Here is a 56,347-nt window from a genome sequence, read left to right as displayed (position 1 = left end):
TGGCCAACGAGATCCACGCGGTCGGCATGTCGATGACCTCGATCGTCACCCACGCGATGCACGGCGGCGTTGTCGACAAGGACCAGATCACCGAGGAGGACATCACCCTCGCCCGGGTGATCGGTGACGTCTGGCTCTCCGCATTGATGGCCTGGGTGACCGGCCGCTCGACCGCGCCGGAGACGGCCTCCCACATGGAGACCGCGGTCCGCCTCATCCTGCGCTGAGGCGCCTGGCACGGGCGTTGGGCCTGGACCACCACACGGTCTAGCCGGACGGGCCGGCGCAGCAACTTGGCGCGCATCGTCGTCGACGCGACGCCCGAGCCCTCGACCCCTGGTCCCGCATCACCTTCGGTCGCGTGGAGTTACGACGCCCCCCTGGCTGCGTGGGAGTGTGGGATCTTGGGCATGACCAAGCGCCTAGGGAGCATCGTGCAGGATCGAGCAGCGGGTCGGAGGGCGTCCTCGCTCTGGGTGAGAACGCTGAGCGCCGTCGTCGGCGGCGCCGTCCTGGCGGGCCTGGTCGTCGGGATCGTCGCGCTCGACCGGCGCGAGGACCGAAGTCGCGCGATGTACCACGACGTGATCCTGATGGCCGGTCTGCAGTACGACCTGCTCGAGAGCGGGCGCGCAGGCGTGGAGCTCTCGGTCGACGCTGCGTCAGATCCCGTCGCCGTCGGGGAGGAATCGTTCACGCCCCTTCCCGGGGTCGAGGTCGTCGTCGAGCAGCGCGGCGAGCTCTACTGCGTCAAGGGACGCAACCAGCACGGCGACGAGACGCGATGGTTGTGCGTCGACGGCACCGGCGACCGGCCCGAGCTCGGCACGCTCGCCGACGAGTTCGGCTAGCGCCAACGCATTCAGGCTCCGGTGCGACACCGTTCACGTCAGCAGGTCGCGCTCAAGTACTCCTGGAACGCCTCGACCTCGGCCAGCTCCTCGCCCTCGAAGACCGCGGCGTAGGTGGCGAACCCCGCGTAGTCCTCGGCCGTCATGTCGCTGTAGTAGTCGATCAGCGTTGCGAACCCGGCCTGGGCATCTGCCTCCAGGTCGGACGGCGGCTCGACCGCCGCCCACCTCTCACCCAGCTCCCGGTAGGCCGCAGCGATGGTCTCGTCATCGTCGTCGGTCGCGTCGATGGACGCGAAGCGGTCGGCCTCGGCGTCGCAGATCTCCTCCGCTGCCGACGCTTCGGTCCGACTGTCGTCGCTGTCCTTGCTGTCCTCGCTGTCCTCGCCGCACCCGAGCAGGAGCAGGGCAGGCGCCAGGAACGCCGCGAGCAGGGTGGTTCGTCTCATGCGGACAACAGTGCGTGATCGCGCCGTCGCAGACCATCGTCCGCAGGAACGATTCGCGTGCCCGCATCTCCCGACCCGGCTGGGCGACATTCGGTCGTCGAGTAGCCCGAGCCGTTCCGGTCGTCGAGTAGCCCGAGCCGCTAGGCGATCTGTCGTGAGGCACGAGCGAAGATGTATCGAGACGCCTCTCGCTGTGGTTACAGTCGGCTGTTGGCTTGCGGCGTCTCGATACGCGCCTCGCGCAGAGCGCTCGGCGCTACTCGACGACCGGAGGCGAAGGCGTCTCGCTACGCGCCTCGCGCAAAGCGCTCGGCGCTACTCGACGACCGAGGGGTCGCGCAGAGCGGTCGGCGCTACTCGACGACCGGAGGCGAAGGCGTCTCGCTACGCGCCTCGCGCAGAGCGCTCGGCGCTACTCGACGACCGAGGGGCGGGAGCTACTCGACGACCGGACGACGCTTCGCCTTGGCGATCGTGTCCTCGACGATCGAGTTGAGGCGGGCGCCGTTGGGCCAGCCGGCGTAGTGGGAGAGGAAGACGACGATCTCGCGGAGGGCGTCGTCGTCGAGCTCGCCGTTGGCGTGGGCGGCGGGGACCTGGATGCCGAGGACGTCGGCGGCGCCCTGGCCGGCGAGCAGTCCGATCAACAGGAGCCGACGGTCGCGGTCAGAGAGGCCGGGGCGGTGCCAGATGTCGGCGAAGAGGTGATCGGCGGTGTAGCGGAAGAAGTCGCCCTCGCCGTCGGTCATGTCGAAGCCGTAGACCTCCTCCATCTTGCGGAGGCCCTTTGCCCGCTGCTCGGGCAGCCCGGCGAACTTGTCGGACTCGTCGCTCACAGTCCCAGTCCCTTCCCCAGTCGCGGCAGCGCTTCGCGCGCCAGTGGTACGTCGACGCCGAGCTCCTCGGCGAGCTCGATCGCGAAGCCGAGGTCCTTCTCCCCCAGCGCCCGGACGTGGTCGAACACCCCGTGCCAGAAGTCTCCCGGCTCGAGAGGTGCGGTCGTCTCGCGGTGCATGATCGCGCCCGGACCCCCGGTGATGGCGTCGGTGTGGCGGACCACCTCACCGAGCTCACGGAGGTCGAGGCCGGCGGCCTCGGCGAGGCGCTGGGCCTCGGTGACCGCGGTGAAGGCCACGAAGTGGATGAGGTTGCGAGCGAGCTTCATCCGGGTGCCGGCGCCGAGCGGCCCGGCATGGACGACCTTGGAGCCCATCGTCTCGAGCGCAGGCCGCGCAGCGGAGAACGCCTCCGCGGCACCCCCGACCATGATCGCGAGCGACCCGTCGGCGGCAGCCATGGGACCGCCGCTGACCGGCGCGTCGAGCACGGTGAGCCCGGCAGCCGCGAGCTCGGCCGGCGTGCCCGGCGCGACCGTGGAGTGCACCACGAGCACGGGACCGGTCCCCACGTCCCGAGCCACCGAACGCACCTGCTCGTCGTCGCGCACCATCACGCACACCACATCCGCTCCGACGGCGAGCTCGGCCACGCTCGCAGCAGGCTTCGCACCAGCCGCAGCCAACTCGGCTACCGGGTCGGGCGCGACGTCGTACACGGACAGCTCGATGTCGTCCGCGGCGGCGAGCCGCAGCGCCATCGGCTTGCCGATGTTGCCGAGCCCGACGAAGCCGACGCGGGTCATAGCCGGAAGGTCTGGCCGCCGTCGACGGCCAGCACCTGGCCGGTGACCCACGACGCGTCGTCGGAGAGCAGGAACAGGAGCGCGCCGACCATGTCGTCGACCTGCCCCATCCGCTTGATGGCCAGCGAGCTGCGCACGATGTCCTGGGCGGCGTCGCCGGCCTGGGTGCGGGTCGCCTCGGTGTCGGTCGGACCGGGGGCGATGGCGTTGACGCGGATGCCCTGGCCGCCGAGCTCGTGGGCGAGCTGCTGGGTGAGGCTGTTGGTGGCGGCCTTGGCGAGGCCGTAGAAGCCGGAGTAGAGGTACGCCGCGGTGGAGCTCTGGTTCACGATCGCTCCCCCGCCACGCTTGGCGATCTCCGGATACACCGCGCGGGTCATCACCAGGGCGCCGTCGAGGTTCACCGCCATGAACTTCTTGTAGTAGTCCCAGTCCACGGAGATGAGGAGGTTGAACTCCATCGCCCCGTAGATCGCGGCGTTGTTGACCAAGTGGTCGATGCCGCCGTACTCCTCGACCGTCCGCGCGACCAACGCAGACGCAGACTCCGCCGAGGACACGTCGCACGCGACGAAGATCGCCCGTCCCCCGCTCTCGTTGATGGAGGCGGCGACCTTGGCGCCGGCCTCCTCGTTGAGGTCGGCGACCACGACGGCCGCGCCCTCGGCGGCGAGAGCGCGCGCGTAGGCCTCGCCGATCCCCTGTGCGGCGCCGGTGACGACGACGACCTTGCTCTCGAATCTGTTCATGCCGGCTCCGCGATCGTCTTGGTCTCCAGGTACTCCTCGAAGCCGGCCACGCCCATCTCGCGACCGAGCCCCGACTGCTTGTAGCCGCCGAACGGCGCGTCCGGGCTGAACCAGACGCCGCCGTTGACGGCCAGGGTGCCGGTGCGGATCCGCGCGGCGACGGCTTTGGCCCGCTCCAGCGACGCGGAGTCGACCGAGCCCGAGAGCCCGTACGCCGAGTCGTTGGCGATCCGCACCGCGTCGTCGTCGCCGTCGTGCGGGATCACGACCAGCACGGGGCCGAAGATCTCCTCCTGCGCCAGCCGCGAGCTGTTGTCGAGGCCGGCGACCACGGTCGGCTGCACCCAGTTGCCGGGCTGGTCGATGACCGAGCCGCCGGTGGCGAAGGTGCCGCCCTCCTCCCGCGCGATGTCGAAGTACGACGCCACGCGGTCGCGCTGCGCGGGCGAGATCACGGGCCCGCAGATCGCGTTGGGATCGGCCGGGTCGGTCGCGCCGATCGACTCCATCGTCGCGGCGGCGACCTGCACGGCCTCCTCGTAGCGGTCGCGCGGGACGACCAGGCGGGTGGTGATCGCACAGCCCTGTCCGGCGTGGATGCAGGCGGCGAACGCCGTACCTCCGGCGACGGCGGCGACGTCGGCGTCGTCGAGTGCGATGGCAGCGGACTTGCCGCCGAGCTCGAGGAACACCTTCTTCAGGGTCGGTGCGGCCGCAGCCATGATCGCCTTGCCGACGGCGGTGGACCCGGTGAACGAGACCATGTCCACGCGCGGGTCAACGGTCAGCTGCGCGGCCACCTCGTTGGAGCTCGGCGTCACCACGTTGAAGACGCCGGCGGGGATGTCGGTGTGCTCGGCGACCAGCCGCCCGAGCTCGGCGGCCACCCAGGGCGTGTCCGGAGCCGGCTTGAGGACGACGGTGCAGCCGGCGGCGAGGGCCGGGCCGACCTTGGCTAGGTTGATCTGGGTCGGCACGTTCCACGGCGTGATGGCCGCGACGACGCCGACCGGCTCCCGCCGTACGGTGCGTCGTGACGGGATGCCCATCGGCGCGGCGACGCCGAGATCGGTCTCGAACTCGTAGGTCTCGGCGAGGTCGGTGACCCACTTGAGGCCCTCCACCGGCACGTCGAAGCCGGCAGCGCCCATCATGAAGCCCGGCATGCCGACCTCGGCCGTGGTGAGCGCACGGAACGCGTCGGCGTCGTCGAGCAGCGCTTGGTGCAGCTGGCGGAGGCACCGCACCCGCAGGGCCAGGTCGGTCGACCACCCGGTCTCGTCGAAGGCCCGTCGCGCAGCGGCGACCGCCGCGTCCACGTCGGCCGCGGTGCCGTCGGGCGCGCGACCGATCTCCTCCCCCGTCGCCGGGTTGAGGATCGGGTACGACGACCCGTCGGATGCCGCGACCAGCTTGCCGTCGATCAGCTGCTGGGCCAGCGGGGTGGTCACGTCGGTCGAGCTTGTCGAGACCATCACGCCTCCTGGGTCTCGGCAGGCTCGACCACCGCGGGGGCCTGCGTGACGAAGTCACCGCGCTCGACCGGCGGCGGCCACACGGGCGCCGGGATGTCGGCGAGGTGGTAGTGGCCGGGGACGCCGTGCCCGGTCACCTTCATCCGCTCGAGCAGCCGCTCGGAGGCCTTGCCGGCCTTGATGATCTCCAGGAAGGTGTGCGCGGTGGACGGCATGTCGAACCAGTCGCGCTGCCAGGCGAACTTGAGCTGGCCGGCGTCGGCACCGCTCGTCTGCCGCCCTACGCCGAACCACGAGCCGCCGATGCCGAGGATCTCGTACTCCTTGCCGGACGCGTCGTCGACGATCCCGGAGCGCTGCTTCCAGAAGCCGACGATCATGCCGGTCTTCTCGTCCATCACCGTCGCCTGGTAGTCGTAGTGCCAGCCGTCGAAGCCGTCCATCTCGATGCCGATGGCCCATTCGCGGATCTGGTCGCGGCCCACTGCCATGAAGTGCTCGTCGACGGAGTACATCCAGCCGTAGGTCGCGTCCTCGGCGTACCACTCGGCCATCACCCGCCAGTCGCCGCTGCGCTCGGCCTCGCGGTTGATCGCGAGCCAGGAGTCCCAGAACTCCTCGATCTCCGCTCGGGTCAGCGGAGTGGTCAGGTCGGTCATTCTCAGTCCTCTTCGATCGACAGGGCGAAGGCCGGGCAGTACTTCACAGCCGCTGCCACGTCGGCGCGGCGCGACTCGTCGGGGTTCTCGACCAGCACGACCACGACGTCGGCGTCGCGGTCGAAGCCGAACACGTCGGGCGCCTCCCCCTGGCACAGCTGGTGGCCCTGGCAGAGGCCGGTGTCGGCGACCACCCGGTAGCCGCTCATCGCGTCCTCCGGCGGTAGCGCACCTTGGCGGGCTGGGCGAGCTGGATCACCATCTTGGTGAAGTCGTCCTGGTAGGAGTCGAGCGGCTGCACCGGCTCGAACTCGAAGTCGCGGAGGATGACGGAGAAGATCGCCTTCATCTGCATCATCGCGAACGCGTTGCCGACGCAGCGGTGCTTGCCCGCCCCGAACGGGATCCACGTCCAGCGGTTCTGCAGGTCCTCCTGGCGCGGGTCGACGTAGCGGTCGGGGTCGAACTCGTCGGCCTTCGGGAAGTCGGCCTCGATCCGGTTGGAGACACGGGGCGAGGCCGCGAGGACGGTGCCGGCCGGGATCGTGTTGCCCAGCAGCTCGAAGTCCTCCTGCACGACGCGCATCAGGATGATCAGCGGCGGGTGCAGCCGCAGGGTCTCCTTGAGCGCCGACTCCAGCACGGGGATCGACCGCAGCGCCTGGAAGGACACCTCGGAGCCGTCGGCGTAGAGGTCGTCGAGCTCGGCGACGACGTCGGCCATGACGTCCGGGTGACGGAGCAGCTCGATCATCGCCCAGGACGCCGTTCCGCTGCTGGTGTGGTGACCGGCGAACATCATCGAGATGAAGATGCCGGTGATGTAGTCGGCGTCCATGCCGACCGCGATCAGCACGTCGAGCAGGTCGCGCTCCTCGCGCGGCACCTCGCCGCGCGCGACGCGGGCGTCGACGATCGCCTGGACCTTGGCGACCAGCTCCTCGCGCGCCTGGTCGCGCACCCGGAAGCTCTCGATGTCGGCGTACGGGTCGACGTAGGCGATCGCGTCGGTGCCGTGCTCGAGCCGGTGGTACACATCCGCATACGACGAGTCCAACTGGCTTCGGAAGGGCTTTCCGATGAGGCATGCGGAAGTTGTGTAGATCGTCAGCTCGGCGAAGAAGTCGAGCAGGTCGACCTCGCCCTCGTCGCCCCAGTCGGCGACCATCCGCCGGATCTCGCCCTCGATGGTCTGGGCGTGCCCGCGCATCATCTCGCCGCGCAGCGCCTGGTTCTTCAGCATCTGCTGACGCTCCTCGGGCGAGGCGTCGAAGACGACGCCCTTGCCGAAGATCGGCGTCATGAAGGGGTACGCCGCCGCCTGGTCGAGCACGTCGTCGGGCGCCCGGAAGAACGCCTCGTTGGCCTCCGCCCCGGTGACGAGCACGACCTGCTTGTCGGCGAGGCGGAAGCGTCCGACGTCGCCGCACTCCTCCCGCACCCGGTGGAACAGCCCGATCGGGTCCACCCGCATCTCCGGCAGGTGGCCGGTGCCCTTGATGATCGCCGGCACCTCGGCGCTCTGGTCGTCGAGGACCATCGAGACCTCAGGGATGTTCACTGCTCCTCCACGGGGGCTTCGGGGTTCACGTCGACCGGGCTGATGTGCACGCCGCGCGGAGCGGCGACGATGGTCGTGATCGCGTCGGCGATGGCGCGCGCCTTCAAGAAGTGGGAGTGCCGGGCGTGACCCCACTTGACCCACTCGTTCAGCACCGCCGCGGCGGCGTCGGGGTCCCAGTCCATCCCCATCTCGCTCCACGTCGGCCCCGGCCGTACGACGGAGGCGCGGACCCCGGTGCCCTCGAGCTCCATCTGGAGCGAGCCGACCAGCCCCTCCAGCCCCGCCTTGCTGGCGCTGTAGCCGCCCATCAGCGGTCGCGGTCGGACGGCGACGTCGGAGGAGACGAAGACGATGTCACCGCGGTGTCGCTCGACCATCGCCGGCACCAGCTCGCGGACCAGTCGGTGCGGGCCGAGCAGGTTGACGTCGAGCTCGCTGCGCAGCCGCTCCTCCTCGGTGTCGAGGAGCGAGCCGGGGCCGATGAGCGCGGCGTTGCTGATGACGACCTCGACGTCACCGAGATCGGCGGCTGCCTTCGCGGCGAAGTCCCTAACCGACGCGCTGTCGGTGACGTCGAGCCGGTGCGCGACGGCCTCGCCGCCCTCCGCGCGGATCGCGGCGGCCAGCTCCTCGCACTGCTCGACCCGCCGCGCGCCGAGGGCGACCGGGAAGCCCGCCGCGGCGAGGGCGCGCGCGGTCTCCGCGCCGATGCCCGACGACGCGCCGGCGACCACCGCGGGCCGCCGGCTCGGCTGGTCGTACCTCCCCATCAGCGACGCTCCTCGAACGCCACCGGCAGCGAGGCGAAGCCGCGAACGCTGACCGAGTGCACGCGGACCGCACGGTCGGGAAGCACCTCGAAGTGCTCGACGCGCCGCACCAGCTCCTCGAGCACCACCCGCGCCTCGAGCCGGGCCAGGTTGGCACCGAGGCAGAAGTGCCGGCCGGTGCCGAAGGACAGGCTCTCGCTGAGCTCGTCCTTCGAGCGATGGATGTCGTAGACCGACGGCTCGGTGAACACCCGCTCGTCGCGATTGGCGGCGCCGACCAGCAGCAGCAGCTTGGATCCCGCCGGCATCGTGCGCCCGTGCAGCTCGACGTCGTCGGTCACGTAGCGCGCCAGCATCTGGGTGGAGTTGTCGTGGCGCAGCGTCTCCTCGACCCACGGCACCACGAGGTCGCTACCCGGAGCCAGCACGTCGCTGCGTTGCTCGCGGGCGGCGGACAGGTGGAAGAGCGCATTGCCCAAGAGCTTCGTGGTCGTCTCGTTGCCGGCGACGACCATGAGCGTCAGGAACGCCATGATCTCCTGGTCGGTCAGCCGGTCGCCGTCGAGCTCGGCCTCGACCAGCGCCGACGTGAGGTCGTCGGTCGGCTGCCGGCGACGCTGCTTGACCATGTCTCCGTAGTAGGAGAACAGCTCGATCGCCGCCTCCATCCCCGCCGGCGGCACGTCACGCACACCGGCCTCGCGGTGGACCAGCAGGTCGGCGAGGCGTCGTACCTCGTCCCGGTCGGCGACCGGCACGCCCATCATCTCGGAGATGACGTCCATCGGGAGCCGGCCGGCGAGCTCGCTGATCCAGTCCGCCCAGCCCTGCTCGGCGTTGGCCGTGAACATGCGGTCGAGGTAGTGCTCGGTGAGGCCCTGGACCTGCGGCTCGAGCTCCCGCACCCGACGCGGCGTGAACGCCGCCGAGACCAGCTTGCGGATCCGGGTCTGCGCCGCGCCGTCGAGCGCGAGGAACGACATCACGCGGTGCGCCTCGGGGCTCCACGCGCTCTTGTCGAGGGTCACGCCCATCCGGTTGGAGAACGTCACGTCGTCGCGGAAGGCGGCGAACACGTCGGCGTGCCGCGACAGCGCCCAGAAGTCGTCGCGCTCGCTGTAGTAGAGCGGAGCCTCGTCCCGTAGCCGGGCGTAGAGCGGGTAGGGATCCTCGTGGAAGTCGTAGTCGTAGGGGTCGAAGACCAGCGGGGTGGTCGCGTCGGTCGAGACCGTCATCGGACGTCCTTCAGGATCGTGGCGACGACCTTGTCCAGCCGGTCGCCGAGCTCGGCGTAGGAGATCAGGCCCATCCCGGCCTGCAGGAGGGCGCCGGAGAAGGCGAGGACGAGGACGTCGACGAGCTCCGGGGTGCTGCTCCGGCCCAGCGCCTCCTCGAACCGGGCGACGAACTCGCCGCCGATCCGCAGCCGGAGCCGTTCGACGTCGGGGTCGGAGCCGAGCAGCGCGAGGTTGGCTCCCGCCGCGACGTGCGGGTTGCGCTCACACAGGTCGCTGAGTGCGCGGGTGACCGCCTGGACCCGGTCGGTCGCCGTGCTGTGCTCGGCAGCCGGCGGCACCTGCTCGACGATCGCGCGGTGGAACAGCTCGGCCAGCAGGTGGTTCTTCGACGAGAAGTAGGTGTACGCCGTCGCCGGGGACACCCCGGCGCGCACGGCCACCTGGCGCACGGTCAAGGTCTCGGGCCCGACCTCCGCGAGCTGGGCGAGCCCGGCGTCCAGCAGCCGCTGCACCGTCGCCGCCTGGCGCTCGTTGAGCTGCCGCCGGGGCGTGCTGGTCACCTGACTGGACACCTGTCCAACATAGGAGACGTTCTCGGCGTGCGCAAGACATTTCTAGAACACGTTCTTATTGTGGACCCATGCGCAACGGCATCGTCCTCTTCACCTCCGACCGCGGCATCACGCCGGCCGAGCTCGCCGTGGCCGCGGAGGAGCGCGGCTTCGACACGATCTACGTGCCGGAGCACACGCACATCCCCGTGCGCCGCGACGCGCTGCACCCGACGGGCGGTGAGGAGCTGCCGGACGACCGCTACCTGCGCACCCTCGACCCCTGGGTCTCGCTGGCCACCTGCGCGGCGGTGACGGAGCGGATCGGGCTGTCGACCGCGGTCTGCCTGCCGGTCGAGTCGGACCCGATCACGCTCGCCAAGACCATCGCCACCCTCGACCACCTGTCCGGCGGTCGGGTCACGATCGGCGCCGGCTTCGGGTGGAACACCGACGAGCTGACCGACCACCACGTCCCCGCCGCGAAGCGCCGCACCGTGCTCAAGGAGTACCTCGAGGCGATGCGCGCCCTCTGGACCGAGGAGGAGGCGTCGTACGACGGCGAGTTCGTGCAGTTCGGGGCTTCCTGGGCCTACCCCAAGCCGCCGCAGGGCCGGGTGCCGGTCATCATCGGCGCGGGCGCGGGGCCGAAGACGTTCGATTGGATCGCCCGCCACGCCGACGGCTGGATGACGACGCCCACCTCGACCGAGGTCGCCGCCAACGCCGACAAGCTGCGCAAGGCGTGGGCCGACGCCGGCCGGGAGGGCTCCCCCGACATCCGCATCCTGGTCGCGAAGCGCCCCACCGAGGAGGACTTCGCCGACTGGATGGCGGCCGGCGCCTCGGAGCTGATCTGGGGCGTCCCCGACGCCGAGAAGGACAAGGTGCTGACCTACCTCGACAAGATGGCCGGGCGACTGGGGCTGGCCTGATGCCGACGTACCGGGGAACTTCGTCGTACTCCGGGGCAGATGGCGACAAGAAACCCCGGTGCGTGAGTGGGTACGCCGACCTGTCGCGGGCGGATCTCGCCATCCTCGTGCCCGAGCTGCTGCTGATGGGTCAGCTCATCGACCGGTCCGGCATGGCCTGGTGCATCTCCGAGCTCGGCCGCGAGGAGATGCAGCAGATCGCGATCGAGGAGTGGGCAGCGGCCAGCCCGATCTACACCCGTCGGATGCAGCAGGCGCTCGGCTACGCCCCCGCGGTGCCCGGGCACGGCGACGTCGTCACGATCTTCAAGGGCCTCCAGCTCGACATCGGCGCTCCCCCGCAGTTCATGGACTTCCGCTACACCGTCCACGACCCGCAGCACGGAGAGTTCCGGCTCGACCACTGCGGCGCCCTGATGGACGTGGAGCCGATGGGCCCGGACTACGTGAAGGGCATGTGCCACGACATCGAGGACCCGACGTTCGACGCGACGGCCATCGCGTCGAACCCGAAGGCCCAGGTCCGGCCGATCCACCGGCCTCCGCGCAGCGTCAACGAGATGGCGGCCGACAGGAAGCCGCACTGCGCGTGGACGGTGATCATCGACGACTCCCATCCCGAGGCGCAGGGCATCCCCGCGCTCGCGGAGAACGAGCGGTCCCGGGCGGCCACGCTCGAGCTGGACCCTATCGATCCCGCCGACGAGGGGGCGTCCGACTACTCCGGGCCCCTGGTCGACGACCTCGACTTCACCGCGTTCTCCCACTCCGCGCTGGTCCGGATCGCCGACGAGGTCTGCCTCCAGATGCACCTGCTCGACCGAGCCTTCACGATGGCGCTCGCGAAGCGGTGCACCGACGAGCAGCTGCTCCGGATCCGCCGACAGCAGCTGGTCGGCGTCGCCGGCGTCGGCGCGCTGCGCATCGCGCGGGCGCTCGGCCTCAGCCAGGACGAGGACGGCGCGCGCCGACTCCTCGCGCTGCACCCGCTCCTCAACCCGAGGGCGTACGTCGACAGCGGGCTGGCCGAGGAGGACGGCGCCTGGGTCTCCCTCTGCGGACCGGAGTGGACCGACTCACTCGCCGTCATCGTCCAGGTCCTCGACCCCCACCTCGACGTCGAGGTGACCACCACCGCCGCCAGCACCACCGGGTGGGAGACCACCGTCGTCCGCCGCGGACATCCCGCTCCCGAGCCCAAGGAGGTGGCCGTGGTGAAGTTCAGCACCGGCACCGACTTCGCGTTCGAGTCGCGGACCTCGTTGCCGATCACGCCCGTCTGAGAAAGGCTCGTCCCCATGACCACGCCGACCGCTGCCCGCCCGTTCGACACCATCCTGCGCAACGGCCGCTACTTCGACGGCACCGGCGCTCCGTCGGCGGTCCGCGACGTCGGCATCCGGGACGGCCGGATCGCAGCGGTGTCTACGGCGGACTCGGGACCGCTGGACGCCACCGGCTGCCCGCGCGTCATCGACGCGACCGACCGGTGGGTGATGCCGGGCATGATCGACATCCACACCCACTACGACGTCGAGGTGCTCCAGGGCCCGGCGCTGGCCGAGTCGCTCCGGCACGGGGTCACCACGATCCTCATCGGCTCGTGCTCGCTCTCCACGGTCCACGTCGACCCCGTCGACGCCGGCGACCTGTTCGGCCGGGTGGAGGCGATTCCCCGCCGGCACGTGATCGAGCACGTCGAGGCGGCCCGCCGCGACGCGGGCTGGGCGTCCGCGGCCGACTACGTCGCCGCCCTCGAGCGGCTGCCGCTGGGTCCCAACCTGGCGGCGTTCATCGGCCACTCCGACATGCGCACCGCGACGATGGGCCTCGACCGCGCCACCCGCAAGGAGGTGCGGCCGACGCCGGCCGAGCAGCGGCGGATGGAGAGCATGCTCGACGAGGCGCTCGACGCCGGCTTCGTGGGGATGTCGGCGCAGCAGCTGCTCTTCGACAAGCTCGACGGCGACCTGTGCCGGTCGCGGACCCTGCCCTCGACGTACGCCAAGAGCCGGGAGATGCGCCGCCTGCGCCGGGCCCTGCGCGACCGCGACCGGGTGATCCAGGCCGGGCCGGACGCCTCGCACCCGCACACGATCCTGCTGCAGGCGCTCGCCTCGATCGGCGGGCCGCGACGCAAGCCGCTGAAGACCAGCCTGCTGTCGGCGGCCGACATCAAGGCCATCCCGTTCGTGATCCACCTGATGCGGGGCCTCGCCGGCGTCGTCAACCGGCTCGGCGCCGACTTCCGCTGGCAGCACCTGCCGGTGCCGTTCGAGGTCTACGCCGACGGCATCGACCTGGTGATCTTCGAGGAGTTCGGCTCCGGTGCGCAGGCGCTGCACCTGCAGGAGAAGCTGGCCCGCGACGAGCTGATGCGCGAACCCGCCTACCGGGCCCGGTTCCGCAAGGACTACGAGTCGAAGTACGGACCGCGGGTGTGGCACCGCGACTTCTTCGACGCCGAGATCGTCGCCTGCCCGGACGCCTCGGTGGTCGGCAAGTCGTTCGGCCAGGTCGGGCAGGAGCGCGGTGGCGCGCACCCGGTCGACGCGTTCCTGGACCTGGTGCTGGAGCATGGCACCGACATCCGCTGGCGGACCACGATCTCCGGTCACCGGCCCAAGGTGCTGCGCAAGATCGCCCAGGAGAAGGGCGTCCAGATGGGCTTCTCCGACGCCGGCGCCCACCTGCGCAACATGGCCTTCTACAACTTCGGTCTCCGGCTGCTCAAGCACGTCGTCGACGCCGAGCGGGCCGGCCAGCCGTTCCTCACCGTCGAGCAGGCCGTGCACCGGCTCACCGGTGAGCTCGCCGAGTGGTACGACCTCGACGCCGGCCGGATCCGCGAGGGCGACCGGGCCGACGTGATGATCGTCGACCCCGCCCACCTCGACAGCACGCTCGAGGAGTACCACGAGGCGCCGGTCGAGACGTACGACGGCATGGCGCGGATGGTCAACCGCAACGACGCCACCGTCGCAGCGGTGCTCGTCGGCGGGGAGCCGGTCTTCCTCGACGGTGCCCCGACCGACGTGCTCGGCCAGGAGCGCACCGGCGTCTTCCTGCGCGCCGGGCGCAGGAACCCGGTCGCGCAGGAGGAGGGTCAGGCGCCGAAGGCGTGGGTGGAGGTCACTCCCCCGTCGACGGCGATCTCCGCACCGTTGATGTAGCTCGACTCGTCGCTGGCCAGGAACACGTAGACCGGCGCGATGTCGTCCGGCGTGCCCACCCGCCGGAGAGGCACCTTGCTCGCACCGAACTCCATCGCGGCGTCGCCGCCGTGCACCCGGGTCATCGGGGTGTCGATCATCCCGGGGTGCACCGAGTTGACCCGAACCCCCCTCGGGCCGAGCTCCATGGCGGCGCACTTGGTCATGCCGCGGATCGCCCACTTGGTCGCGGCGTAGGCCGTGCAGGACGGCATGCCGGCGAGGCCCTCGACCGACGAGGCGTTGATGATCGAGCCGCCGCCGTTCTTCCGCATGGTGCGCGAGACCGCCTGCATGCCGAGGAAACAGCCGACCTGGTTGACGTTGACGAGCAGCTGGAACTCCTCCAGCGGCATCTCCTCGATGCGGCCGAACCGCAGCAACCCGGCGTTGTTGGCCAGCACGTTGACCGGACCGAACCTGCTGTTGGTGTCCTCCACCAAGGTGGCCCACGCGGCGGCGTCGCTCACGTCGTGGCTCACGAAGTGCGCCGCGTCGCCGAGCTCGTCGGCCAGCGCCTGCCCCTGCTCCTTGGCGATGTCGGCGATGACGACCTTGGCGCCCTCGGCGACGTAGGCGCGCGCGATCGCGGCGCCCTGGCCCATCGCACCGCCGGTGACGATGGCGACCTTGGTGTCGAGACGTCCCACGTCAGACCTCCAGCTGCATGATCGAGTCCGCCGCGAAGCCGACGGAGGGGTCCCGGTCGGCGAACCAGCCGCCGAGCTGCTTGTCGAGGTCGTCGCCGGTCCACACGTCGCCCGACGCGTCGAACCGCTGCGCGACGACCGGTGCCGCCACGACGGCCACCATGCCGCCGTAGACGACGAAGACCTGGCCGGTGATCCGCTCCGCGGCCGGGGACGCCAGGTAGGCGACGAGCGGCGCGACGTGGTCGGGCGAGTACGGGTCGACGGACTCGCCGGAGGTGTCCTCACCGAACACGTCGGCAGTCATCGCCGTGCGGGCGCGCGGGCAGATCGCGTTGGCACGCACGCCGACCCGGGACAGCCCCCGCGCGGTGGACAGGGTGAGCGCGGTGATGCCGGCCTTGGCGGCCGCGTAGTTCGGCTGCCCCGGCGAGCCGCCGAGGAAGGCCTCGGAGGCGGTGTTGATGACGCTGCCGTAGACCGGGGCGCCCGCCTCCTTCGACTTGCCGCGCCAGTACGACGCCGCGTTGCGGCTCAGCAGGAAGTGGCCGCGGAGATGGACCGCGATGACGGCGTCCCACTCCTCGTCGGACATGTTGAAGAGCATCCGGTCACGGGTCATGCCGGCGTTGTTGACGACCACGTCGAGCGCGCCGTACCCCTCCACCGCGGCGGCGACCATCGCGTCGGCGGTCGCCCGCTCGCTGACGTCGCCTGCGACGACGGTGGCCTCGCCACCGCGGCTGCGGATCTCCTCGGCCGCCTCGTCACCTGCTCCGGGCAGGTCGTTGACCACGACCCGCGCACCCGCGTCGGCCAGAGCCAGTGCCTCGGCGCGCCCGAGGCCGGCTCCGGCCCCGGTGACGATCGCGACCTTGCCGTCCAGGTCGTGGCTCACTCGTCCTCCACCAGGGAGATCGCCGCCCGCGGGCAGGCCGCCACGGCCTGCCGCACCCGCTGCTCGTTCTCAGCGGTCACCTCGTCGGTGTTGAGCTGCAGGAAGTCGTCGTCGTCGAGCTCGAACACGTCCGGGGCCAGTGCCTCGCACATCGCGTTCGACTCGCACAGGTCGAAGTCGACCTTGATCTTCATCTCTTCTCTCCTCACACCATCTTGCGGTGGTCCCAGGTGGCGACGTGCTCCGGGTGGATGATCACGGCGACACGCTTCTGCGCCTGCTTCTCGACGGTCTCGCGCCCGAAGTCACCGAGCGCCTCGAACGACTCGGCGTTGAGCATCCGGGTCGCGACCTCGGAGCCGATCGAGTAGATCTCCTCGTAGTCGCGCACGATCTCGGCGCGGCCCTGGATGGAGACGCCGCGCAGCTCGAAGTAGTCGACGCCGTCCTCGACCAGCGCGCTGACGCGGGGGTCGCGCTCGAGGTTGCGGATCTTCTGGCTCCGACCGTAGGTCCAGAACGCGATCCTGCCGTCGCGCACGATGTAGAAGAGCGTGGTCAGGTGCGGCGTGCCGTCGGGGCCGTTGCTCGCTACCTGCACCTTGAGGTTCTCGGCCAGGAGCGCCTGGACCTCCTCGTCGCTCAGCTTGACCGCGTCGCGTCCGCTCGTCCCGGTGTTGGACATGCGCTCAGCTTCCTTCCGATGAGTGTCCGGGGAACACGTGGGCCGACGGGTCGATCACGACCGCAGCGTTGTTGACGGCGGTGGCGGCCTCGCCGAACCCGACCGCGATCAGCCGCACCTTGCCGGGATAGTCGGTGATGTCGCCGGCGGCGAAGACCCGCTCGAGGTTGGTGCGCATGGAGGAGTCCACGACCAGGTGCCGCTTGTTGGTCTCGATCCCCCACTGCTGCAGTGGACCGAGGTCGGCGACGAACCCGAGGGCGGCCACCACGGCCTGGGCCTTGCGGGTCGTGACCTCGCCGTCGACGGTGATCTCCACCTCGGCGAGATCGCCGGTGCTGCCGCCGGCGGCATCCCGCAGAGCGGTGACCTCGGCCTTGGTGATGATCTCGACCGAGGAGGCTCGCACCTGCTCGACGGTGCGGGCGTGCGCCCGGAACGCGTCGCGACGGTGGACGAGCGCCACCGACCCCGCAATCGGCTCGAGGTGCAGAGCCCAGTCGAAGGCGCTGTCGCCGCCGCCGACGATCACGACGTCCTTGCCGGCGTACGGCTCGAAGCTCGGCACGAAGAACTCCATGCCCCGCCCCAGCCAGCCGTCGCCGGCCGGAAGCGGCCGTGGACTGAACTTGCCGATGCCCGCGGTGATGATCATGACCTTCGCACGGACCGACGACCCGTCGTCGAGGCCGAGGGTGACGCCGTCGGCGTCCTGCTCCAGGGTGGTCGCGGTGCGGTCGAGGAGGTACGTCGGCGAGGCCGTCGCAGCCTGCGCGACGAGCCCGGCGACCAGGTCGCGTCCCTTCACGTCCGGGAAGCCGGCGACGTCGAGGATCGACTTCTCCGGGTACATCGCCGTGATCTGGCCGCCGAGCTCCGGAAGTGAGTCGACGACGGCCACGCTCATGCCGCGGAAGCCCGCGTAGTAGGCAGCGAACAACCCGGTCGGGCCGGCGCCCACGATGACCAGGTCATGCTCCACGGAAGAAACTGTAACGTGTTCTACTTCCTCGTGGGGCATGTCCCCTCCTTGTCTCGCGGGCTACTTGGTGTCGATCCCGTCGACCAGCCAGCCGTCGTCGGTGTGCACCATCGTCAGCAGCGCCCGGTAGGGGGTGTAGGTCGACTTCGCGTCCTCGCCCTGCCCACGGAAGACGTACTGGTTGAGGAACACCAGCGCCTCGAGCTCGGTGTCGTTGGCACGCACCACGCTCTGGGCGACGACGCGCACCTGCACCTCGGTCTTCTCAGCGACGAACTCCTGCTTCACGTCGTCGGTGGTCTTCTGGTACTCCTCGGCGAACGAGTCCGTCATCAGCGACAAGGCGTCCTCGACGCCGTCGTCGTAGCTCTTCCAGTTGCGCGCGAACATGATCTGCGCCGCGGAAGCGGCGGCGTCCACGCCCTCCTGGACCGCGAGCTGGTTGAGCACGACCGGCCGGTCCTCCGGCACGGCGATCGAGTCCTCCCCCTCCTCGCCCTGGCCCGTGACCTCGGTGGCGACGGTGGCAACCTCCACGTCGCGGAGGCTGTTCCAGACGAACCAGCCGCACTGCGCGATCAGCACGACGACGACCAGGCCGAGCACGGCGAGCAGCGTCGACGTCCGGCCGGCAGCGCGGTCGGACCCGTCGCCGTCGTCGGCCGGCGGCTGGGCGACCGGTCGCTTCGGCGGGGTGGGCGGCGTGCCGGAGGAAGGGGGCTTCGATGCGGCCGGTGCCTTCGCCCTGGTCGGCGCTGCCGGGGCCTTCGGGGCCGGTTCCTGCTCGGCCGGGGTCTCCTCGCGGCCGGCGATCTTCCGCGGGCGGGGCGTCGTCGTGCGCGACGGGCGGCGGGGCGTGTTGCTGGACATGCCGGTCACCTCACGTACTGCAGGTCGCTGGTGAGCCACTGGCCGTCGACGAGGTCGATCTCGAGCTGGAGCCGGTAGGTCCGCGCCACCGGCTCGAACTCGGTCAGCTTGTTGGCGACCGTGCCCGAGGTCGCGACGATCACGGTGGCACTGTCGTCGTCGCCGGCCACGAGCCCGGCCCAGTCGACCTCGCCGGTCTGGGTCGCCTGCGCCCGCCGGGTGAGCTTCGCGAGGTCCTCCGACGCCTTCGTGTACTGCCGAAGGAAAGCCCCGGTGGCGAGCGACTTCACCTCTTCGATGTCGGTCTCGATCTCGTCGTACTGGAGGTTGAGGAAGGCGTCCGCCATCGCGGTCGCGGCCTCGATCTGCGCAGCGGTGCGCTCCTGCTCCGCCTTCGGCGCGGGGTCCATCGCCTGGACCGTGCCGCCGCCGACGTCCTCGCCGGCGCGACCTGAACGCGCCTCGGCCGACGCATCGGCGCGCTCGATCGAGATCACCGACCAGACGCCACCGTCGCCGACGGCGTCGGCCCGGTTGTCATAGGTGCGGTTCATCAGCCAGGCGAGAGCGGCGGCGGCCAGCACGAGCACCACGGCCGCGACGACGAGCGCGGTGTTGAGCCCCGACCCGTTGCTGCTTCCCTGCTTACCCGGCGAACCCACCGTCAACGAGTCACCGGACCCACGAGCAGCCACTTCCACGCATCCCCTCCCAGGACCGACAGGTTCCCCGGTTGACGGAAGGCGACCTGACGGCCCTCCTCATCGCGGACGCCCGGCGCCTCGCCCGTCACCGGGTCGTAGGTGCCACTGTAGACGCGAGGCGTCGCGGCGTTGCCGCGGCGGGCCGGCACGTACTTCGGTCCCCGGAGGACGTACGGCGCGGGAGAGTTGCACTTCGCGGGGTAGTACGGCGCGTCGGTGAGGTCGTGCGGGCTGCGCCACTTGCTCGGGTGGAGGTAGCCGTCGGTGCAGGGCGGCACGCTGTAGTCGAGCTGGACGTTGATGTGCCCCCAGCCGTCACGGGTCGAGCCCGTCGGACCGCCCGCCATCAGCGTCGGGTAGGTGACGAGGAGCTGCTCGACACCGGCGAGGTTGGCCAGGACGATCTGGTCCACGGTGACCAGGTCCCCGAACAGGACCGGCAACGTGGGCTCCACCTTCTCGAGCAGCTTCTGGAGCTCGCGGGCCGCCCCCGGCGTGCTGGAGAGCACCTTGCGCAGGTCCTTGTCGCTGCCGCGGAGAGCCGCGGTGAGCGTGGAGAGGTCGCGGGCGAAAGAGCGGATGTTCTCCTTCTGTCCGGCCTGAGTGCGCAGCACGGTCAGCCCGTTGCGCAGCAGCTCCACTGTCTCCTCGGTGTGCGAGGAGGCCTCCTCGATGAACACCGAGCCGTTGTCGAGGAGCGCCTGCAGGTCGCGGCCGGTGTCGGTGAACATCAGCCCGAGCTCCTCGATCACCACGCGCAGCGCCTGCTTGTCGACCGACCCGACGAAGTCGTCGATGTCGATCAGCAGGTCCGCCTCGTCGACGGGCAGCGAGGTCTCGTTGCCGTCGAAGACGGTGCCGTCCTCGGCGTAGGGGCCGTCCTCGTCCTCGGGCTGGAAGTCGAGGTACTGCTCACCGACGGCGGAGAGGTTGTGGACGTACATCGAGGAGTCGACCGGGAGCTTGGTGTCCTCCTCCAGCGCCAGCTCGAGCTCGATGCCCTCCGCGGTCGGCTTCATCTTGGTGACCTTGCCGATCTTCACGCCGCGGTAGGTCACCTCGCTGCCCTCGAAGAGGCCGCCGGAGCCGGGCAGGGTCGCCGTGACCGTGATGCCACGGCCCGTGATCTTGTCGACCAGCCCGAGGTACGTTGCGGTGATGTAGGTGATGCCGACCGCGCTCAGCACGATGAACGCTGCGATGCGGACGCGTACGCCTCTGCTCATGTCGTCACCCCCACCAGGCCGGCCGTGTCGTCCGCCGGTTCCGGGTCGGGACCGCGCACCAGCTCCTGCGACAGGCCGTCGACACCGCCGGTCGGCCCGTAGCTCGACCCGAGCAGCTGCCCACCGCTGAGCAGGCTCTGCAGGTCGAGGTCGGGCAGGGCGTTGAGGAGACGACAGACCGGGCTGTTGCGCATGTCCGGCGCTCGACACTGCCGCTTGAGGTCGGAGAGCAGGTCGACGCTTCGCAGCACCTTGGCGCACGCCGTGCTGGCCAGGGAGCCGCTGCGCAGGCAGCGCGCGACCGCGCCGAGGACCTCGCCCGGGTCGGGCAGGTTGATCTCGGGGATGCCGATGTTCTTCAAGAGGTTGTCGAGGTCGATGTCGGCACGCGCGATCGTGTCGGCGTAGTCGCCCTGGACGATGTCGTTGGCCGCCTTGGGGAACGGGAAGCTGACGAGCAGGTTGAGCCCGGGACCGAGCGCGTGCCCGGCGCCGTGCAACCCCTCGAGCACGGGAGCAAGGTGCTCGAGCATCTTGAGCACGTCCTCCTTGCTCGCGTTGATGACCCGGGTACCGACCCGGCCGAGCTCCTCGAGGGCGCTCAGCATCCCGATCAGCTCGTCGTGCTGGTCGGCGAGCACGTCGATGGCCGGACCGACCGCGTCGAGGGCGTCGCCGATCACCTTCTTCTCGGCGTTGAGCGTCGCGGCGAGGTTGTTCATCGACTCGAGCGCGCGGATGATGTCGGTCTTCTGCCCGTCCAGCGTGGCGAGGACCCCCTCGAGCGACCCGAGCATCGCCTTGAGCCGGTCCTCCCGGCCGCTCATGACGAGGTTGGCCTCGCGAGTGATCGTGCCGAGCTGCGCCACGCCGCCGCCGCTGAGCAGGAACGAGAGTGCTCCGAGGACCTCCTCGACCTCCGGGTTGCGCCCGGTGACCGCGAGGTCGATCTCATCGCCCTGTTCCAGGCGACCTTCGGGCTCCTGCTCGGTCGGTTCCTCCAGGGAGACGTACTTCTCGCCGAGCAGCGAGACCTGCTGGATGTCGGCGATCGCGTTGTCGGGGAGCACCACGTCGTCCTTGATCCGCAGCGTCACCTTCGCGTGCCAGCCGACGCGCTCCACCTCGGTGACCTCGCCGACGACGACGTCGTCGACCATGACCGGCGAGCGCGGCACCACGTTCAGCACGTCGGCGAACTCGGCCGTCACCTCGAAGGCGTCGTCCTCGTCGACCGGCGAGCCGGGCAGCGGCAGGTCATAGGCGCCGTCGAAGTCGCAGCCGGTGAGCAGCGAGGCGCCCAGCGCCGTCGCGAGCAGCCAGCGGAGCGGCCGCCGGGTCGCCGTCAGCCTGGTCCTCATGAGCCACCTCCGAGCAGACCCTCGAGGCTCGGGTCGTCAGCCGGGACCTGGGTGATGTCCGGGGTGGCGGGCACCTTGAGTGTGCCCTCCTTCTTGTCGAACGCCGGCTTCTGCTGCTTGGGCAGGTACTGGTGGTAGCCCGGTGGCACGAACGGCAGGTTGTCGATGATCGGGCTCAGCAGCTGGGAGATCAGGTCGCAGGCGAGGTCCTTGAGCGGCCGCGGCGCGAGCGGGTTCTGCTGGAGCAGGCTGCAGATGAAGCCGTCGGCCGTCCACACGACTCCGGCGATGCCGACTCGCGAGTTCTGCGAGCCGGTGGTGTGGTCGAAACCGAGGTGCAACGAGTCCATCGCGGTCGGGGCGATCTCGAGGGCCGTGCGCAGGTTGTCCTTCTCCGAGGCGATGGTCGACATCACGGTGGACAGTTGTCGGATCGACTTGGCCAGCCCGTCCCGGTTGTCGCGCACGAACGACTCGACCGAGCCCACCGCGTCGGCGACCGCCGCCACCGCCTGCTGCAGCTCGTCGCTCTCGTCGGCCAGCGTCTGCGACACGCCGGCGAGGTCTTGCATGAACGCGCGTACCAGCCGGTCGTTGTCGGCAAGCGTCGAGGTGAACGCGGCCAGGTTGCTGACGGTGGCGAACAGGGGGCCGGCGCTGTCGCCGAAGGTCTCGGCCGCGAGAGCCAGCTCCCGGATCATCTCGTTGCCGGCCCGCCCCTGGCCGTCCAGCGCCTTCTTGCCCGCTTTCAGCAGGTTGTTGAGGCTGCCGTTCCGGTTGACCCCGTTCGGACCCAGCGCGCGGGTGAGTGCCTGCAGGCTGCTGTAGATGCGGTCGAGCTCGACCGGCACTCCGGTGTCCGGCAGCGCGATCTCGGCGCCGTCCTGGAGCTTCGGCCCGCTCTCGTAGGTCGGCGTCAGCTGGACGAAACGGTCGGCGACGAGCGTGGGCGTGACGATCACGGCCTTCGCGTCGGCCGGCAGGTCGTAGGACGCGTCGTACTCCATCTCGACGCGCACCGCGTTGCCCGACGGCACCACCGAGGTGACCTCGCCGACGTTGACGCCGAGGATCCGGACGTCGGTGCCCTCGTAGACGCTGACCGCCCGCGGGAAGAACGCAGTCACGGTCTTCATGTCCTGCGGGGACCGCGCCACGTTGAGGACCGCGCCGACCCCGATCAGCAGCACGACGAGCAGCACCAGCCGCCGGTCGATCCGCTGCCACACCTTGGTCACCATCGCCATCACTCCGCGAAGCCCGGGACGAACTCACCGGTGGGGATCGAGGCCAGGTTGACGGCGAGCGCGTCGAACCAGGGGCCGGTGCCGATGATGTTGCTGAGGATCTCGACGTAGGGACCGACCTCGTGGAGCGTCGCCTTGAGCTGGTCCTTCTTGTCCACCAGCACGGCGAGGAGGTCGTCGACCTCCTTCAACGCGGGTCCGATCTGCGCTTCGTTGTCCTTCGCCACCCCCCGCAGCTCGATCGCGAGCGTGCGTGCGTTGACGAGCAGCTCGTGCACGGCCCGCTTGCGCCGCTGGAGCTCCTTGAAGACCAGGTCGCTGCGGCCCATCAGCCGGACGATGTCCTTGCTGCGGTCCTCGAGGACCTGGGTGACCTCCTGCGAGCTCTCGAAGAGCGTCTGGATCTGCTCGTCCCGCTGGGAGACGCTGCGCGACAGGCGGGCGATCCCGTCGAACGCCGCTGCGATCTCGGGCGCGGAGTCGTCCACCGTGCCCGAGACGACGTCGAGGGCCGCTGACAGCTGGTCGGTGTCGATCTCCTCGGTGGTGGTCGTCAGGTCGCCGAACACGCCGACGATGTCGTAGGCGGCCTGGGTGTTCTCGAGCGGGATGGTGGCGCCGGCGTCGAGGTCACCCTCGGCGGAGGGCTGGATGTCGAGGAACTTCTCGCCGAGCAGGTTGAGCACCTCGATCGACGCCGAGGAGTCGGGGCCGAGCTCCACGTCACCGTCGTCGATCTCGAACGAGACGATCACCCGGTCCTTGCTCTCCGGGTCGATCACCACGTCGGTGACCCGGCCGACGCGGATGCCGCCGACCTGCACCATGTTGCCCTTGTGGATGCCGCTGGCGTCACTGAACTCCGCGTGGTACTTGGTGCCGCGGAAACCCGGGAACTTCCCGAGGTTGAAGGTGGCAGCGGACACGACGGCGACCAGGACCAACGTGATGATCCCGAGTCGCATGACCCGCCGGTCGTTCCGGACGTTCATCGGTCCTGACACCTCTCCACGGTCGACTTGAACTCGAACTTGGAGAAGAGCTGCTCGATCCGGTCGATGATCGGGATCTCGCCCAGCACCGGAAGGTCGAGACGGACCGAGGCGGCGCAGATGTAGTACTGGTACCAGGAGCCGTAGGTGCCGGTGCGGATCTGGTCCGACATCACCTCCGGCATCCGGTCGAGCAGGTCGACGATCTCCGCCCGCTGGTCCGGTCGGTTGAGGAGCTTGGCGAGGTCGTGCAGGGCGGTGATGTCGCGCTTCAGCAGCGGCCGGCCGCGGCGCAGCAGGTCGGCCACCTCGACGGTCAGCGCCGAGATGTTGTCGAGCGAGCCGCCGATCGTCTCGCGGTCACGGGCGAGGTCGGTCATCCAGTCCTTGAGCTCGATGACCAGGCTGCTCAGCTGCTTGTGGCGGCGGTTCACGGTGTCGAGGGTCTCGCTGAGGTTGGTGACGACCTCACCGATGAGCTGGTCCCGGTCGGCGAGCGCCGTCGTGAGCGACGCGGTGTGCTCGAGGAGGCCCCGGACCGTGCCGCCCTCCCCCTGGAGGACCTGGACCAGGTTGAGGCTCAGCTCGTTGACCTGCTCCGGCGTCAGTGCCTGGAACAGCGGCTTGAACCCGTCGAACAGCACGGTCAGGTCGAGGGACGGGCTGGTGCGCTGGACCGGGATGGTGTCGCCCTCGTCGAGCACCTCGGCGTCGTCGGCGCCGGCACCCTCCTCGAGCGCCAGGTAGCGGTCACCGACCAGGTTGAGGAACCGGATCTCGGCCGTGGAGACGGTCGTCAGGTCGATCTCGTCGTCGATCCGGAAGGTCACCTTCGCCATCGACCGCTCGTAGTGCTCGACCTTCTTGACCTCGCCGACGCTGACGCCCGCGACGCGGACGTCGTCGCCCTTCTCGAGGGTGCTCGCGTTGGTGAAGATCGCCGAGTAGGTGCGGCCACCGCCCAGGCCGATGTTGCCCATGATCACGACGAGCAGGCCGGTGACCAGCACCGAGACGACCGTGAAGAAGCCCAGCTTGATGAGAGCCGAGTAGAAGACGATGTTGCGGTTGTGGGCCGACGTCATCCCGCGCTCGCCCCCTGTCGCACGACCGGGCCGTAGAGCAGCGAGCCGAGGGCGCCGTACTCGTCGGGCGGGGTGCCGGTGCGGTCCGCCAGCATGGCGTTGACGACCTGCTGGTCGCCCTGGCTGCCGGCGAAGCCGCTGGTCAGGTCGATGTCGGGGAGCACCCCGAAGTTGGGGATCGGGCTGGTCGGCGGGTTCTCGTCGATGTCGCTGCCGTTGTCGAGCGGGACCCGGTCGCCGGGCACCTTGAACTTCGGCAGACCCAGGCACCACGGACCGTGGCCGACCTCGCCGTACTCCATCAGGTCGTCCTCGTCGAAGACACGGAACTGCGCGTTCCCGAACTCGAAGTACTGCTTGACCACGTTGCCCTCGAACGTCTTCGACAGGATCGGGGCGTACGCCGCCGCGCCCTTGATCAGGCAGGGCAGCTGGGGCGAGTAGGTGTCGAGCAGGGCGAGCACCGGCTCGGTCACCCGCCCCATCTCGATCATGTTCTGCTCGTTGTTGCGCAGGATCCGCGTCGACGTCCGTGCCAGACCGGCGAGATCGGCGAAGAACACGTCGAGGTCGGCAGCCTTCTCGCTGATCGTCCGGCTCGTCACGGTGACGTTGTCGAGCGTGTCGAGCAGGTCGGGGGCTGCGAGGTCGTAGGCGTCGGCGACCTCGGCCAGCGCGATCAGGTCCTCCCGCAGCGTCGGCAGGTGGTCGTCGATGACCGACAGGTAGCTGCCCAGCTGGTCCATCGTCGTGCCGAGCTGCTCGCCCCTGCCCTCCAGCGCCGTCGCCAGCGCGTTGAGGGTGGCGTTGAGGTCGGCAGGGCGGACCGCGCGCAGCAGGGGGAACAGGTCGGCGAGGATCTGGCTGAGCTCGACGTTGGTGTCGACCCGATCGGCGGGGATCACGTCGCCGTCCTCGATCGGATCGGCCGAGGGATTCCGCGGCCGGACGAACGAGACGAACTTCTGGCCGAACAGCGTGGTCGGAAGGATCTCGACCTCGACGTTGTCGGGAATCTCCTTCGCCGCCTCCGGGTCGAGCGCGATCTTGATCTCGGCGTCCTCGCCGTCCTGGCCGATCTCGCGGACCTGGCCGACGAGGGCACCGTTGAGCCGGACGTCACCGAACTTCGCGAGCTGCAGGCCCGCCCGGTCGGCCTTGACCGTCACCATCGTGTTGCGCTCGAAGTCCTTGTTGTAGATCGCGATCGACAGGTAGACGAGGATCGCGATCGTCACCAGGAAGCCGATGCCGGCGACGAGCAGCCGGTTGTGCTCCTTGGCGGAGTCGTGGTGGATGTTGACGAGCATCGGCGGTTTACCCCGTGATCCGCACGGTCGTGGTGGAGCCCCAGATGGCGAAGCTGAGGAAGAAGTCGGCAACGACGATCGTCACGATGCTGGTGCGGATCGCCCGGCCCACGGCCCGGCCCACGCCGGCGGGACCACCCGAGGCCGTGTAGCCGTAGTAGCAGTGGATGAGGATGACCGCGACCGCCAGGAACAGCAGCTTGCCGAACGACCAGAGCATGTCGATCGGTGGCAGGAACTGCAGGAAGTAGTGGTCGTAGGTGCCGGCGGACTGGCCGTAGATGTAGACGACGATGAGTCGTGGCGAGAGGTACGACGCGCACAGCGCCACGATGTAGAGCGGGATCACGGCGACGAACGCCGCGATGATGCGCGTCGTCACCAGGAACGGCAGCGACGGGACCGCCATCACCTCGAGGGCGTCGATCTCCTCGGAGATCCGCATCGCGCCCAGGCGGGCGGTGTAGCCGCAACCGACCGTGGCGGCGAGTGCGATCGCCGAGACCAGGGGCGCCACCTCGCGCGTGTTGAAGTAGGCGGAGATGAAGGCGCTGAACTTGGCCACGCCGATCTGGCTCAACGATGCGTAGCCCTGGAGACCGACCTCGGTGCCGGCGAAGAACGACATGAACGCGATGACGCCGACCGAGCCCGCGATGACGCTCAGTCCGCCCGCGCCGAAGGCGACCTCGGCCAGGGTGTTGGTGATCTCGCGGGGGTAGCGCTTGATCGCGGCGGGCACCCAGACGATCGCCTTGACGTAGAACAGCAGCTGGTCGCCGTACTGCTCCAGGGAGCGGCGGCGCGCCTGGAGGGCGTCGCCCGCGAGCTCGGAAACAACTGCCATGTCAGAGCCCCACCGGAGGAACGACCTGGAAGTAGATCGCGGAGATCACCGCGTTGAGGAAGAACAGCAGCATGAACGCGACGATGACCGACTCGTTCACCGCGCGGCCGACGCCGAGAGGCCCACCGCCGGCGTTGAGGCCCTTGTAGGCCCCCACGATCGCGGCCAGGAAGCCGAAGATGATCGCCTTGATCATGGCGATGTAGAGGTCGGGCAGCGAGGCGAGCGCCGTGAAGGAGGAGAGGAACGCTCCGGCCGAGCCGTCCTGCACGATGACGGTGAAGAAGTAGCCGCCCCCGATGCCGGCGGCGATCACGATGCCGTTGATCATGGCGGCGACGAACATGGTCGCGACGACCCGAGGCGCGACGAGCCGCTCGAGCGGGTCGATGCCGAGCACCTCCATCGCGTCGATCTCCTCGCGGATCCTGCGCGCGCCGAGGTCGGAGCAGATGGCGGAGCCGGCGGCACCGGCGATGATCATCGCCGCGGCGATCGGCGCGGCCTCGCGGACCGTCGCCAGCACCGCGGTGGCACCGGCGAAGGACTGGGCGCCGAGCTGACCGGTGAGGTTCCCGACCTGCAGCGAGATGACGGCGCCGAAGGGGATCGAGACCAGGATCGTCGGCATCAGCGTCACGCTGGTGATGAACCAGGCCTGCTCGATGAACTCGCGAAACTGGAACGGCTTGGTGAAGATCCGCTTGGTGACCTCGACGGTCATGACCGCCATCTCGCCGGGTCCACGGATGACCGAAGCAGCGCTGAACGCCAACCCGGTCACCTCCCCCGCCTGACTGACACCATGTCGCAGCAATACTAGAACGTGTTCTCGTTACGTGGTCAACGAACCATACTGTGACCCGTTACACATGTCACCAACGAGTCCGGACCGCGGTGTGTCACGCTATCGGGTCAAATGTCCTGAACGTGTCCGATCCGATAATCACGGATGTTCCGTCGTACAGTTCCGCTCCGTGGCCCCACCCGACGCCGTCCGCACCGTCGCCCGGCACCCATCCGCCGTCCTGCTGGTCGCCCAGCTGGTCGTGGTGCTCGCCTACCCGTTCCTCGACGGAACCACAGCGGGCCGCGCGGTCGTCGGCGTGGTCCAGATGTGCGTGGTGCTCATCGCGGCCTGGGCGGTCCGCTACACGCCGGTCCTGAGCTGGGTCGCGGTGGTGCTCGGCCTGCCGGCGATGGTCTTCGCCGTCCTGGAGGCCGTGACCAGGGACTCCGACGCGGTCGTCATCGCCTCGGCGGCCTTCCACGTGCCGTTCTACCTGTTCGTCTCCTACGCGATGATCCGCTACCTGTTCCACGACGACGTCGTCACCCGCGACGAGCTCTACGCCGTCGGCGCCGCGTTCACCGTGGTCGCGTGGGCGTTCGCCTACCTCTACGCCGCCGCCCAGGCGATCTGGCCGGGCTCTTTCGTCGGCTACGGCGCCGACGTCGCCGCCGACCAGGAGTGGTTCGAGCTGCTCTACCTCTCCTTCACCACGCTCACCAGCGTCGGCCTCTCCGACGTCTACCCCGTCCACGACCACGCCCGTTCGCTGGTCATGGTCGAGCAGGTCGCCGGCGTCCTCTACGTCGCCCTCGTGATCGCCCGGCTGGTCGGGCTGAGCCACCTGCGCAAGATCAAGAAATGAGCGCGAGCTCGCGCCGGGTCGGCTGGCCCTGCGTGCGAGTTTGCGACGGGTCGGCTATTTCGTTGCTTCCACCATCTGACGGAGCTCCTTGCGGAGCTCGTTGATCTCGTCGCGGAGGCGGGCGGCGAGCTCGAACTGGAGCTCCGCGGCGGCGCCCTTCATCTGGTCGGTCAGGTCCTGGATGAGGGCGGCGAGGTCGGAGCTGGGGAGGCCTGCCAGCTCGGCGGCGTGCTCGCCCGCGGCGCGCTCGCCCAGGGTCGGGACCGGCGCCTTGCGGCCCTTGACCCCGCCGGCGCGGCCCTTGACGCCGACGTCGGCCCACGTCTGGAGCAGCTCCTGGGTGGTCTCGTCCTCGCGGGCGAGCATCTCGGTGATGTCGGCGATCTTCTTACGCAGCGGCTGCGGGTCGACGCCGTGGGCCTTGTTGTAGGCGATCTGCTTCTCGCGGCGCCGGTTGGTCTCGTCGACGGCGGACTCCATCGAGGGGGTGATCCGGTCGGCGTACATGTGCACCTGGCCGGACACGTTGCGCGCCGCGCGGCCGATGGTCTGGATGAGCGACTTGTCGGACCGGAGGAAGCCCTCCTTGTCGGCGTCGAGGATCGACACCAGGGAGACCTCGGGCAGGTCGAGGCCCTCGCGCAGCAGGTTGATGCCGACGAGGACGTCGTAGGCGCCCAGGCGGAGGTCGCGGAGCAGCTCGATGCGCTTGAGCGTGTCGACCTCGGAGTGGAGGTAGCGGGTGCGGATGCCGGCGTCGAGCAGGTAGTCGGTGAGGTCCTCCGACATCTTCTTGGTCAGCGTCGTCACCAGGACCCGCTCGTTGCGCTCGGTGCGCAGCCGGATCTCGTGGATCAGGTCGTCGATCTGGCCCTTCGTCGGCTTGATGACCACCTCGGGGTCGATCAGGCCGGTCGGACGGATGATCTGCTCGACCACGTCGCCCTGGACCTTGTCGAGCTCGTAGTCGCCCGGGGTCGCCGACAGGTAGATCGTCTGGCCGATCCGGTCGAGGAACTCCTCCCAGCGCAGCGGCCGGTTGTCCATCGCGCTCGGCAACCGGAAGCCGTGCTCGACCAGGTTGCGCTTGCGGGACATGTCGCCCTCGTACATGCCACCGATCTGCGGAACGGCGACGTGGGACTCGTCGACGACGAGCAGGAAGTCCTCGGGGAAGTAGTCGAGGAGGCAGTTCGGCGCCGAGCCGCGGCTGCGGCCGTCGATGTGCATCGAGTAGTTCTCGATGCCCGAGCAGGTGCCGATCTGGCGCATCATCTCGATGTCGTAGGTCGTACGCATGCTCAGCCGCTGCGCCTCGAGCATCTTGCCCTGGCGCTCGAACGTCGCCAGCTGCTCGGCCAGCTCCTCCTCGATCCCGCGGATCGCCCGCTCCATCCGCTGCGGGCCGGCGACGTAGTGGCTGGCCGGGAAGACGTAGAGCTCCTTGTCCTCGGTCAGCACCTCCCCCGTCACCGGGTGGAGCGTCATCAGCCGTTCGATCTCGTCTCCGAAGAACTCGATGCGGACCGCCATCTCCTCGTAGACCGGGAAGATCTCGAGGGTGTCGCCCCGCACCCGGAAGGTGCCGCGGGTGAACGACAGGTCGTTGCGGGTGTACTGGATCTCGACCAGCCGCCGCAGCACCGTGTCGCGGTCGTGCTCCTCCCCCACCCGGAGCCGCACCATGCGGTCGACGTACTCCTGCGGGGTGCCGAGGCCGTAGATGCAGGACACCGTCGACACCACGATCACGTCGCGCCGGGTCAACAGGCTGTTGGTGGCCGAGTGCCGCAGCCGCTCGACCTCCTCGTTGATCGAGCTGTCCTTCTCGATGTAGGTGTCGGTCTGCGGGACGTAGGCCTCGGGCTGGTAGTAGTCGTAGTAGGAGACGAAGTACTCGACCGCGTTGTTGGGGAACAGCTGGCGCAGCTCGTTGGCGAACTGGGCGGCCAGCGTCTTGTTGGGCTGCATGACGAGGATCGGCCGCTGCACCTGCTCGGCGACCCAGGCCACGGTCGCGGTCTTGCCGGTGCCGGTGGCGCCGAGCAGCACGACGTCCTGGCTGCCGTCCTGGATCCGGCGCGTGATCTCCGCGATGGCCGCCGGCTGGTCGCCGGAGGGCTGGTAGTCGGACTCCACCTTGAACGGGGCGACGCGACGCTCGAGGTCGGTGATCGGGCGCATGCTACGAGCGTACGAGCCCGCGCCGACAGTCCCTACCCGTCGGGCTCGCCCGACGTCACCTGCGAGGTCGGTCCGGGACCACGCGGAGGGTCCGAAGAGCGGTCGCGAGCATCCGGTAGTGACCCACCAGCATGACGATCTCGATGGCCTCGCGCTCGTCGAAGTCCGCGCGGAGGGCGGCCCACGACTCGTCGGTCAGGTCCTCGGTCGCCACCAGCTCGTCGGTCGCCGCCAGGAGCAAGCGGTCGCGTCCGGTCCAGCCGTCCAGCCCACCCGCCTCGACCCGCGCGATCTCGTCGGGGCTGAGTCCGGCGCGCCGCCCGAGCCGACGGTGCTGGGTCAGCTCGTAGTCCGACGCGCACGTGGCCGCGACCCGGAGGATCACCATCTCGGACCGCCGCCGCGGCAGCCTGCCGCCCGGCATCAGCCGGCCGGCGAAGTGCAGCCAGCCCCAGAACAGGCCGCGGTTGCGTCCCAGCGTCCGGAACACCGCGGGCGGCTCGGTCCCGGTCACCCGGCCGGCGATCGCGGCGAACGCGGCAACCGCCGGCCCGGTCTCACGCCAGGTGCCGGGCGCGACGCGGGGTGTGCCCGACTGCTCCGTCACGACAGGTCCGATCGCCGGGCGTCGTCGACGGCCGGCAGCACCCGGTGGGCACCCCAGCTGAAGATCCGCATCGCGACCGCGTAGCCCGGCGGGAAGTAGCGCTGGAGCAGGTGGACGAGCCGGATGTCGGCGGATGTGTAGACCCAGTACTTGTTGCGCTTCACGCCCTTCCAGATCGCCTCGGCGGCCTTCTCGGGCGAGACGGCGTGCCGTTGGAAACCCTTGCGGGCGCGGCGGAACCGTCGGTCGTTCGCGTCGACGCCGGCGATGCGGATGGTCTGCACCAGCCCGGTGTCGACGCCCCCGGGCGCCACGAGGGTGACGCCGATCCGGTGCCGCCGCAGGTCGTAGCGCAGCACCTCGGAGATCCCGCGCAGGCCGAACTTGGTCGCGCTGTAGGCGGCGTGCCAGGGCATGGCGATGATGCCGGCCGCCGAGGAGACGTTGACCAGCTGGCCGCCCCGACCGGACTCGATCATCGGCGGGACGAGCTCCTCGATGACGTGGATCGGGCCCATCAGGTTCACCTCGACGAGCGAGCGCCAGTGCTCGTGCTCCAGGCCCCGCACCGTCCCCCAGATCGCGATGCCGGCCACGTTGAGGACGACGTGCATGGCGCCGGAGGTCTCGGTGACGAGCTTGGCGAGCCGTCGTACGGCGTCGAGGTCGGTGATGTCCGCCGGCTCGGCGACCGCCACCGTGCCACCGGCCGCGACCGCCTCGTCGGCGACCGTGGCCAGCAGCTCACCCTGGATGTCGGTGAGGTGGAGCACGGCACCCTCGCGCGCCGCCTGGAGCGCGACCGCCCGTCCGATCCCGCTGGCGGCCCCGGTGACGAAGACGTTCTTGCCGGCGAGGTCGCGGACGGGTGGCCTCATGATCGGGAGCACCCGCCTCAGAGTAGTGGCCGGAGCGGCGAGAGGAAGGCCTCGGTGAACTTGCGGTGGAGGTCGCGGGCCTCCCACTCCTCGCTCGTGAGCTCGAGGCAGTTCGACTGGTCGACGAGGAAGATCTCCTCCAGCTGCTTCGCGAGCTCCTGGTCGATGGCCTCGAGGTTGATCTCGTAGTTGCCCTGCAGGCTGAGCCGGTCGATGTTCGCCGTGCCGACGGTGCACCAGGTGCCGTCGACCGTCGCGGTCTTGGCGTGGACCATCGCGTCACGGAACCGCAGCACCCGGACGCCGGCGTCGAGCAGCTGGGTGAAGTAACCGCGGGAGATCCAGTCGGCGACGATGTGGTTGGACTTCAGCGGCAGCAGCAGTCGCACGTCGACGCCCCGGCGCGAGGCGTCCTTGAGGGCATCGACGAAGTCCTGGTCGGGCAGGAAGTAGGCCTGGGTCAGCCAGATGTTCCGGCTCGCACGGTTGATCGCCTCGAGGTACATGCCGCGGATCGGGAAGACCCACAGCCGCGGCACGTTGCGCTGGAAGCGGATGCTCGGCTCCCAGGTCGACGCCGTCTCGAGCAGCAGGGGGCGCTCGGAGGCCCGCAGCCGCCGCCGGCGGTTGAGGTTCCAGAAGTCGGCGAACGCCCGCTTGAGGTCCCACACGGCCGGGCCGGTCACCCGGACGTGGGTGTCGCGCCACTCGGTCTCGTAGGCCGATCCGATGTTGTAGCCGCCGATGAACCCGGTGTGGTCGTCGACCACGAGGATCTTGCGGTGGTCGCGGCCGTAGCGGCGCAGGTCGAAGAACCGCCACCCGGCTGCGTAGACCGGGTAGCGCAGGACCTTCATCGAGGTGGGGAACCGCTTGAAGGAGGGCGACACCACCAGGTTCGCGAAGCCGTCGTAGATGCAGTAGACCTCCACTCCGCGGTCGGCGGCGGCCGCCAGGGCCCGCTTGAAGCGCTCGCCGGTGGCGTCGCCCTTCCAGATGTAGGTCTCGAAGAGGATCTGCCGCTCGGCGCCGTCGATCGCCGCGATCATGTCGTCGTAGAGGTCGCGGCCGAAGGTGTAGGTCGTGACCTCGCCGTCGCCGACGGCGACCGTCTCCGGCTCCCGGGTCGGGAACGGCTTCGGCTTCTTGCCGCGACGCCGGTAGGAGTCGACCAGGGACATCGTGACCGCGAGCCCGACCTGGACGCCGAGGACCGTCAGCAGCACCCGGCGCAGGAGCCGTGAGAGCCCCAGCCCGCCCCGCTCGATCGCCCGCCGTCCCACGGCAGTCAATCTAGTGGGCGGGGGCACGCGGGCCGTGCCCCGACCCGCCAGGTCACGACGGCGGCGGCACGGAGACGATGTCGACCTTGTCGATGAGCCAGCCGTCCCCGTCGCGCGACATCGACAGCGAGGCCCACTGCTCGGCCAGCACACCGTCCTTGTTCTCGACGTCGGTCAGCGTCTGCCGGATGAACGCCAGCACCTCGACGTGGTCCTCGTCGACCTGGTCGTACGCCGACTGCACGACCTCGCCGTCCGCGGCGGCCTTCGTCCTGCGGATCACCTTGGTGAGCCTCGGGATGATCGAGTCTTCGTACTCGCTCCGCAGCTCGTCGTCGCCGAGGTAGCGCGTCCATTCGTACTCGTCCTCGATCTCGCGGTGGTCGAAGGAGATCATCTCCCCGAGGATCCGCTCCGCCTCCGCCTGGGCGTCCGGGCCCGCGGCGTACGAGGCCTTGGTCTCCTCCAGCTCCTCGTCGGCGCTGCTCTTGCCCTGGACCAGCCACACCACGACGACCCAGGTCGCGACCAGCACCCCGACGAGGACGATGACGAGGAGCCGGTAGAGCTTCTCGCGGTCCTCGCCCCCGGTGCCGGGGGCGCCGACCCTGGTGACGCTCATCGGACCGGCCCCGGGGCGTGCGCCGCGCCGCGCTGCAGGCGGTCGAAGGAGGCCGGGCAGCGGCCGCCGGGCTGGAAGGCGTGCCGCTCGGGGTCGTAGGGCTGGTGGTGGGGCGTCCCGTAGCTGCAGCGGGCGGTGTGCTGGCCGATCAGCTCGATGCGCAGCCGCCCGCCCTTGAGCACGGCGACGAGCGCGCCCAGGCCGCGGGAGTACACCTGGAGCAGCGTCCGGAGGTGCGGCTCGTAGGCCATGACGACGTCGGTGAAGCTGACGCCGGTGTCGAGGAAGCCGGGCAGCACCTCCTCGGCGTCGCGGACCAGGTCGGTGAGTGCCTCGATCTGCTCCGGCGCACGGTCGAGCACCTGCTGCCACTCCGGGTCGTAGCTGCGGAGGAACGCCGCGAACTGCTTGGCCTTGACGCCGAGCGTGCGCAGGCTCCCCCGGTTGTCGCTGACGATGCGCAGCACCTCACCGGAGCTGTCGATCACCCGGTCGGTCTCGGGCCAGACCGCGTCGAGGGTCGCGAGCAGGTCGGTGCCCTGGTCGAGGATCCGGCCGAGGTCGTCGCCGGTGCCGGCGAGGGCCGTGCTGAGCTCGCCGAGCACGATGCGCAACTTCCTGTCGTCGATCTGGCGGAGCACCGCACTGACCGCGACGACGGTCTCGCTCAGGCTCTCCGGCAGGTCCGTGGACTCCGCTCCGATCGTGTCACCGCTCTCCAGGTAGGGCCCGTCGGTGTCGTCGGGCTGGAAGTCGAGGTACTGCTCGCCGACCGGCGAGAGGCTGCGGACCCGGGCGAGCGAGTCGGCAGGGATGTCGGTCCCGGCGCTCAGGCGGATGGTCGCGGTGACACCCTCGTCGGTGGGCACGATCTCGGTGACCTTGCCGACCTTCACACCACGATAGGTGACGACCGAGCCCTCGAAGAGGCCGCCGGTCTGCTCGAGCTCGACCTCGACGGTGATCGGCCGCTCGGTCAGCGGCTGGTCGAGCACGGCCGCGAAGAGGTAGGCGATCGCCACCAGGAAGACGAGGACGATGCCCACGGCGCTCAGGTAGAGCTTGTCGGTCACGATGTTGCGCACGTTCGGCATCCCTCAGGCACCTCCCCCGAGCAGCTCGTCCAGCACGCCGTCGAGCGACAGCGGGAGCAACAGGTCGTCGCCGACGGGCCCCCTGCCCGGCCGCTCCGTGCCGTCGCCCTGCTCGCCCTCGTCCCTGGTGGTGCCGGGGTCGGAGGTCGGGCGCGGGAGGAGGCCGCTGAGGCCGCCCAGCAGGTCGTCGAGCCCGAGGGCGTCCAGCACGTCCCCGAGCGGGGCGGTGATGCCGAGCAGGTCGAGGATGCCCTGGAGACCAGGGATGTTGCCGACCTTGAACTCGTCGAGGTGCAGGTCGAGCGAGATCGAGCCGTAGTCGCCGGGTACGACGCCGCGCAGGGCGTCGGCGGCCGAGGTGAGGCTGCGCAACATGTCCTTGAACCGGCCCCTGTTCGACGCGAGCTCGGCCAGGACCGGCTCGGTCTCGGCGAGGAGCGCGAAGAGCTGCGACCGAGTGGCGCGCACCGTGTCGTCGGCGGCACTGGCGAAGCGCCGGACCGCTTCGAGCAGGCCGGTCAGCTCCGGTGTCGCCCGGCGCAGCACGGCTGCTGCAGGCCGGATCTCCCTCATCGCGCGGTTGATGACGTCCTGACGGGCGTCGAGCGTTCCCGACAACGAGTCGAGCGAGGTGAGCACGGCGTCGATGCTGGCCGTCGTCGCGTTGGCCTGGGTGAGGAACGTCGCCGACTGCTCCAGCAGCAGCCGGACGTCGGCCTCGTTGCCGTTGAGAGCCGTGTTGAGCTCCTCGGTGATCGTCTGCAGCTGGTCGAGGCCACCGCCGTTGATGAGGAGGGACGCCTGCGCCAGTGCGTCCTCGACGGTCGGCGCGGTCTCGGTCTCGGCGAGCCCGAGGGTGGTCCCGTCGTCCAGGTCGGCGCCCTCGGCGGGATTGGTCACGTCGACGAACAGCTCTCCCAGCGGGGTGGTGTAGCGGAGTCGCGCGGTCGCCCCCTCGTGCAGCTCGGCGTCCGTGCGGACCTCCATCGTGACGACGGCGGTGTAGTCGTCGATGCCGATCGACTTCACCTTGCCGCTGTCGACGCCGTTGACCTTGACCGGGGCGCCCTCGGCGAGGTTGAGCGCCTCGTCGAACTCCGCCTTGATCTCGATCGTGTCGCCGGAGACGCCGGTGCCGGGGATCGGCAGGTCGCGCATGGTGGTCGAGCAGCCCGCGGCCGCTGCCAGCACGCCGAGCGCCACCACCGTCGCGGCGCCGGTCCTGGTGCGACTGGTCATCAGCGGCCCCCCGTCGGGTCGCTGCCGATCAGCGCGCAGATCGCCGGCGGGAGCCGGTCGCAGACGTCCTGGAGGATCCCGCCGAGGGACGTGAGGACCAGCGGGTCGAAGACGACCGGGATCCGGTCGCCGGACTGGGCGCGGTCGAGGTTCTGCAGCGCGAGCGGCAGCACCTGGAGGATCTCGGTGAGCGACCGCTGCTTCTCGAGGATCGTCCTCATCACCCGGGTCGACCCGTTGAGCGCCTCCACGATCTGCGCCCGGTTGTCGACCGCGAACTCGGCGACGACCGTGACCGCGTCGTCGAGCGACCGGAGGGCGGCGCGGAAGTTCTCCCGCTCGTCGGCCAGCAGGTCGGCCGCCTCGGCGACCTGCTGGATGAACGTCCGCGCCGTCTCCTTGTTGGTCTCCACGGCGGCCAGGAGGACGTCGAGCGAGCGGAGGGTAGAGGCGATGTTGTCGCGCTGGGCATGGATGCCGTTGATGCCCTCCTGCAGCGCGTGGACGGTCTGGTTCATCAGTGGCCCGTTGCCCTTGAGGGTCTTGGTGCCGGCGTTGATGAAGCGGCGGATCGCGTTGGTCGCCTTCTTCGACCCGGCGATGCCTGTCGCGAACTCGTTGAGCGACGCGAGGACCTGGTCGAAGTCGACCGGGGTCCGCGTGCGCTCGATCCCGATCTCGTCGCCGTCCTCCATCTTCGGTCCCTCGGAGTAGACCGGTGTCAGCTCGACGTAGCGGTCGGTCGCCACCGACCGGGCGACCACGACGGCGCCGGCGTCGGCCGGGACGTCGTACTCGTCGTCGACCTCCAGGGTCACCTCGACCTGGTCGCCCTGCGGCTCGATCTTCGTGACCTTCCCGACGGTGACGCCCAGGATGCCGACGTCGTTGCCGACGAACAGGCCGGCGGAGTCCTCGAAGTGGACGGTGACCTCCATCGTCCCGCCGCCGCCGACCGGCAGGGAGGAGCAGGAGCCTGTCAGCAGCAGCACGACCACCATCAGCGCCAGGCCGAGCGCGCGGGCGGCACGCGTCGTAGGGCGGGGCTGCGCCCTCATCGGCAGTCCCTCCTCATCCGGCACGCCACGTCGTCGGCCGGGAGGGCCGGTTCGTGGGCGAACAGGTCGACCCACGGCCCGTTGCCGGCGGCGTTGGCGACGTAGCGGGCGGCGGGCGCCATCACGTCGAGCACGTGCTGGAGCTCGTCGTCCTGCTGGTTGAGGAAGGCGATGACCTCGTTGAGGTCGCGCAGCGCTGGCTGCAGCTTGCCCCTGGTCGACTCCACGATCGACTCGAGCGCCCGGGCCAGCTCCGTGGTCTCGACGAGCAGCCGGTGGATCGCCTGCCGCCGGCTGGTGACCTCGGCGACGACCAGGTTGGTCTGCTTCATCATCTCGATGATGTCGGCGTTGCTGGCGGCGAGCTGGTCGGTGACGCTGCGGGCAGCGGTGAGGAGCGCCCCGACCTGGTCGGAGCGGCTCGCGACCGACTCCGACAGCCGCGCCACGCCCTCGAGGGCGGGCCGGATCTCCTCCTGGGTCGCACCGAGGGTGCTGGCGAACTGGGTGAGCGACTCCGCGAGCAGCTCGGGATCCAGCTCCTCCAGCGCGCCGGCTCCGCTCTCGATCACGTCCTGGAGGTTGTAGGGCACCGAGGTCCGCTCGACCGGGATGGTGCCGTCGGCGAGCTCGCCGGCGCCGGACGGGTCGACCTCGAGGTAGTGGGTGCCGAGGAGGGTCGCGACCTTCACGGTCGCCTCGGTGCGCGAGCCGAGCTCGATGTCGCTGTCGAGGGCGAACTCGACGACCACCCGGTCCTCCTCGAGCTCGATGGCGGTCACCTCACCCTTGGTGACGCCGTGGACCTGCACCGACTCGCCGGCACGCAGTCCGCCGGTGTGCTCGAGCACCGCGGTGTACGACGTGGTGCCGAAGTTGGCGAGGCTGAGGAACAGCACGACCCCACCGAGGAGGCCGAGCAGCGCGATCGCGACCAGTCCGACCTTGAACGGGTCCCGGGCGTTCATCGGCTTCATCGGCACACCTCCGCCCACGGTCCGTTGCCGCCGGCGGGGTTGACCTCCAGGCTGCCGATCTTGATGGCGAACGAGCACAGGTAGACGTTGAGCGCGTTCTCGTAGGACCCGATCCGGCCCAGCGACTCGAAGATAGTGCCGAACGCGGCGATCGAGTCCTCGAGCTCGGTGCGGGAGTCGGCGAACATCGCCGCCACGGCCGCCAACCGGTCCGTGGTGCGGGTCATCGGCACCTTGACGTCCTGCAGCAGGTCGCTGGTCGCGCCGACCAGCGAGCCGATGCTGTCGATCGAGCCCCCGATCGCCTTGCGGTCACGGGCCAGACCGGTCATCAGCCGCTTCAGCTCGACCACCGTCGCCTGGAGCTCGCCGCCCTGGCCGGCCAGGTTCTCGAGGACCGGCGTCAGGTTGGTCATCACCTCGCCGATCACCTCGTCGCGGTCGGCGAGGAACGTGGTCAGCTCCGCGGTCTGGCCGAGCAGGCCCTCGATCGTGCCCCCCTCGCCCTGGAGGACCTTGATCATCGACGTCGCGAGCTGGTTGACGTCACCGGGCTGGAGGATCTCGAAGAGCGGCCGGAAGCCGTTGAGCAGCTCGGTGAGGTCGAAGCCCGGGCTGGTCCGCCACCGGTCCCGGGCGGGTCCGTGGTCGACGAACATCGGGATGGTGGTGCCGTCCGCCAGCTCCTCACCCCGCGGACCCTCCTGCTGCAGCTGGAGGTAGCGCTGTCCGAGCAGGTTCTGGTAGCGCATGATGACGCGGGTGGTGTCGTAGATCTTCTGCTCCTCGACGAGCTCGAAGTCGACCATGGCGCCGTCGTCGGTCGTCTCGATCGCCGTCACCCGGCCGACCCGCACCCCGGCTGCCTTCACGTCGTCGCCGACCGCGAGCCCGCTGACGTCCGAGAACTCCGCACTGAAGGCGACCTTGTCGCCGGAGAGACCGTTGAGCATGGTGTTGGCCAGGATCACCAGCAGCACGATGCTGACGATCGTGAACGCCGCCACCTTGGCCGCGACCGCCCTGATGCCGGTCATCGGTCGCCTCCCACCATCGAGCTGAAGCTCGTGCGGAACGAGGGGCGGTCGCCCGCGCCGTAGTACGGCGGCAGGTCGGTGTTGAGCACCGCGTCGGACTGGATGAAGCCCTGCTTGATGACGGTGGGGAGGGCCTTGCCGAGAGCGGCGTTGATCGTCATGGCGTCGGTGATGCCGGCCCGCCGGTTGTCGTAGAGGACGTCGACGAAGCCGCCCATGCCCCGGATCCAGCGCACCAGCCGCTGCTCGTTGCGCGACAGGAACTCCGTCGAGCGGTCGGCCAGGGCGGTGCCCCCCGTGAGCAACGACGTGAGCGCGGCCTCCTGCTGGATCAGGCTGTCGGCGAAGACGAGCCCGTCCTCGGTGGCGTCGAGGAGGTCGGGCGCCACCTCGTCGACGACCGCGACCGTGGTCGCGAGCGCCTCGAGGTCGGCCCGCACGGCCGGCATCCGCGGGTTGAGCCGGGCCAGGTAGGAGTTCAAGGTGTCGACCGTCGTGGCCAGCTGGTCGCCGCGACCGTCGAGCGCCTGCGACGCCGAGCCGATCGCCGAGGCGAGCTCGGCCGGCCCGAGCGCCTTGACCAGGCGGTCGATGTCGTCGAGGGCCTGCTGGAACTCGAGGGTGTCCTGGGTGGTGTCGGCCGCGATGTCGTCGCCGGCCTCGAGGTGGTCGTCGGAGGGCTCGCCGTGGACGACCAGGTCGACGAACGTCGTGCCGAACACGGTCGCGGGCAGGATGCGCGCGACCACGTTGTCCGGGACGAACTCCAGGTCCTCGGGCGACATCTCCATGTCGATGAGCACGCCGCCGGAGTCGTCGCGCTCGATCGAGCTCACCTTGCCGACCAGGACGCCGCCCATCTTGACGTCGGAGCCCTTGCGCAGCGCGCCCCCGGCGTCGGCCACCACCGCCGACACGTGCGGCTTGGCCCCGAAGGTGCCGTTGCTGCGCAGCGAGAGCAGCGCGCCGACCACGGCCAGCGCGACGAGCACGACCAGGCCGCGCCGGGCCAGCGTGTGCCGCGGGGTGTCCCTCGCCATCGTCAGCTCACCCCGAGATCCGGAAGCCCGGGTCGCCGCCCCAGAAGAGGAGCGTGAGGACCATGTCGAGCAGGACGACGGAGACGATGCTGGCGCGGATCGCCGCGCCGGTCGCCTCTCCGACCGCCTGCGGCCCGCCGCCGACCTTCATGCCGTACCAGCAGTGGATGAGGGCGATGGCGAGCGCGAAGATCAGGATCTTCACGACCGACAGGAAGATGTCGCGCCCCTGGATGAAGGTGGAGAAGTAGTGGTCGTACTGGCCTGGTGACTGCCCGAAGAGGACGACGACCGAGACCTGCGACGCGACGTAGCTGCCGATGAGGCCGATCAGGTAGAGCGGGAGGATCGCCAGCATGCAGGCGACGACGCGGGTCGCGACGACGTAGCGCATCGGGTCGACCGCCATCACCTCGAGCGCGTCGATCTCCTCATAGATCTTCATCGAGCCGATCTGGGCGGTGAACCGGCAGCCGACCTGGGCGCCGAGGGCGATGGCCGCGATCAGCGGCGCGAGCTCGCGGGTGTTGGCGCTCGCGGAGATGAACCCGGTCAGCGGCGCGAGGCCGACGATCTCCAGGCCGTTGAACCCCTCGATGCCGATCGAGGTGCCGGCCGCGACCGACAGCAGCGCCATGACGCCGACGGTCCCGCCGCCGACGAGGAGGGCCCCGCTGCCCCAGGCGATGTCCTTGAGCTGCCGGAACATCTCCTTGGGGTAGAGCGCCAACGTGGACGGGATCGCCCTGACGACGTCGAGCGCGAAGGATGCGAAGTACCCGATCGTGGCCAGTGCCGACATGACCGAGTCGGTCATCCCGACCAGGGAGTCGGAGAACCGTTCGCCGAGGGAGCGAGCCCGTGGCTGCAGGCTCGCCATGGCTCAGGCCACCCCCTGCGGGACGAGCATCACGTAGGCCTGGGTGATGCCGACGTTGACGATGGCCAGCAGGATCACGCTGAGGACGACGGCCTGGTTGACCGCATCGGCGACGGCCTTCGGGCCGCCGCGGGCGTTCAGGCCCTTCTGGGCGGCCACGACGACCGCGATGAACCCGAAGATGAGCGCTTTGAGCTCCGCGAGGATCAGGTCCGTCGGTTGCGCGAGCCCCACGAACGACTCGAGATAGGTGCCCGAGGAGATCTGACCGGTGCCGACGACCAGGGCGAAAGCGGTGATCATCGCGGTCATCGCGACGATGACCGTGAGCAGCGCGGCGATCAGGAGCGCCGCGAGCACCCGGGGTGCGACCAGTCGTTGGATGGGCGAGATGCCCATGACCATCAAGGCGTCGGTCTCCTCGCGGACCGTCCGGGCACCGAGGTCGGAGCAGATCGCGGACCCGACGGCGCCGGCGATCATGAGCGAGGTGACGAGGGGCGCTCCCTGTCGCAGGACCCCGATGCCGTTGACCGCACCGATGAACGACTGGGCGCCGATCTGGTTGGCGGCGGCGCCGATCTGGACCGAGGTGATGACGCCGAACGGGATCGAGACGAGGATCGTCGGGAGCAGCGACACCCGCGTCATGAACCAGCACTGGAGCAGGAACTCGCTCCAGGAGAAGCGGCGCGCGAGGATGTCCGTGACGCCGTAGCGCACCGACTCGGTGCCGAGGATCACCAGGTTGCCGCCGGTCACGATCCCCGCCCTGGCTCGGTCGAGAAGGTTGTCGACGATCGATCGCCCGCCGGCGAACACTGCCGTCATCGCGGCCCCTTCTCGGTCAGGACAGCGGCCTCACCGACTCGTGGGCCGAGCCGCTGGGTGCCTGTTGCTCGGTGTAACAGATATCACGTCAAAACGTCACACGTCGGGCAAGTGTCCACGAAGTGACGCCCGGTGACCACGCCTCGGGCGCCGGAGCCGAGCGGCGTCCAGGAGCAGCAGGACCCGGCCCCGGTGGGGGCGCCACGGCTCCAGCAGCTCCGCGAGCTCGAGGTCGTCGATCTCCCGTCCCACCAACGCCCAACCGGCGTCCTTGGCTACGTGGTAGTCGCCGAACGACACCGCGTCGTTGTCGCCGAGGACCCGCTGGCGGACCTCGGCACTGGTCCACACCCCGAGGCCCGGCAGGCTGCGGATCGCGCGGTCGAGGGCGTTCGCGGTCGCGGCGGTGGGGTCCGCGCGCGCCGCGATCCGCTCGAAGGCGTCGGCGTGCCGCGCCGCGGTGACGACGGCCCGCGAGCGGGCAGGGTCGATGTGGAGCCCGAGCCACGCCCACGACGGGATGCCGGCCAGTGTCGCGGCGTCGGGCTGGACGTGGAGGCCGACGGCCGCGCCGGGGCCGGGCGCGGGCTCGCCGTACTTCCGGACGAGCGTGCGGAAGCCGGCGAACGCCTCCGTGCCGGTCACCTTCTGCTCGATGATCGACGGCACCAGCGACTCGAGCGGCCGGAGCGTGCGACCGCGGCGCACGTGCGGGTAGCGGCGCCGCGCCTCGGCGACCACCGGGTGGCGGGGCTCGAACCCGGTCCAGTCGTCGGCGGCGCCGAGCAGGTCGGGCAGCTGGTCGAGGGCCCACCGGGACCCGGGCCCCCACGCCCGCGCCCGCACCTCGCCCTCACCGTCCTGGCTGTGGATCGCGAGGGCGACCGGGCCCTCGGGCGTGCGGCTGGCACGCCAGTGCGGGCCGCGCTCCCCCGGCGGCGCGAGCCGCATCGTCGGGTCGCCCGCACCGCGCCGCTGCTGGAGCAGGAGGTGGCGGACCGGGCAGGGCCAGTCGGGACGCCACGCCCTGGTCGCATCCGGCTCCTCCACGGACCAGAACACTAGGCTCTTGCTCCGACACGAAACATTTTCGCCGACACACGACACTATTCCGGGAGCAGGAACCGTGAGCACGACGCCGGACACCCGCCGCCCACGCCTCGACCAGGAGGCGGTGCTGCAGGCCGCGGAGGCCCTCGTCGATCGCGAGGGGTACGACGCGCTCACGATGACCTCGCTCGCCGCGGAGCTCGACACCCGGGTGTCCTCGCTCTACAACCACGTCGCGAACCTCGAGGACCTCCGCTCGCTGATCCAGGTGCGCGCGATGCGCCTGCTGGGCGAGCACGTGCGGCGCGCAGCGATGGGCCACGCCGGCGCCGACGGACTCCGGGTCCTCAGCCACCAGCTGCGGGCCTTCGCCCGGTCGAAGCCGGAGCGGTACGCCGCCATCACCCGGCCGCCGATCGACCCGGAGGTCTTCTTCGCCGCCGCCGCCGACACCATCGAGGCGCTCGCGGTGATGGTGCGCTCGGCCGGGCTGCCCGAGGACCGGCTGCTGCCGACGGGGATGGCCGTCTTCGCCGCCCTGCACGGCTTCGTGTCGCTGGAGGCGGCCGGCTACTTCGGTGAGGTCCCGGACGACCTCGACGCGGTCTACGAGATGGTCATCCGCGGCGCGGTCACAGCCGCCGTGATCGAGGCGACGCACCAGGCCTAGGCACGCTGGGGGCGGTCCCGGATAGCGTCTGGACGGTGCTGCTCAACGAGGTCGTCGAGGTGTCCGCCGCGGTCGCCGCCACCCGGTCGCGCAAGGAGAAGACCGCGCTGATCGCCGGGCTGCTGGCCCGCGCCGAGCCGGCGCAGCGGGAGCTGGTCGCGGCCTACGTCAGCGGGCGGCTCCGCCAGCGGCGCACGGGGGTGGGCTGGCGCAGCCTCCAGACCCTGCCCGAGCCGGCCGCCGAGCCGTCGCTCGGCGTCGACGAGGTCGATGGCGCGTTCGAGGAGCTGTCCGCCCTCTCCGGCGCCGGGTCGGTGGCGGCCCGTTCGGCCGCGGTCGCCGCGCTGTTCGGACGGGCCACCGTCGCCGAGCAGGAGTGGCTGCGGGGGGTCGCCCTCGGCAACATCCGCCAGGGCGCCCTGGAGGCGGTGATGACCGAGGGGGTGGCGGCCGCGGCCGACGTGCCCGTCGCCGACGTGCGCCGCGCCGCGATGCTTGCCGGCGGGGCCACCTACGTCGTCGGCGCCGCCTTCGACGGCCCGGACGCGCTGGCGGACATCGGGTTGACCGTGGGGCGGCCGGTGCAGCCGATGCTGGCGTCCTCGGCGCCCGACCTCGATGCCGCGATCGCCAAGGTGGGCGACCAGTCCGGCGGGATCGTCGGCCTTGCCGTCGACGCCAAGCTCGACGGCATCCGGATCCAGGTGCACCGCCGTGGCGAGGAGGTCCTCGTCGCCACCCGCAGCCTCGACGACATCACCCACCGGCTGCCCGAGGTGGTCGAGGTGGTGCGCGCGCTGCCGGCGACCGACCTGGTGATCGACGGCGAGGCGATCGCCCTGGACGAGGCCGGCCGCCCGCGGCCGTTCCAGGAGACCGCGTCGCGCACGGCGTCAGCGGCGGACGGGATCACCGCGGTCACGCCGTACTTCTTCGACGTGCTGCACCTCGACGGTCGCGACCTGCTCGACCTGCCCGCGACCGAGCGCTGGTCGGCGCTGGAGGCGCTGGTCCCCGAGCAGCACCGGGTGCCGCGCTGGCAGGGCACCGACCCCGCTGTGGCGCGGGCGTTCTCCGAGCAGGTGCTCGCCGACGGCCACGAGGGGGTCGTCGTGAAGGCGGCGGGGGCGCCGTACGCCGCCGGCCGGCGCGGCGCTTCCTGGGTCAAGGTCAAGCCGGTATACACCCTCGACCTGGTCGTCCTCGCCGTCGAGTGGGGCTCGGGCCGGCGCCGAGGGCTGCTGTCCAACATCCACCTCGGCGCCCGCGACGAGGAAGACCCCGAGCGGTTCGTGATGCTCGGCAAGACGTTCAAGGGGATGACCGACGAGATGCTGGCCTGGCAGACCGAGCGGTTCCAGGAGCTGAAGACCTCTGAGGACGACTGGGTGGTGCGGGTCCGGCCGGAGCAGGTCGTCGAGATCGCCTTCGACGGGCTGCAGCGCTCGACCCGCTACCCCGGCGGGCTGGCGCTGCGCTTCGCGCGGGTCCTCCGCTACCGCGACGACAAGGGGCCGGAGCAGGCCGACACCATCCAGTCGTTGCGCACGATGTTGCAACACTGAGTTGCACATCGCGTACAGTTCCCTCATGGCGACCCGCGCACCCGAGACGGACGGACGCCGCAAGGCGGCGGCTGCACGCCGGCGTGCGCGCAAGGAGCAGATCATCGCGGCCACCCGCGAGCTGTTCGACTCCCGTGGGGTGCGCGACGTCCAGATCGAGGAGATCGCCGGCGCCGTCGGCATCAACCGCGCGATCGTCTACCGGCACTTCACCGGCAAGGAGGAGCTCTTCGCGCTCACCCTCGTCGGCTACCTCGACGAGCTGCACGAGGCGATGTCGGCCGCAGCTCGGTCCACCGACGACACCACCGACCGGCTGGCGGCCGTGGTGGGCGCGTTCTTCGACTACGGCGTCGCCCACCCGGCGTTCGTCGACTGTGCCCTCGCGCTGATGGTGCGGCCCGGCGACGAGCTGCTCGACGAGATCTCCGAGGGCGCCCTGTTCCGCCTCGGCCGCGGCATCACCTCGTGCATGACGATCCTCTCCGACGTGCTCGCCGACGGCATCGCGTCCGGCGAGTTCTCGGTGAAGGGCGACCCGGTGCTGATGGCGAACACGATGTACGCCAGCGGTCTCGGCGCCCTCCAGCTCGCCCGGCTCGGGATCCTCGTGAGCGAGGCCGCCCCGGGCATGCCGACGGTCAGCGAGATGCCGGCCGACCAGGTCCGCGACTACGTAGTGTCCTCGGCGCTCGCGCTGGTCACCCGCAACGTCCTGCAGCCCTGACCCACCGACGCGAGAGGGCCCGCCCGGTGTCCCGGGCGGGCCCTCGCCGTCGGCGCTGCCTCAGTGCGTCGTGCGCGTCGGGGGTCAGCGCTCCATGATCGCGACGACGCCCTGACCGCCGGCAGCGCAGACCGAGATCAGCGCGCGGCCGGACCCCTTGGCCGCGAGCAGCTTCGCGGTGTTGGCGACGATGCGACCGCCGGTCGCGGCGAACGGGTGACCCGCGGCGAGCGAAGAGCCCTTCACGTTCAGCTTGCTGCGGTCGATCGAGCCGAGGGGCGCGTCGAGGCCGAGCCGCTCCTTGCAGAACACCGGGCTCTCCCAGGCCGCCAGGGTCGACAGGACCTGCGAGGCGAACGCCTCGTGGATCTCGTAGTAGTCGAAGTCCTGGAGCGTCAGCCCGTGGCGGGCGAGCAGCCGCGGCACGGCGTACGCCGGCGCCATCAGCAGGCCCTCGTGGCCGTTGACGAAGTCGACCGCGGCGACCTCGGAGTCCACGAAGTAGGCCAGCGGGGTGAGCCCGTGCTCGTCGGCCCACTCGTCGGAGGCCAGCAGCACCGCGGAAGCCCCGTCGGTCAGCGGGGTCGAGTTGCCCGCGGTCATCGTCGCCGCCTCGCCCTTGCCGAAGACCGGCTTGAGCTTGGCGAGCTTCTCCAACGAGGAGTCGGCGCGGAGGTTGTTGTCGCGCTCGAGACCGCGGAACGGCGTGACCAGGTCGTCCTGCCAGCCCTCGTCGTAGGACCGGGCGAGGTTGTGGTGGGAGGTCACGGCGAGCTCGTCCTGCGCCTCGCGGGTGATCTGCCACTCCAGCGCGGTGAGCGCCTGGTGGTCTCCCATCGACAGCCGGGTCCGGGGCTCTCCGTTCGAGGGGATCGCCAGGCCGATGTCGCCGGGACGGATGCTCGCGAGCACCGCGAGCCGGTCCTTGGTCGACCGGGCGTTGTTGAGCTGGATCAGCTTCTTGCGCAGCTTCTCCGAGATCGCGATCGGTGCGTCGGAGGTGGTGTCGACGCCGCCCCCGATGCCGGACTCGAGCTGGCCGAGCTTGATCTTGTTGGCGACGTAGTTGATGGCCTGGAGGCCGGTGCCGCACGCCTGCTGCAGGTCGACGGCCGCCGTCTCCGGGGCGAGCTTGCTGCCGAGCACAGACTCGCGGACCAGGTTGAAGTCGCGGCTGTGCTTGAGGACGGCACCGCCGGCGACCTCCCCGATGCGCTCGCCCTCGAGCCCGAACCGGGCAGCCAGCCCGTCGAGCGTGGCAGTGAGCATCTCCTGGTTGGAGGCGGTGGCGTAGGCACCGTTGGAGCGGGCGAAGGGGATCCGGTTGCCGCCGATGACAGCGGCCCGGCGTACCGAGGAACGAGCAGAGTCAGCCATGTTTCCCATCCTCCTGCCTCAGGCCGCTCCAGAGAACGGATTGAGGGCCAGATCACGAAATGTGGACTCAGAGTTACACATCCTGTTACATAACGATCGAGCGGGCCCGGCCCGTGGACCTAGAAGAACACTGAGCGCGGAGGCACTCCCCATCATGAGCGACAAGTACCAGGGCTTCGTCTCGACCCCGATCGGCAAGCTGCTGGTCAAGAACCTCGGGCTCCCCAGCCCCACCAAGCTCGAGCGCTACGAGGCCGGCGCCCCGCTGGTCGACGGCACCGTCCTGGTCGGCGGCACCGGCCGGCTCGCCGAGTCGCTCCCCGGACTGCTCGACCTCCTCGGCATCGCCTCCACCGCCACCGCGGGCGAGTGCGAGCGGATCAAGGGCGTCGTGTTCGACGCGTCCGGGCTCACCGACTCCACGCAGCTGGTCGCGCTCCGCGACTTCTTCACCCCGATCCTGCGCAGCCTCGACAGCTGCGCGCGGGTGGTCGTGATCGGCACGCCGCCCGAGCTGACCAGCGGGCCGGAGCGGGTCGCCCAGCGAGCGCTCGAGGGCTTCACCCGCAGCCTCGGCAAGGAGATCGGCAAGGGCAGCACGGTGCAGCTGGTCTACGTCGCCGAGGGCTCCGAGGCCGGCGTGACCAGCACCCTGGGCTTCCTCCTCTCCCCCAAGTCCGCCTACGTCTCCGGTCAGGTCGTCCGCATCGGCGTCCACGGCAAGGGCACGGTCACCGAGGTCGCCGACCACACCCGGCCGCTGGCCGGCAAGGTCGCGCTCGTCACGGGCGCCAGCCGCGGCATCGGCGAGGCGATCGCACGGGTCCTCCACCGCGACGGCGCGAAGGTCGTCGGCCTCGACGTCCCGCAGGCCGCGAGCGAGCTGCAGACCCTCATGAAGGAGCTGGACGGCGACTGGCTGACGCTCGACATCAGCGGCGACGACGCCCCCCAGCGGATCGCCCACCACCTCGCGGAGAAGCACGGCGGCGTCGACGTCGTCGTGCACAACGCCGGCATCACCCGCGACCGCAAGCTCGCCAACATGGCCCCCAACGACAAGGGCGACCGCTGGGCGCAGGTCCTGGGCGTGAACCTGACGGCCCCGGAGCGAATCACGCGCGAGCTCCTGGACCAGGGCGTCGTCAACGAGGGCGGATCGATCGTCGGCGTCGCGAGCATCGCCGGCATCGCCGGCAACGTGGGCCAGACCAACTACGCCGCGTCGAAGGCCGGCGTCATCGGCCTGGTCGACTCGCTGGCCGACGAGCTGAAGGACAGCATCACCATCAACGCCGTCGCCCCGGGCTTCATCATCACCCAGATGACCGCCGCGGTGCCGTTCGCCACCCGCGAGGTCGGCCAGCGCCTGAACGCGATGGCGCAGGGCGGCCTGCCGGTCGACGTCGCCGAGACCATCGCCTGGTACGCCAACCCGGCCTCCAGCCTGGTCAACGGCAACGTGGTCCGCGTGTGCGGCCAGATGATGCTGGGTGCCTGACATGGCCGTCCCCGTGATGCTCAAGGCGGCGCTGCCCGCCATCCCGGGTGTGAACCAGCTCCCCGGCATCAAGAAGTCCGGCGGGTCGCTCCCCGACGTCGAGCTCCGCCGCGACGGCGTCGCGGTGACGCGCTCGGAGGTCGACCGCTACGCAGCGGTGTGCGGCTTCCCGGCCAAGGACGTCGCGCCGGTGCCCTACCTCCACATGCTCGCGTTCCCGCTGCACATGGAGCTGATGACGAGCTCGGCGTTCCCCTTCCCGGCCATCGGCTCGGTGCACCTGGAGAACTCGATCACCCAGCACCGGCCGGTCGCGATCGGCGAGACCGTCTCGCTGTCGCTCCGTGCCGACAACCTGCGCGCCAGCACCAAGGGGCGCGCTTGGGACATGAACGTGGTCGGCACCGTCGCCAGCTCCTCGGGTGAACCGGAGGTCGTGTGGGAGTCGGTCTCGACGTACCTCCGCGTCGGCGGGGGCGACAAGGAGAACGGCGACCCCGGGCGGTCGTTCGCGTCGGTCGACGTCAAGGGGCCGGTCTGGCGCCTGCCCGACAACCTCGGCCGCACCTACGGTGCGGTGTCCGGGGACCGCAACCCGATCCACCTCCACCCGCTGACGGCGAAGGCGCTGGGCTTCCCGCGCCACATCGTCCACGGCATGTGGAGCAAGGCGCGGTGCGTCGCCGCTCTCGAGAATCGGCTGCCGGACGCCGTCCGGGTCGAGGTCGCCTTCAAGAAGCCCATCTTCCTGCCCGGCAAGGCGCGGTTCGGCGCCGAGGTGACCGCCACCGGCTGGGACTTCGCGCTGGTCGACCCGAAGTCGGGCGCCCCGCACCTGCTGGGACGTACGACGGGGCTCTGACCGCTGCCGCGGTCCGCCAGCGCTCGCGTCAGCGCGTGCGTTGGCGGATCAGGCCCTCCTGGGCCACCGTCGCGACGAGCGTGCCGTCCTGCGTGTAGACCCGACCGAGCGACAGGCCGCGCGCTCCGCTCGCCGACGGTGACCACTGGTCGTAGAGCCACCACTCGTCCGCGCGGAACGGGCGGTGGAACCAGATGGTGTGGTCGAGCGAGGCCATCTGCACCTTGTTGGGGTCGGCGTCGTGCGCGGCGAGCGAGGCGCCGAGCAGCGAGATGTCGCTGGCGTAGGTGAACGCGGCCAGGTGCTCGAGCGGGTCGTCGGACAGCCGCCCGTCGGTGCGCATCCACAGCTGGGTGCGCGACGGGTGCTTCGGGTCCGGCTCGAGGCCGTGACGGGAGTTGCCGAGCCAACGGACCTCGAGGGCGGCCCACTCCTTCTTGAGGGCCTCACCCTCGCCGCCGCTCTCCTCCATCAGGTCGAGCATGTTGACGCCCTCGTCGGGCGACTTCACCTCGGGCATCGGCTCCTGGTGCTCGAGCCCGTCCTCGGGACGCTGGAAGTTGAGCGACTGGTAGTAGATCGGCCGCCCGTGCTGGCGGGCCAGCACCCGTCGGGTCGCGAACGACCGGCCGTCCCGGATCCGCTCGACGTCGTAGATGATCGGCACGTTGTAGTCGCCGGGCAGCAGGAAGTAGGAGTGCAGCGAGTGGACGTGGAAGCCCGCGTCCACCGACCGGGTGCCCGCGATGAGCGCCTGGGCGGCCACCTGGCCGCCGTACACCCGCTGCCGCACCGACTCCGGCTGCCGCCCGCGGTACAGGTCGGTGTCGAGCTCCTCGAGGTCGAGCAGCGACACCAGCCGCCGGGTCGCCTCGCTGCTCGCCCGCTCGCTCACTGGTTGCCTCCGCTGTCGTCGGGATGTTCGAGGCCGGCGAGGAACTGCTCGAACTGCTGTCCGATCTCCTCCCCGGTGGGGAGCGGCTGGTCCTCGGCGAGCAGGCTGGTCCCGCTCTCCTCGGCTCGCGCGAACGCGTCGTACTGCTGCTCCAACGCGGTGACGACGTCGCCGACCTCGGCGTTGGCGGCGAGGTAGCGGGCGATCTCCTCCTCGCGCTCGTCGGCCTGCGCGGCCAGGCCGCCCAGGTCGATCGTCAGCCGGGCGGCGAGCTCGACCTGCTCGAGGAGCGCGTGCGACGCGCGCGGGTAGTCGAGCTGCGCGAGGTAGTGGGGCACGTGGGCGACGAAGCCGAGGGCGTCGCGTCCCCACTCCCCGAGCCGCACCTCGAGCAGCGCCTGCGCGCTGCTGGGGATCCGCAGCTCGCCGCGCCACGGGCTGGTGCCGGTGAGGAGCTCGGCGTTGTTGGCGTGGTGGGTGATCGCGATCGGCCGGGTGTGCGGCACTGCCATCGGCACGGAGCCGATGCCGACGACGAGGCTGACCGAGAACCGCTCGACGACCTCGAGCACGGCGCGGCAGAACGCCTCCCAGCGGATGTCGGGCTCGGGCCCGTGCAGCAGGAGGTACGGCGTGTCGCCCTCGTCGCGCAGCAGCCGGACCACCAGCCGCGGCGGGTCGTAGCCCTCGTAGTGGTCGCGGACGAACGACATCGGTGGCCGGCGCGCCCGGTAGTCGTGGAGCTGGTCGACGTCGAACGTCGCGACGACCACTCCGCCGCCGACGTCGGCACCCTCGGCCACGAGGTGCCGGCACGCGATCGCGCCGGCGTTGCCGGCGTCGAGGAATCCGTCGAGCGCGACGACCATCCGCAGCTCCTCCACCCCCGCGAGCTCCGGCACGTCGTCGACGATGTGCACCAGGCGCGAGGATGAGGTCACGGACAAACGATACTGACCGGGTCGCCCGTCCGGATCAGGAGTAGGTGCGGGTCATCAGGTCGACGCCGTTGGTGACCAGGTCGGTGGTGCTGATCCCGAGCTGCTCCGAGACCACGCTCTCCTGGTCCGCCCCGCCGGCGAGCCCGTCGAGCAGGGCCCACAGCGCGTCCTCGCCGTAGTTGGCGGCGACGTACTCGCACACCCACCACGAGACGGCGTACCAGCCCTCGGCGTCCTCGCCGGCGAAATCCTCGTCGGCGGGCAGCCGGTCGACGCCGGACGCGGCGAGGCTCAGGGCGTCGGTCTGCAGCCGCCGGGCGGAGGGCGAGATCGGACGGACCGAGACGTACTCCGCGAGCCCCTCGCTGAGCCAGAGCGGCACGCCGCGGCCGCGGTCGCCCACCGCGACGTGGGTGAGCTCGTGGCGCACCAGCCGGTCCAGCCCCTCCTCGTCCCCGTCGAGGACGTCCGGGTTCAGGACGATGCGGTACGACGCCACCTTCCCGCCGCCCGTCTCCGCGTCCCGCGGCACGGGGACGGTCGCGCCGTCGAGGCGGTCGGGGTCGGTCACGGGGAGCCCGTCGAGCGAGTCGAGGAAAGCGCCGTCCGAGAGCACGTAGACGACCACCCCGCCAGGGTCGTCGATGTCGACCGGCAGCACCGAGCGGACGGCGAACCGGCTCTCCGAGACCGAGTCGATCACCTCGTCGGCGTGGACGACGGTGCCGGCGTCGAGGACGGCGAGCACCCCGGGTCCGTCCCGCACCTCGATCTCGCCGAGATCCCAGGGCTGGGGTTGCGGTCCGGCGCGGCCCCACTCCGGGTCGGTCGTGGCGGTGACCAGGTAGCGCCGCCCGTCACGGGCCGGCGCGAACCGCCAGCGGTCGCGGGTGATGACGGGCGCGACGTCGTACCCCTCCAGCTGGAGGCGGACGGTGACCACGGCCCAGTACGCGTCGCTGTCGCCGTCGGGCTCGAGCGAGCCGTGCGACACCTCGAAGCGCAGGGTCTCGATCGGCAGCTGCTCGAGGTTGCCGTAGTAGCGGCCCTGCTCGGCCGCGAAGTCGGCGTCGCGCCGGGCGTAGGTGCGGTCGAACCGCAGCCGGTCCCGGCCGACGAGCGCGCGGGCCCGCTGCCGAAGCGTCTGCTGGATAGCGTCGACGACCCCGGCCTCGGGGTCGGAGGTCGCGGCGGGCGGCTCGTCGCCGCACGCGACGAGCAGCGGCGCGGCCAGGACGAGCAGGAAGGTCGCGACCGCGCGGCGGACCCGGCTGCTAGCCGGCGGCGCGGCGGGAGACGGTGGCACCGGTCACCTGCCCGCAAGCCGACGACGGTCGGCCAACACCCGGTGCCACCGCCGGAGACGCGCTCGGCGCATCCACCTAGTGCTTCTGGTCGGCATCGAGGAGCGTCCGGTGGTCCGCCGCGGCGGCGGTGCCGTGCGTCTCCGTGCCGGCGATCTCGTGCACGATGTCGAGGGCGATCGCCTGCGCCGAGAGGCCGATCCGCTCGAGGATGACCGCGCGCTTGGCGTGGTCGAGGAACTCCTGGGGGATGCCGTGGATCCGCACGGGCACGTCGATGCCGGCGGCCGAGAGGGTCTGCAGGAGCACGGCGCCGACGCCGCCCACCACGCCGTTGTCCTCGATCGTCACGACCAGCTGGTGCTTGGCGGCCAGCGCCACCAGCGCCGGGTTGACCGGCTTCACCCAGCGCGGATCGACGACGGTGACGCCGATCCCCTGCGCCGACAGCCGCTCCGCGACCTCGACGCCGGTGCCGGCCATCGCGCCCACCGCGACGACGAGCACGTCCCGCTTGCCGTCACGGGCCAGCACGTCGAGGCCCTGCACATGGTCGACCGCCTCGATGTCGGCGGGCGGCGGACCCTTGGGGAAGCGCACCACCGTCGGTGCGTCCGCGACCTCGACCGCCTCGTCGAGCAGCTCGCGCATCCGCGTGACGTCGCGGGGCGCCGCGAGCCGGAGGCCCGGCACCACCTGGAGGACCGACATGTCCCACATGCCGTTGTGGCTGGCGCCGTCGTCGCCGGTCACGCCGGACCGGTCGAGCACGAAGGTGACACCGCACTTGTGCAGCGCGACGTCCATCAGCACCTGGTCGAAGGCGCGGTTGAGGAAGGTGGCGTAGACGGCGACGACGGGGTGGAGGCCGCCGATCGCGAGTCCGGCTGCGGACGTGGCCGCGTGCTGCTCGGCGATCCCGACGTCGAAGGTGCGCTCGGGGAAGCGGGCCTGGAACTTGTCGAGCCCGACCGGGTGCATCATCGCCGCGGTGATCGCGACGACGTCGGGCCGACGGGCGCCGATCTGCACGATGTGGTCGGCGAAGTGGTCGGTCCAGATCGGGCCCTTGGGCTTCTCGGCGCCGGTCTGCACGTCGAACGGCCCGGGTGCGTGGAACTGGTCGGCCTCGTGCCGCTCGGCCGGGTCGTAGCCGAAGCCCTTGCGGGTGATGGCGTGCACGATGACCGGGCCGCCGAACTTCTTGGCCTGCTGGAGGGCCTGCTCCATCGCCGGGCGGTCGTGGCCGTCGACGGGGCCGACGTACTTCAGGCCGAGGTCCTCGAACAGCCCCTGCGGCGCGAGGGCGTCCTTGAGGCCCTTCTTGACCGCGTGGAGGGCGTCGTAGGCGGCCGGACCGACGGCGGGTACGGCGTTGACGCGCTTCTTCACCAGCTCGAGCACCTGCTCGTAGCGCGGGTTGGTGCGCAGCCCGGTGAGCGCCGTGGCGAGCCCCCCGATCGTCGGGGTGTAGGAACGGCCGTTGTCGTTGACGACGATCACCAGCCGCGAGTCGCGGGCGATCGCGATGTTGTTGAGCGCCTCCCAGGCCATGCCGCCGGTGAGCGCCCCGTCGCCGATCACGGCGACGGTGTGGCGGTCCTCGCCACGGATCGCGTAGGCCTTGGCGATGCCGTCGGCATAGCTGAGCGCGGTCGAGGCGTGGGAGTTCTCAACGATGTCGTGCTCCGACTCCGCCTGGCTCGGGTAACCGCTGATGCCGCCCTCGCGGCGCAGCGTCCCGAAGTCCGCCGCGCGCCCGGTGACCAGCTTGTGCACGTAGGCCTGGTGACCGGTGTCGAAGACCACCTTGTCCCGCGGGCTGTCGAAGACCCGGTGGATCGCCAGCGTCAGCTCGACCACGCCGAGGTTCGGCCCGAGGTGTCCGCTGTTGGTCGCGACCGTGCGGATCAACAGGTCGCGGATCTCGCTGGCGAGGGTCGTCAGCTCGTCCTCGGAGAGGTCCCGCAGGTCGCGGGGCGTGGCGATCCGGTCGAGGTGTGACATGGGTGCGAGTTTATGCCGTCGGCGGTCGAGGAGCCTCTTCGCCGGCGGCGCGACGCCGGTCACCCGCACAGGGCGCGGTAGCGGTCCGAGGCGAGGAACTCCGGAAGGACCATCCCGGCCGCCGCGGTCAGGGGCAGCCCGTTCAGGGCAGCCGGGTCGACGAACACGATCTGTCGTCCCTCCCCCACGACGACGTCGGCATCGGTGAGCGTCGTCGCCGCCGTGTAGATCCGCACGTCGTCGACGGAGCCGTAGGCCTCGTGGTAGATCGAGAACGCCTGCCAGGGCTCCAGCCCCGGCGGCTCGACGTGGATCCCCGTCTCCTCCGCCAGCTCGCGGTAGGCGGCACCGTCGGGCTCCTCCCCAGGGTCGACGTGACCACCCACGAAACCCCAGCACTCCGGGTCGATCGCCGGGTGCTCGTCCCGCTCCTGCAGCAGCACCCGACCGCGGGGGTCGACGAGGATGATCGACGCGAACTGACGCATGCGGCCTATCCTCCCAGGCGTGATGATCCGACCGGCCGAGCTCGAGGCCATCCGCAGGGGCGAGATCGACCTGGCGTTCCGACGCTGGAACCGGGCCCGGGTCAAGGTCGGCACCCGGCTGCGCACCGCCGTCGGGGTGCTCGAGGTCACCAGCGTCGAGCAGGTGGCGGTCTCGGCCCTGCGCGCGGAGGACGCCCGCCGCAGCGGGGCGCCGTCGCTGACCGCGCTCAAGGAGGCCCTCTCCGCCAGGGCGGACCGCCCGGCGTACCGCGTCGGGCTGCGGTACGACGGCGCCGACCCCCGCGAGACGCTCCGTGCCACGGTGCCCGGTGCCGAGGAGATCACCGGCATCCTGGCCGGGCTCGATCGGCTGGACGCGTCCTCGGCCATCGGCCCCTGGACCCGCACCACCCTGCGCATGATCGACGCCAACCCGGAGGTCCGCGCTCCGGAGCTGGCCGCGCAGCTCGGGAGGCCGACCGCGGAGTTCAAGCGCGACGTCCGCAAGCTCAAGGAACGCGGCCTCACCGAGTCGCTGGCGATCGGCTACCGGCTGTCGCCGCGGGGCGAGGCCGTGCTCGACCACGTGGACGGCCCCCGCGATCGGGCGCCGCGCCGCGCGG

At 70.5% G+C, this 56,347-nt stretch carries 58 protein-coding genes (2 of these 58 running past the window's edge); 12 read left to right on the top strand and 46 right to left on the bottom strand.

Annotated elements, in window-relative coordinates; all coding sequences use genetic code 11:
* Together DJ010_RS06465 and DJ010_RS06460 are read left to right on the top strand one after the other, a co-directional pair.
* Positions 1-227, top strand: the final stretch of a protein-coding gene (locus tag DJ010_RS06465) for a TetR family transcriptional regulator (protein WP_109692810.1). The gene continues 400 nt to the left of window position 1, outside the view; only the last 227 of its 627 coding nucleotides appear in the window; its start codon lies off the left edge, out of view; the stop codon is at positions 225-227.
* Positions 228-410: 183 nt separating this feature from the next.
* Positions 411-851 carry a hypothetical protein gene (locus DJ010_RS06460; RefSeq protein WP_146207268.1) on the top strand — a complete coding sequence of 147 codons (441 nt, stop codon included), beginning with the start codon at positions 411-413 and terminating at the stop codon, positions 849-851.
* Positions 852-889: 38 nt separating this feature from the next.
* On the opposite strand, the gene DJ010_RS06455 is transcribed toward DJ010_RS06460, so the two are convergent.
* The 11 genes from DJ010_RS06455 to DJ010_RS06405 form a co-directional block, all read right to left on the bottom strand.
* Positions 890-1,300 carry a hypothetical protein gene (locus DJ010_RS06455; protein ID WP_109692808.1) on the bottom strand — a complete coding sequence of 137 codons (411 nt, stop codon included), beginning with the start codon at positions 1,298-1,300 and terminating at the stop codon, positions 890-892.
* A 437-nt stretch (positions 1,301-1,737) separates the two neighbouring features.
* A complete protein-coding gene (locus DJ010_RS06450) occupies positions 1,738-2,136 on the bottom strand; it encodes a carboxymuconolactone decarboxylase family protein (protein WP_245927287.1) in 399 nt (132 codons plus the stop codon).
* Entirely contained in the window at positions 2,133-2,942 is an 810-nt protein-coding gene (locus tag DJ010_RS06445; RefSeq protein ID WP_109692807.1) for an NAD(P)-dependent oxidoreductase, read from the bottom strand. Before DJ010_RS06445 ends, DJ010_RS06450 begins: the two co-directional genes overlap by 4 nt.
* Positions 2,939-3,691 carry an SDR family oxidoreductase gene (locus DJ010_RS06440; protein ID WP_109692806.1) on the bottom strand — a complete coding sequence of 251 codons (753 nt, stop codon included), beginning with the start codon at positions 3,689-3,691 and terminating at the stop codon, positions 2,939-2,941. Before DJ010_RS06440 ends, DJ010_RS06445 begins: the two co-directional genes overlap by 4 nt.
* Positions 3,688-5,166: an aldehyde dehydrogenase gene (locus DJ010_RS06435; protein ID WP_109692805.1), complete on the bottom strand. Its 1,479-nt coding sequence runs from the start codon at positions 5,164-5,166 to the stop codon at positions 3,688-3,690. Before DJ010_RS06435 ends, DJ010_RS06440 begins: the two co-directional genes overlap by 4 nt.
* Positions 5,166-5,825 (bottom strand): nuclear transport factor 2 family protein, encoded by a 660-nt coding sequence (locus tag DJ010_RS06430; protein ID WP_211318673.1) that lies wholly within the window; start codon positions 5,823-5,825, stop codon positions 5,166-5,168. The genes DJ010_RS06435 and DJ010_RS06430 overlap by 1 nt, the downstream gene beginning before the upstream one ends.
* Positions 5,826-5,827: 2 nt before the next feature.
* Positions 5,828-6,034, bottom strand: a complete 207-nt coding sequence (locus DJ010_RS06425; protein WP_109692804.1) for a ferredoxin — start codon at positions 6,032-6,034, stop codon at positions 5,828-5,830.
* A complete protein-coding gene (locus tag DJ010_RS06420) occupies positions 6,031-7,386 on the bottom strand; it encodes a cytochrome P450 (protein WP_281271120.1) in 1,356 nt (451 codons plus the stop codon). Before DJ010_RS06420 ends, DJ010_RS06425 begins: the two co-directional genes overlap by 4 nt.
* The gene (locus DJ010_RS06415; protein WP_109692803.1) at positions 7,383-8,159 is read right to left on the bottom strand and encodes an SDR family oxidoreductase; all 777 of its coding nucleotides are present in this window, start codon (positions 8,157-8,159) and stop codon (positions 7,383-7,385) included. The genes DJ010_RS06420 and DJ010_RS06415 overlap by 4 nt, the downstream gene beginning before the upstream one ends.
* Positions 8,159-9,394 (bottom strand): cytochrome P450, encoded by a 1,236-nt coding sequence (locus tag DJ010_RS06410; RefSeq protein WP_109692802.1) that lies wholly within the window; start codon positions 9,392-9,394, stop codon positions 8,159-8,161. The genes DJ010_RS06415 and DJ010_RS06410 overlap by 1 nt, the downstream gene beginning before the upstream one ends.
* A complete protein-coding gene (locus DJ010_RS06405; protein WP_211318672.1) occupies positions 9,391-9,969 on the bottom strand; it encodes a TetR/AcrR family transcriptional regulator in 579 nt (192 codons plus the stop codon). The genes DJ010_RS06410 and DJ010_RS06405 overlap by 4 nt, the downstream gene beginning before the upstream one ends.
* Positions 9,970-10,037: 68 nt before the next feature.
* Between DJ010_RS06405 and DJ010_RS06400 the strand changes: the two genes are divergently transcribed.
* The 3 genes from DJ010_RS06400 (at position 10,038) to DJ010_RS06390 (ending at position 14,056) form a co-directional block, all read left to right on the top strand.
* A complete protein-coding gene (locus tag DJ010_RS06400) occupies positions 10,038-10,883 on the top strand; it encodes an LLM class F420-dependent oxidoreductase (protein WP_109692800.1) in 846 nt (281 codons plus the stop codon).
* Between the two features lie 62 nt (positions 10,884-10,945).
* Positions 10,946-12,166 (top strand): hypothetical protein, encoded by a 1,221-nt coding sequence (locus DJ010_RS06395; RefSeq protein WP_109692799.1) that lies wholly within the window; start codon positions 10,946-10,948, stop codon positions 12,164-12,166.
* Positions 12,167-12,181: 15 nt separating this feature from the next.
* Positions 12,182-14,056 carry an N-acyl-D-amino-acid deacylase family protein gene (locus tag DJ010_RS06390; RefSeq protein ID WP_109692798.1) on the top strand — a complete coding sequence of 625 codons (1,875 nt, stop codon included), beginning with the start codon at positions 12,182-12,184 and terminating at the stop codon, positions 14,054-14,056.
* Here the strand turns inward: DJ010_RS06390 and DJ010_RS06385 are convergent.
* From DJ010_RS06385 to DJ010_RS06315, 15 genes are read right to left on the bottom strand one after another with little or no spacing between them, the layout of a single operon-like run.
* Positions 13,990-14,745 (bottom strand): glucose 1-dehydrogenase, encoded by a 756-nt coding sequence (locus DJ010_RS06385; protein ID WP_109692797.1) that lies wholly within the window; start codon positions 14,743-14,745, stop codon positions 13,990-13,992. The genes DJ010_RS06390 and DJ010_RS06385 overlap by 67 nt on opposite strands.
* 1 nt (position 14,746) lies before the next feature.
* Positions 14,747-15,643 (bottom strand): 3-oxoacyl-ACP reductase, encoded by an 897-nt coding sequence (locus DJ010_RS06380; protein ID WP_109692796.1) that lies wholly within the window; start codon positions 15,641-15,643, stop codon positions 14,747-14,749.
* On the bottom strand, positions 15,640-15,837 hold the full coding sequence (locus tag DJ010_RS06375; protein WP_109692795.1) for a ferredoxin: 198 nt from the start codon (positions 15,835-15,837) through the stop codon (positions 15,640-15,642). The genes DJ010_RS06380 and DJ010_RS06375 overlap by 4 nt, the downstream gene beginning before the upstream one ends.
* Before the next feature lie 11 nt (positions 15,838-15,848).
* Positions 15,849-16,328, bottom strand: a complete 480-nt coding sequence (locus tag DJ010_RS06370; protein WP_109692794.1) for a pyridoxamine 5'-phosphate oxidase family protein — start codon at positions 16,326-16,328, stop codon at positions 15,849-15,851.
* Positions 16,329-16,332: 4 nt separating this feature from the next.
* Positions 16,333-17,310, bottom strand: a complete 978-nt coding sequence (locus DJ010_RS06365; protein WP_245927285.1) for an NAD(P)/FAD-dependent oxidoreductase — start codon at positions 17,308-17,310, stop codon at positions 16,333-16,335.
* A 60-nt stretch (positions 17,311-17,370) separates the two neighbouring features.
* Positions 17,371-18,180 carry a hypothetical protein gene (locus DJ010_RS06360; RefSeq protein ID WP_109692792.1) on the bottom strand — a complete coding sequence of 270 codons (810 nt, stop codon included), beginning with the start codon at positions 18,178-18,180 and terminating at the stop codon, positions 17,371-17,373.
* A 5-nt stretch (positions 18,181-18,185) separates the two neighbouring features.
* The gene (locus DJ010_RS06355; protein WP_109692791.1) at positions 18,186-18,842 is read right to left on the bottom strand and encodes an Rv1363c family protein; all 657 of its coding nucleotides are present in this window, start codon (positions 18,840-18,842) and stop codon (positions 18,186-18,188) included.
* A 2-nt stretch (positions 18,843-18,844) separates the two neighbouring features.
* Positions 18,845-20,110: an MlaD family protein gene (locus DJ010_RS06350; RefSeq protein ID WP_109692790.1), complete on the bottom strand. Its 1,266-nt coding sequence runs from the start codon at positions 20,108-20,110 to the stop codon at positions 18,845-18,847.
* Entirely contained in the window at positions 20,107-21,471 is a 1,365-nt protein-coding gene (locus DJ010_RS06345) for an MCE family protein (RefSeq protein WP_109692789.1), read from the bottom strand. The genes DJ010_RS06350 and DJ010_RS06345 overlap by 4 nt, the downstream gene beginning before the upstream one ends.
* Positions 21,468-22,712, bottom strand: coding sequence for an MCE family protein (locus tag DJ010_RS06340; RefSeq protein ID WP_158282954.1), 1,245 nt, complete (start codon positions 22,710-22,712; stop codon positions 21,468-21,470). The genes DJ010_RS06345 and DJ010_RS06340 overlap by 4 nt, the downstream gene beginning before the upstream one ends.
* Before the next feature lie 5 nt (positions 22,713-22,717).
* On the bottom strand, positions 22,718-23,710 hold the full coding sequence (locus tag DJ010_RS06335) for an MCE family protein (protein ID WP_109692787.1): 993 nt from the start codon (positions 23,708-23,710) through the stop codon (positions 22,718-22,720).
* Positions 23,707-24,795 carry an MCE family protein gene (locus tag DJ010_RS06330; RefSeq protein WP_109692786.1) on the bottom strand — a complete coding sequence of 363 codons (1,089 nt, stop codon included), beginning with the start codon at positions 24,793-24,795 and terminating at the stop codon, positions 23,707-23,709. The genes DJ010_RS06335 and DJ010_RS06330 overlap by 4 nt, the downstream gene beginning before the upstream one ends.
* Positions 24,792-26,105 (bottom strand): MCE family protein, encoded by a 1,314-nt coding sequence (locus DJ010_RS06325; protein WP_109692785.1) that lies wholly within the window; start codon positions 26,103-26,105, stop codon positions 24,792-24,794. The genes DJ010_RS06330 and DJ010_RS06325 overlap by 4 nt, the downstream gene beginning before the upstream one ends.
* 7 nt (positions 26,106-26,112) lie before the next feature.
* Complete coding sequence (locus DJ010_RS06320; protein ID WP_109692784.1) at positions 26,113-26,952, bottom strand: MlaE family ABC transporter permease; 840 nt, start codon at positions 26,950-26,952, stop codon at positions 26,113-26,115.
* Between the two features lies 1 nt (position 26,953).
* Positions 26,954-27,727, bottom strand: a complete 774-nt coding sequence (locus tag DJ010_RS06315) for an MlaE family ABC transporter permease (RefSeq protein WP_109692783.1) — start codon at positions 27,725-27,727, stop codon at positions 26,954-26,956.
* Between the two features lie 202 nt (positions 27,728-27,929).
* On the opposite strand from DJ010_RS06315, the gene DJ010_RS06310 reads away from it, so the two are divergent.
* Entirely contained in the window at positions 27,930-28,607 is a 678-nt protein-coding gene (locus DJ010_RS06310; RefSeq protein WP_245927283.1) for an ion channel, read from the top strand.
* A gap of 54 nt (positions 28,608-28,661) precedes the next feature.
* Here DJ010_RS06310 and uvrB read toward each other — a convergent pair whose 3' ends face one another.
* The 14 genes from uvrB to DJ010_RS06240 form a co-directional block, all read right to left on the bottom strand.
* Positions 28,662-30,791, bottom strand: a complete 2,130-nt coding sequence (uvrB, locus tag DJ010_RS06305) for an excinuclease ABC subunit UvrB (RefSeq protein WP_109692781.1) — start codon at positions 30,789-30,791, stop codon at positions 28,662-28,664.
* A gap of 55 nt (positions 30,792-30,846) precedes the next feature.
* Positions 30,847-31,398: a carboxymuconolactone decarboxylase family protein gene (locus DJ010_RS06300; RefSeq protein ID WP_109692780.1), complete on the bottom strand. Its 552-nt coding sequence runs from the start codon at positions 31,396-31,398 to the stop codon at positions 30,847-30,849.
* Positions 31,395-32,288, bottom strand: coding sequence for an SDR family oxidoreductase (locus tag DJ010_RS06295; RefSeq protein ID WP_245927281.1), 894 nt, complete (start codon positions 32,286-32,288; stop codon positions 31,395-31,397). Before DJ010_RS06295 ends, DJ010_RS06300 begins: the two co-directional genes overlap by 4 nt.
* A 5-nt stretch (positions 32,289-32,293) precedes the next feature.
* Positions 32,294-33,559: a phospholipase D-like domain-containing protein gene (locus DJ010_RS06290; protein WP_245927280.1), complete on the bottom strand. Its 1,266-nt coding sequence runs from the start codon at positions 33,557-33,559 to the stop codon at positions 32,294-32,296.
* Between the two features lie 52 nt (positions 33,560-33,611).
* A complete protein-coding gene (locus tag DJ010_RS06285; RefSeq protein ID WP_109692779.1) occupies positions 33,612-34,181 on the bottom strand; it encodes a hypothetical protein in 570 nt (189 codons plus the stop codon).
* Positions 34,178-35,266 (bottom strand): MlaD family protein, encoded by a 1,089-nt coding sequence (locus tag DJ010_RS06280; protein WP_158282953.1) that lies wholly within the window; start codon positions 35,264-35,266, stop codon positions 34,178-34,180. The genes DJ010_RS06285 and DJ010_RS06280 overlap by 4 nt, the downstream gene beginning before the upstream one ends.
* 12 nt (positions 35,267-35,278) lie before the next feature.
* Complete coding sequence (locus DJ010_RS06275; protein WP_109692777.1) at positions 35,279-36,514, bottom strand: MCE family protein; 1,236 nt, start codon at positions 36,512-36,514, stop codon at positions 35,279-35,281.
* Positions 36,514-37,572, bottom strand: coding sequence for an MCE family protein (locus DJ010_RS06270; protein ID WP_109692776.1), 1,059 nt, complete (start codon positions 37,570-37,572; stop codon positions 36,514-36,516). Before DJ010_RS06270 ends, DJ010_RS06275 begins: the two co-directional genes overlap by 1 nt.
* Complete coding sequence (locus DJ010_RS06265) at positions 37,569-38,549, bottom strand: MCE family protein (protein WP_109692775.1); 981 nt, start codon at positions 38,547-38,549, stop codon at positions 37,569-37,571. The genes DJ010_RS06270 and DJ010_RS06265 overlap by 4 nt, the downstream gene beginning before the upstream one ends.
* Complete coding sequence (locus DJ010_RS06260; protein ID WP_109692774.1) at positions 38,546-39,586, bottom strand: MCE family protein; 1,041 nt, start codon at positions 39,584-39,586, stop codon at positions 38,546-38,548. Before DJ010_RS06260 ends, DJ010_RS06265 begins: the two co-directional genes overlap by 4 nt.
* Complete coding sequence (locus tag DJ010_RS06255; protein ID WP_109692773.1) at positions 39,583-40,626, bottom strand: MCE family protein; 1,044 nt, start codon at positions 40,624-40,626, stop codon at positions 39,583-39,585. The genes DJ010_RS06260 and DJ010_RS06255 overlap by 4 nt, the downstream gene beginning before the upstream one ends.
* 7 nt (positions 40,627-40,633) lie before the next feature.
* A complete protein-coding gene (locus DJ010_RS06250; RefSeq protein ID WP_245927278.1) occupies positions 40,634-41,506 on the bottom strand; it encodes an MlaE family ABC transporter permease in 873 nt (290 codons plus the stop codon).
* Positions 41,507-41,509: 3 nt separating this feature from the next.
* A complete protein-coding gene (locus DJ010_RS06245; protein WP_109692772.1) occupies positions 41,510-42,337 on the bottom strand; it encodes an MlaE family ABC transporter permease in 828 nt (275 codons plus the stop codon).
* Positions 42,338-42,433: 96 nt separating this feature from the next.
* The gene (locus DJ010_RS06240) at positions 42,434-43,387 is read right to left on the bottom strand and encodes a DNA-3-methyladenine glycosylase family protein (RefSeq protein WP_109693129.1); all 954 of its coding nucleotides are present in this window, start codon (positions 43,385-43,387) and stop codon (positions 42,434-42,436) included.
* Between the two features lie 76 nt (positions 43,388-43,463).
* On the opposite strand from DJ010_RS06240, the gene DJ010_RS06235 reads away from it, so the two are divergent.
* Genes DJ010_RS06235 through DJ010_RS06225 form a run of 3 tightly spaced genes read left to right on the top strand, consistent with a single transcriptional unit; the run spans position 43,464 to position 46,349 of the window.
* A complete protein-coding gene (locus DJ010_RS06235) occupies positions 43,464-44,057 on the top strand; it encodes a TetR/AcrR family transcriptional regulator (protein ID WP_158282952.1) in 594 nt (197 codons plus the stop codon).
* 35 nt (positions 44,058-44,092) lie between these two features.
* Positions 44,093-45,622 (top strand): ATP-dependent DNA ligase, encoded by a 1,530-nt coding sequence (locus DJ010_RS06230; RefSeq protein WP_109692770.1) that lies wholly within the window; start codon positions 44,093-44,095, stop codon positions 45,620-45,622.
* Between the two features lie 25 nt (positions 45,623-45,647).
* Positions 45,648-46,349 carry a TetR/AcrR family transcriptional regulator gene (locus DJ010_RS06225; protein WP_109693128.1) on the top strand — a complete coding sequence of 234 codons (702 nt, stop codon included), beginning with the start codon at positions 45,648-45,650 and terminating at the stop codon, positions 46,347-46,349.
* 84 nt (positions 46,350-46,433) lie between these two features.
* Here the strand turns inward: DJ010_RS06225 and DJ010_RS06220 are convergent, their stop codons facing one another.
* Positions 46,434-47,726: an acetyl-CoA C-acetyltransferase gene (locus DJ010_RS06220; protein ID WP_109692769.1), complete on the bottom strand. Its 1,293-nt coding sequence runs from the start codon at positions 47,724-47,726 to the stop codon at positions 46,434-46,436.
* Positions 47,727-47,880: 154 nt separating this feature from the next.
* Between DJ010_RS06220 and DJ010_RS06215 the strand changes: the two genes are divergently transcribed.
* Both DJ010_RS06215 and DJ010_RS06210 read left to right on the top strand, forming a co-directional pair.
* Complete coding sequence (locus tag DJ010_RS06215) at positions 47,881-49,227, top strand: 3-oxoacyl-ACP reductase (RefSeq protein WP_109692768.1); 1,347 nt, start codon at positions 47,881-47,883, stop codon at positions 49,225-49,227.
* 1 nt (position 49,228) lies between these two features.
* The gene (locus DJ010_RS06210) at positions 49,229-50,089 is read left to right on the top strand and encodes a MaoC family dehydratase (protein ID WP_109692767.1); all 861 of its coding nucleotides are present in this window, start codon (positions 49,229-49,231) and stop codon (positions 50,087-50,089) included.
* A 28-nt stretch (positions 50,090-50,117) separates the two neighbouring features.
* Here the strand turns inward: DJ010_RS06210 and DJ010_RS06205 are convergent, their stop codons facing one another.
* The 5 genes from DJ010_RS06205 to DJ010_RS06185 form a co-directional block, all read right to left on the bottom strand.
* On the bottom strand, positions 50,118-50,984 hold the full coding sequence (locus tag DJ010_RS06205; protein ID WP_109692766.1) for an acyl-CoA thioesterase: 867 nt from the start codon (positions 50,982-50,984) through the stop codon (positions 50,118-50,120).
* Complete coding sequence (locus DJ010_RS06200; protein WP_245927276.1) at positions 50,981-51,925, bottom strand: proteasome assembly chaperone family protein; 945 nt, start codon at positions 51,923-51,925, stop codon at positions 50,981-50,983. The genes DJ010_RS06205 and DJ010_RS06200 overlap by 4 nt, the downstream gene beginning before the upstream one ends.
* Before the next feature lie 34 nt (positions 51,926-51,959).
* Positions 51,960-53,231, bottom strand: coding sequence for a hypothetical protein (locus DJ010_RS06195; RefSeq protein WP_109692765.1), 1,272 nt, complete (start codon positions 53,229-53,231; stop codon positions 51,960-51,962).
* Positions 53,232-53,307: 76 nt separating this feature from the next.
* Entirely contained in the window at positions 53,308-55,236 is a 1,929-nt protein-coding gene (dxs, locus tag DJ010_RS06190) for a 1-deoxy-D-xylulose-5-phosphate synthase (protein ID WP_109692764.1), read from the bottom strand.
* A gap of 59 nt (positions 55,237-55,295) precedes the next feature.
* Positions 55,296-55,724, bottom strand: a complete 429-nt coding sequence (locus tag DJ010_RS06185) for an NUDIX hydrolase (protein ID WP_109692763.1) — start codon at positions 55,722-55,724, stop codon at positions 55,296-55,298.
* Positions 55,725-55,743: 19 nt separating this feature from the next.
* Here DJ010_RS06185 and DJ010_RS06180 point away from each other — a divergent pair, with 19 nt between their 5' ends.
* A protein-coding gene (locus DJ010_RS06180; RefSeq protein WP_109692762.1) for a hypothetical protein crosses the window boundary here: on the top strand, positions 55,744-56,347 show its 5' portion. 197 nt of this gene lie beyond the right edge of the window; 604 of the gene's 801 nt are visible here — the first part of the coding sequence; its start codon is at positions 55,744-55,746; its stop codon lies beyond the right edge, outside the window.

It is taken from the genome of Nocardioides silvaticus, from assembly GCF_003160695.1.
In the GTDB taxonomy this organism is placed as follows: domain Bacteria; phylum Actinomycetota; class Actinomycetes; order Propionibacteriales; family Nocardioidaceae; genus Nocardioides; species Nocardioides silvaticus.
Note: the sequence above shows the minus strand (reverse complement) of the source record. Positions and strands in the feature narration are given on the sequence as shown.

Coding starts and splice junctions, on each gene's coding strand:
- DJ010_RS06460 (WP_146207268.1), top strand. CDS start 411: ATGACCAAGCGCCTAGGGAGCATCGTGCAGGATCGAGCAGCGGGTCGG.
- DJ010_RS06455 (WP_109692808.1), bottom strand. CDS start 1,300: ATGAGACGAACCACCCTGCTCGCGGCGTTCCTGGCGCCTGCCCTGCTC.
- DJ010_RS06445 (WP_109692807.1), bottom strand. CDS start 2,942: ATGACCCGCGTCGGCTTCGTCGGGCTCGGCAACATCGGCAAGCCGATG.
- DJ010_RS06440 (WP_109692806.1), bottom strand. CDS start 3,691: ATGAACAGATTCGAGAGCAAGGTCGTCGTCGTCACCGGCGCCGCACAG.
- DJ010_RS06435 (WP_109692805.1), bottom strand. CDS start 5,166: ATGGTCTCGACAAGCTCGACCGACGTGACCACCCCGCTGGCCCAGCAG.
- DJ010_RS06430 (WP_211318673.1), bottom strand. CDS start 5,825: ATGACCGACCTGACCACTCCGCTGACCCGAGCGGAGATCGAGGAGTTC.
- DJ010_RS06425 (WP_109692804.1), bottom strand. CDS start 6,034: ATGAGCGGCTACCGGGTGGTCGCCGACACCGGCCTCTGCCAGGGCCAC.
- DJ010_RS06415 (WP_109692803.1), bottom strand. CDS start 8,159: ATGGGGAGGTACGACCAGCCGAGCCGGCGGCCCGCGGTGGTCGCCGGC.
- DJ010_RS06410 (WP_109692802.1), bottom strand. CDS start 9,394: ATGACGGTCTCGACCGACGCGACCACCCCGCTGGTCTTCGACCCCTAC.
- DJ010_RS06400 (WP_109692800.1), top strand. CDS start 10,038: ATGCGCAACGGCATCGTCCTCTTCACCTCCGACCGCGGCATCACGCCG.
- DJ010_RS06390 (WP_109692798.1), top strand. CDS start 12,182: ATGACCACGCCGACCGCTGCCCGCCCGTTCGACACCATCCTGCGCAAC.
- DJ010_RS06375 (WP_109692795.1), bottom strand. CDS start 15,837: ATGAAGATCAAGGTCGACTTCGACCTGTGCGAGTCGAACGCGATGTGC.
- DJ010_RS06370 (WP_109692794.1), bottom strand. CDS start 16,328: ATGTCCAACACCGGGACGAGCGGACGCGACGCGGTCAAGCTGAGCGAC.
- DJ010_RS06360 (WP_109692792.1), bottom strand. CDS start 18,180: ATGTCCAGCAACACGCCCCGCCGCCCGTCGCGCACGACGACGCCCCGC.
- DJ010_RS06350 (WP_109692790.1), bottom strand. CDS start 20,110: ATGAGCAGAGGCGTACGCGTCCGCATCGCAGCGTTCATCGTGCTGAGC.
- DJ010_RS06345 (WP_109692789.1), bottom strand. CDS start 21,471: ATGAGGACCAGGCTGACGGCGACCCGGCGGCCGCTCCGCTGGCTGCTC.
- DJ010_RS06340 (WP_158282954.1), bottom strand. CDS start 22,712: ATGGTGACCAAGGTGTGGCAGCGGATCGACCGGCGGCTGGTGCTGCTC.
- DJ010_RS06335 (WP_109692787.1), bottom strand. CDS start 23,710: ATGAACGTCCGGAACGACCGGCGGGTCATGCGACTCGGGATCATCACG.
- DJ010_RS06330 (WP_109692786.1), bottom strand. CDS start 24,795: ATGACGTCGGCCCACAACCGCAACATCGTCTTCTACTCGGCTCTCATC.
- DJ010_RS06325 (WP_109692785.1), bottom strand. CDS start 26,105: ATGCTCGTCAACATCCACCACGACTCCGCCAAGGAGCACAACCGGCTG.
- DJ010_RS06320 (WP_109692784.1), bottom strand. CDS start 26,952: ATGGCAGTTGTTTCCGAGCTCGCGGGCGACGCCCTCCAGGCGCGCCGC.
- uvrB (WP_109692781.1), bottom strand. CDS start 30,791: ATGCGCCCGATCACCGACCTCGAGCGTCGCGTCGCCCCGTTCAAGGTG.
- DJ010_RS06285 (WP_109692779.1), bottom strand. CDS start 34,181: ATGAGCGTCACCAGGGTCGGCGCCCCCGGCACCGGGGGCGAGGACCGC.
- DJ010_RS06275 (WP_109692777.1), bottom strand. CDS start 36,514: ATGACCAGTCGCACCAGGACCGGCGCCGCGACGGTGGTGGCGCTCGGC.
- DJ010_RS06270 (WP_109692776.1), bottom strand. CDS start 37,572: ATGAGGGCGCAGCCCCGCCCTACGACGCGTGCCGCCCGCGCGCTCGGC.
- DJ010_RS06265 (WP_109692775.1), bottom strand. CDS start 38,549: ATGAAGCCGATGAACGCCCGGGACCCGTTCAAGGTCGGACTGGTCGCG.
- DJ010_RS06260 (WP_109692774.1), bottom strand. CDS start 39,586: ATGACCGGCATCAGGGCGGTCGCGGCCAAGGTGGCGGCGTTCACGATC.
- DJ010_RS06255 (WP_109692773.1), bottom strand. CDS start 40,626: ATGGCGAGGGACACCCCGCGGCACACGCTGGCCCGGCGCGGCCTGGTC.
- DJ010_RS06250 (WP_245927278.1), bottom strand. CDS start 41,506: ATGGCGAGCCTGCAGCCACGGGCTCGCTCCCTCGGCGAACGGTTCTCC.
- DJ010_RS06245 (WP_109692772.1), bottom strand. CDS start 42,337: ATGACGGCAGTGTTCGCCGGCGGGCGATCGATCGTCGACAACCTTCTC.
- DJ010_RS06225 (WP_109693128.1), top strand. CDS start 45,648: ATGGCGACCCGCGCACCCGAGACGGACGGACGCCGCAAGGCGGCGGCT.
- DJ010_RS06220 (WP_109692769.1), bottom strand. CDS start 47,726: ATGGCTGACTCTGCTCGTTCCTCGGTACGCCGGGCCGCTGTCATCGGC.
- DJ010_RS06215 (WP_109692768.1), top strand. CDS start 47,881: ATGAGCGACAAGTACCAGGGCTTCGTCTCGACCCCGATCGGCAAGCTG.
- DJ010_RS06210 (WP_109692767.1), top strand. CDS start 49,229: ATGGCCGTCCCCGTGATGCTCAAGGCGGCGCTGCCCGCCATCCCGGGT.
- dxs (WP_109692764.1), bottom strand. CDS start 55,236: ATGTCACACCTCGACCGGATCGCCACGCCCCGCGACCTGCGGGACCTC.
- DJ010_RS06185 (WP_109692763.1), bottom strand. CDS start 55,724: ATGCGTCAGTTCGCGTCGATCATCCTCGTCGACCCCCGCGGTCGGGTG.